The sequence below is a fragment of the Chromobacterium sp. CCUG 30098 genome (genome assembly GCF_059916605.1).
Genome location: NZ_JAUCGS010000003.1, coordinates 382,165 through 438,045, shown reverse-complemented (window position 1 = coordinate 438,045; position 55,881 = coordinate 382,165). Strand labels below are relative to the sequence as shown.

General features: G+C 64.0%; 54 protein-coding genes (2 of these 54 cut by a window edge). 21 read left to right on the top strand and 33 right to left on the bottom strand.

Going from position 1 to position 55,881, the window contains the following annotated elements; genetic code table 11:
* Both QUG03_RS10270 and QUG03_RS10265 read right to left on the bottom strand, forming a co-directional pair.
* On the bottom strand, window positions 1-1,119 hold the 5' portion of the coding sequence (locus QUG03_RS10270; protein ID WP_500819940.1) for an NAD(P)/FAD-dependent oxidoreductase. Its footprint begins 171 nt before the window's first position; 1,119 of the gene's 1,290 nt are visible here — the first part of the coding sequence; its start codon is at window positions 1,117-1,119; its stop codon lies beyond the left edge, outside the window.
* A gap of 115 nt (window positions 1,120-1,234) precedes the next feature.
* Window positions 1,235-2,413: an ABC transporter ATP-binding protein gene (locus QUG03_RS10265; protein ID WP_500819939.1), complete on the bottom strand. Its 1,179-nt coding sequence runs from the start codon at window positions 2,411-2,413 to the stop codon at window positions 1,235-1,237.
* Window positions 2,414-3,061: 648 nt separating this feature from the next.
* Between QUG03_RS10265 and QUG03_RS10260 the strand changes: the two genes are divergently transcribed.
* The 3 genes from QUG03_RS10260 to sbcB all read left to right on the top strand — a co-directional run bounded on the left by QUG03_RS10260 (window position 3,062) and on the right by sbcB (window position 6,166).
* Complete coding sequence (locus QUG03_RS10260; protein WP_107798398.1) at window positions 3,062-3,850, top strand: alpha/beta fold hydrolase; 789 nt, start codon at window positions 3,062-3,064, stop codon at window positions 3,848-3,850.
* Window positions 3,851-3,880: 30 nt separating this feature from the next.
* On the top strand, window positions 3,881-4,669 hold the full coding sequence (locus QUG03_RS10255; protein WP_227107250.1) for an enoyl-CoA hydratase-related protein: 789 nt from the start codon (window positions 3,881-3,883) through the stop codon (window positions 4,667-4,669).
* A gap of 81 nt (window positions 4,670-4,750) precedes the next feature.
* Window positions 4,751-6,166, top strand: coding sequence for an exodeoxyribonuclease I (gene sbcB / locus QUG03_RS10250; RefSeq protein WP_253315033.1), 1,416 nt, complete (start codon window positions 4,751-4,753; stop codon window positions 6,164-6,166).
* Between the two features lie 364 nt (window positions 6,167-6,530).
* Here the strand turns inward: sbcB and QUG03_RS10245 are convergent, their stop codons facing one another.
* From QUG03_RS10245 to QUG03_RS10235, 3 genes are all read right to left on the bottom strand, one after another.
* On the bottom strand, window positions 6,531-6,806 hold the full coding sequence (locus QUG03_RS10245) for a hypothetical protein (protein ID WP_500819938.1): 276 nt from the start codon (window positions 6,804-6,806) through the stop codon (window positions 6,531-6,533).
* Window positions 6,803-7,846 (bottom strand): DMT family transporter, encoded by a 1,044-nt coding sequence (locus tag QUG03_RS10240; protein ID WP_227107247.1) that lies wholly within the window; start codon window positions 7,844-7,846, stop codon window positions 6,803-6,805. Before QUG03_RS10240 ends, QUG03_RS10245 begins: the two co-directional genes overlap by 4 nt.
* Window positions 7,847-8,075: 229 nt before the next feature.
* Window positions 8,076-9,884 (bottom strand): PAS domain-containing protein, encoded by a 1,809-nt coding sequence (locus tag QUG03_RS10235; protein ID WP_227107246.1) that lies wholly within the window; start codon window positions 9,882-9,884, stop codon window positions 8,076-8,078.
* 325 nt (window positions 9,885-10,209) lie between these two features.
* Between QUG03_RS10235 and QUG03_RS10230 the strand changes: the two genes are divergently transcribed.
* From QUG03_RS10230 to miaA, 4 genes are all read left to right on the top strand, one after another.
* Window positions 10,210-11,679: an aldehyde dehydrogenase family protein gene (locus QUG03_RS10230; RefSeq protein ID WP_500819936.1), complete on the top strand. Its 1,470-nt coding sequence runs from the start codon at window positions 10,210-10,212 to the stop codon at window positions 11,677-11,679.
* 49 nt (window positions 11,680-11,728) lie between these two features.
* Window positions 11,729-13,438 (top strand): choline dehydrogenase, encoded by a 1,710-nt coding sequence (betA, locus tag QUG03_RS10225; protein WP_500819934.1) that lies wholly within the window; start codon window positions 11,729-11,731, stop codon window positions 13,436-13,438.
* Between the two features lie 23 nt (window positions 13,439-13,461).
* Entirely contained in the window at window positions 13,462-13,722 is a 261-nt protein-coding gene (locus tag QUG03_RS10220) for a CBU_0592 family membrane protein (RefSeq protein WP_107798390.1), read from the top strand.
* 215 nt (window positions 13,723-13,937) lie between these two features.
* Complete coding sequence (miaA, locus tag QUG03_RS10215; RefSeq protein ID WP_253315038.1) at window positions 13,938-14,915, top strand: tRNA (adenosine(37)-N6)-dimethylallyltransferase MiaA; 978 nt, start codon at window positions 13,938-13,940, stop codon at window positions 14,913-14,915.
* Between the two features lie 4 nt (window positions 14,916-14,919).
* On the opposite strand, the gene QUG03_RS10210 is transcribed toward miaA, so the two are convergent.
* The 6 genes from QUG03_RS10210 to QUG03_RS10185 all read right to left on the bottom strand — a co-directional run bounded on the left by QUG03_RS10210 (window position 14,920) and on the right by QUG03_RS10185 (window position 21,586).
* Entirely contained in the window at window positions 14,920-16,137 is a 1,218-nt protein-coding gene (locus QUG03_RS10210) for a M23 family metallopeptidase (protein WP_488877935.1), read from the bottom strand.
* A 189-nt stretch (window positions 16,138-16,326) separates the two neighbouring features.
* Window positions 16,327-16,674, bottom strand: coding sequence for a RidA family protein (locus tag QUG03_RS10205; protein WP_107798387.1), 348 nt, complete (start codon window positions 16,672-16,674; stop codon window positions 16,327-16,329).
* A 57-nt stretch (window positions 16,675-16,731) separates the two neighbouring features.
* Window positions 16,732-17,877, bottom strand: coding sequence for a trans-sulfuration enzyme family protein (locus QUG03_RS10200; protein ID WP_227107242.1), 1,146 nt, complete (start codon window positions 17,875-17,877; stop codon window positions 16,732-16,734).
* 59 nt (window positions 17,878-17,936) lie between these two features.
* Window positions 17,937-19,313, bottom strand: a complete 1,377-nt coding sequence (locus QUG03_RS10195; protein ID WP_107798385.1) for a pyridoxal-phosphate dependent enzyme — start codon at window positions 19,311-19,313, stop codon at window positions 17,937-17,939.
* A gap of 79 nt (window positions 19,314-19,392) precedes the next feature.
* A complete protein-coding gene (locus QUG03_RS10190; protein WP_107801671.1) occupies window positions 19,393-20,229 on the bottom strand; it encodes a class I SAM-dependent methyltransferase in 837 nt (278 codons plus the stop codon).
* Between the two features lie 175 nt (window positions 20,230-20,404).
* Window positions 20,405-21,586 carry a DesA family fatty acid desaturase gene (locus QUG03_RS10185; protein ID WP_107798384.1) on the bottom strand — a complete coding sequence of 394 codons (1,182 nt, stop codon included), beginning with the start codon at window positions 21,584-21,586 and terminating at the stop codon, window positions 20,405-20,407.
* A 222-nt stretch (window positions 21,587-21,808) separates the two neighbouring features.
* Here QUG03_RS10185 and QUG03_RS10180 point away from each other — a divergent pair, with 222 nt between their 5' ends.
* Complete coding sequence (locus tag QUG03_RS10180) at window positions 21,809-23,425, top strand: YdgA family protein (protein ID WP_107798383.1); 1,617 nt, start codon at window positions 21,809-21,811, stop codon at window positions 23,423-23,425.
* An 84-nt stretch (window positions 23,426-23,509) separates the two neighbouring features.
* Here QUG03_RS10180 and bfr read toward each other — a convergent pair whose 3' ends face one another.
* Window positions 23,510-23,986 carry a bacterioferritin gene (bfr, locus tag QUG03_RS10175; protein ID WP_107798382.1) on the bottom strand — a complete coding sequence of 159 codons (477 nt, stop codon included), beginning with the start codon at window positions 23,984-23,986 and terminating at the stop codon, window positions 23,510-23,512.
* Between the two features lie 163 nt (window positions 23,987-24,149).
* A complete protein-coding gene (locus tag QUG03_RS10170) occupies window positions 24,150-24,350 on the bottom strand; it encodes a bacterioferritin-associated ferredoxin (protein ID WP_019103980.1) in 201 nt (66 codons plus the stop codon).
* A 107-nt stretch (window positions 24,351-24,457) separates the two neighbouring features.
* Between QUG03_RS10170 and QUG03_RS10165 the strand changes: the two genes are divergently transcribed.
* Genes QUG03_RS10165 through mnmA form a run of 3 tightly spaced genes read left to right on the top strand, consistent with a single transcriptional unit; the run spans window position 24,458 to window position 26,560 of the window.
* Window positions 24,458-24,910 (top strand): NUDIX hydrolase, encoded by a 453-nt coding sequence (locus QUG03_RS10165; protein WP_235089707.1) that lies wholly within the window; start codon window positions 24,458-24,460, stop codon window positions 24,908-24,910.
* A gap of 28 nt (window positions 24,911-24,938) precedes the next feature.
* Window positions 24,939-25,487, top strand: a complete 549-nt coding sequence (locus QUG03_RS10160) for a hypothetical protein (RefSeq protein WP_233246647.1) — start codon at window positions 24,939-24,941, stop codon at window positions 25,485-25,487.
* Window positions 25,484-26,560 carry a tRNA 2-thiouridine(34) synthase MnmA gene (gene mnmA / locus QUG03_RS10155; RefSeq protein ID WP_500819932.1) on the top strand — a complete coding sequence of 359 codons (1,077 nt, stop codon included), beginning with the start codon at window positions 25,484-25,486 and terminating at the stop codon, window positions 26,558-26,560. The genes QUG03_RS10160 and mnmA overlap by 4 nt, the downstream gene beginning before the upstream one ends.
* 229 nt (window positions 26,561-26,789) lie before the next feature.
* On the opposite strand, the gene QUG03_RS10150 is transcribed toward mnmA, so the two are convergent.
* Window positions 26,790-28,052, bottom strand: coding sequence for an MFS transporter (locus QUG03_RS10150; protein ID WP_500819931.1), 1,263 nt, complete (start codon window positions 28,050-28,052; stop codon window positions 26,790-26,792).
* Window positions 28,053-28,153: 101 nt separating this feature from the next.
* On the opposite strand from QUG03_RS10150, the gene QUG03_RS10145 reads away from it, so the two are divergent.
* The gene (locus tag QUG03_RS10145; protein ID WP_500819930.1) at window positions 28,154-29,056 is read left to right on the top strand and encodes a LysR family transcriptional regulator; all 903 of its coding nucleotides are present in this window, start codon (window positions 28,154-28,156) and stop codon (window positions 29,054-29,056) included.
* Here the strand turns inward: QUG03_RS10145 and QUG03_RS10140 are convergent.
* Window positions 29,040-29,792: an SDR family oxidoreductase gene (locus tag QUG03_RS10140; RefSeq protein WP_235089712.1), complete on the bottom strand. Its 753-nt coding sequence runs from the start codon at window positions 29,790-29,792 to the stop codon at window positions 29,040-29,042. The two genes, QUG03_RS10145 and QUG03_RS10140, sit on opposite strands and share 17 nt — an antisense overlap.
* Before the next feature lie 3 nt (window positions 29,793-29,795).
* Window positions 29,796-30,698, bottom strand: coding sequence for a prephenate dehydrogenase (locus QUG03_RS10135; RefSeq protein ID WP_500819929.1), 903 nt, complete (start codon window positions 30,696-30,698; stop codon window positions 29,796-29,798).
* A gap of 93 nt (window positions 30,699-30,791) precedes the next feature.
* On the opposite strand from QUG03_RS10135, the gene QUG03_RS10130 reads away from it, so the two are divergent.
* Entirely contained in the window at window positions 30,792-31,061 is a 270-nt protein-coding gene (locus QUG03_RS10130; RefSeq protein WP_107798375.1) for a DUF4936 family protein, read from the top strand.
* A gap of 132 nt (window positions 31,062-31,193) precedes the next feature.
* On the opposite strand, the gene QUG03_RS10125 is transcribed toward QUG03_RS10130, so the two are convergent.
* The 12 genes from QUG03_RS10125 to QUG03_RS10070 form a co-directional block, all read right to left on the bottom strand.
* Window positions 31,194-32,066 carry an EAL domain-containing protein gene (locus QUG03_RS10125; RefSeq protein ID WP_107798374.1) on the bottom strand — a complete coding sequence of 291 codons (873 nt, stop codon included), beginning with the start codon at window positions 32,064-32,066 and terminating at the stop codon, window positions 31,194-31,196.
* A gap of 258 nt (window positions 32,067-32,324) precedes the next feature.
* Window positions 32,325-33,506 carry a dicarboxylate/amino acid:cation symporter gene (locus tag QUG03_RS10120; protein ID WP_107798373.1) on the bottom strand — a complete coding sequence of 394 codons (1,182 nt, stop codon included), beginning with the start codon at window positions 33,504-33,506 and terminating at the stop codon, window positions 32,325-32,327.
* A gap of 198 nt (window positions 33,507-33,704) precedes the next feature.
* Window positions 33,705-34,517 (bottom strand): aminodeoxychorismate lyase, encoded by an 813-nt coding sequence (gene pabC, locus QUG03_RS10115; RefSeq protein ID WP_500819926.1) that lies wholly within the window; start codon window positions 34,515-34,517, stop codon window positions 33,705-33,707.
* Window positions 34,517-35,809 carry an aminodeoxychorismate synthase component I gene (locus QUG03_RS10110; protein WP_235089719.1) on the bottom strand — a complete coding sequence of 431 codons (1,293 nt, stop codon included), beginning with the start codon at window positions 35,807-35,809 and terminating at the stop codon, window positions 34,517-34,519. The genes pabC and QUG03_RS10110 overlap by 1 nt, the downstream gene beginning before the upstream one ends.
* 126 nt (window positions 35,810-35,935) lie before the next feature.
* Window positions 35,936-37,177 carry a beta-ketoacyl-ACP synthase II gene (fabF, locus tag QUG03_RS10105; protein ID WP_107798370.1) on the bottom strand — a complete coding sequence of 414 codons (1,242 nt, stop codon included), beginning with the start codon at window positions 37,175-37,177 and terminating at the stop codon, window positions 35,936-35,938.
* A 177-nt stretch (window positions 37,178-37,354) separates the two neighbouring features.
* Complete coding sequence (gene acpP, locus QUG03_RS10100; protein WP_019103041.1) at window positions 37,355-37,594, bottom strand: acyl carrier protein; 240 nt, start codon at window positions 37,592-37,594, stop codon at window positions 37,355-37,357.
* Window positions 37,595-37,700: 106 nt separating this feature from the next.
* Entirely contained in the window at window positions 37,701-38,438 is a 738-nt protein-coding gene (gene fabG, locus QUG03_RS10095; RefSeq protein ID WP_107798369.1) for a 3-oxoacyl-ACP reductase FabG, read from the bottom strand.
* Between the two features lie 52 nt (window positions 38,439-38,490).
* Window positions 38,491-39,420, bottom strand: coding sequence for an ACP S-malonyltransferase (gene fabD / locus QUG03_RS10090; RefSeq protein WP_107798368.1), 930 nt, complete (start codon window positions 39,418-39,420; stop codon window positions 38,491-38,493).
* A 130-nt stretch (window positions 39,421-39,550) separates the two neighbouring features.
* Window positions 39,551-40,510, bottom strand: coding sequence for a beta-ketoacyl-ACP synthase III (locus QUG03_RS10085; protein ID WP_107798367.1), 960 nt, complete (start codon window positions 40,508-40,510; stop codon window positions 39,551-39,553).
* 5 nt (window positions 40,511-40,515) lie between these two features.
* Window positions 40,516-41,553 (bottom strand): phosphate acyltransferase PlsX, encoded by a 1,038-nt coding sequence (gene plsX, locus QUG03_RS10080; protein ID WP_107798366.1) that lies wholly within the window; start codon window positions 41,551-41,553, stop codon window positions 40,516-40,518.
* Window positions 41,554-41,610: 57 nt separating this feature from the next.
* Window positions 41,611-41,790, bottom strand: a complete 180-nt coding sequence (rpmF, locus tag QUG03_RS10075; protein ID WP_011136965.1) for a 50S ribosomal protein L32 — start codon at window positions 41,788-41,790, stop codon at window positions 41,611-41,613.
* Window positions 41,791-41,836: 46 nt separating this feature from the next.
* Complete coding sequence (locus QUG03_RS10070) at window positions 41,837-42,340, bottom strand: YceD family protein (RefSeq protein ID WP_107798365.1); 504 nt, start codon at window positions 42,338-42,340, stop codon at window positions 41,837-41,839.
* Window positions 42,341-42,447: 107 nt separating this feature from the next.
* Between QUG03_RS10070 and QUG03_RS10065 the strand changes: the two genes are divergently transcribed.
* From QUG03_RS10065 to pncB, 3 genes are read left to right on the top strand one after another with little or no spacing between them, the layout of a single operon-like run.
* Complete coding sequence (locus QUG03_RS10065; RefSeq protein ID WP_107798364.1) at window positions 42,448-43,029, top strand: Maf family protein; 582 nt, start codon at window positions 42,448-42,450, stop codon at window positions 43,027-43,029.
* Window positions 43,026-43,730 (top strand): SAM-dependent methyltransferase, encoded by a 705-nt coding sequence (locus tag QUG03_RS10060; RefSeq protein ID WP_081546160.1) that lies wholly within the window; start codon window positions 43,026-43,028, stop codon window positions 43,728-43,730. Before QUG03_RS10065 ends, QUG03_RS10060 begins: the two co-directional genes overlap by 4 nt.
* A gap of 16 nt (window positions 43,731-43,746) precedes the next feature.
* Complete coding sequence (gene pncB, locus QUG03_RS10055; protein WP_255701250.1) at window positions 43,747-44,946, top strand: nicotinate phosphoribosyltransferase; 1,200 nt, start codon at window positions 43,747-43,749, stop codon at window positions 44,944-44,946.
* On the opposite strand, the gene QUG03_RS10050 is transcribed toward pncB, so the two are convergent.
* Entirely contained in the window at window positions 44,935-45,807 is an 873-nt protein-coding gene (locus QUG03_RS10050; protein ID WP_500819925.1) for a Rossmann-like and DUF2520 domain-containing protein, read from the bottom strand. The genes pncB and QUG03_RS10050 overlap by 12 nt on opposite strands.
* A gap of 129 nt (window positions 45,808-45,936) precedes the next feature.
* On the opposite strand from QUG03_RS10050, the gene QUG03_RS10045 reads away from it, so the two are divergent.
* The 3 genes from QUG03_RS10045 to QUG03_RS10035 are packed head-to-tail and all read left to right on the top strand — an operon-like array spanning window position 45,937 to window position 47,939.
* Window positions 45,937-46,509 (top strand): LemA family protein, encoded by a 573-nt coding sequence (locus QUG03_RS10045; protein WP_253315047.1) that lies wholly within the window; start codon window positions 45,937-45,939, stop codon window positions 46,507-46,509.
* A 1-nt stretch (window position 46,510) separates the two neighbouring features.
* On the top strand, window positions 46,511-47,440 hold the full coding sequence (locus tag QUG03_RS10040) for a hypothetical protein (protein ID WP_500819924.1): 930 nt from the start codon (window positions 46,511-46,513) through the stop codon (window positions 47,438-47,440).
* 46 nt (window positions 47,441-47,486) lie between these two features.
* Window positions 47,487-47,939 carry a BLUF domain-containing protein gene (locus tag QUG03_RS10035; protein ID WP_227107205.1) on the top strand — a complete coding sequence of 151 codons (453 nt, stop codon included), beginning with the start codon at window positions 47,487-47,489 and terminating at the stop codon, window positions 47,937-47,939.
* A gap of 47 nt (window positions 47,940-47,986) precedes the next feature.
* On the opposite strand, the gene QUG03_RS10030 is transcribed toward QUG03_RS10035, so the two are convergent.
* Complete coding sequence (locus QUG03_RS10030) at window positions 47,987-49,264, bottom strand: O-acetylhomoserine aminocarboxypropyltransferase/cysteine synthase family protein (protein WP_500819923.1); 1,278 nt, start codon at window positions 49,262-49,264, stop codon at window positions 47,987-47,989.
* 678 nt (window positions 49,265-49,942) lie between these two features.
* Between QUG03_RS10030 and QUG03_RS10025 the strand changes: the two genes are divergently transcribed.
* The gene (locus QUG03_RS10025; RefSeq protein ID WP_488906289.1) at window positions 49,943-51,088 is read left to right on the top strand and encodes a porin; all 1,146 of its coding nucleotides are present in this window, start codon (window positions 49,943-49,945) and stop codon (window positions 51,086-51,088) included.
* A gap of 307 nt (window positions 51,089-51,395) precedes the next feature.
* Here QUG03_RS10025 and QUG03_RS10020 read toward each other — a convergent pair whose 3' ends face one another.
* The 3 genes from QUG03_RS10020 to QUG03_RS10010 form a co-directional block, all read right to left on the bottom strand.
* The gene (locus QUG03_RS10020; protein WP_227107199.1) at window positions 51,396-52,466 is read right to left on the bottom strand and encodes an ABC transporter ATP-binding protein; all 1,071 of its coding nucleotides are present in this window, start codon (window positions 52,464-52,466) and stop codon (window positions 51,396-51,398) included.
* Entirely contained in the window at window positions 52,459-54,204 is a 1,746-nt protein-coding gene (locus tag QUG03_RS10015; RefSeq protein ID WP_474455859.1) for an ABC transporter permease, read from the bottom strand. Before QUG03_RS10015 ends, QUG03_RS10020 begins: the two co-directional genes overlap by 8 nt.
* Window positions 54,205-54,305: 101 nt before the next feature.
* Window positions 54,306-55,397 carry an ABC transporter substrate-binding protein gene (locus QUG03_RS10010; RefSeq protein ID WP_107798355.1) on the bottom strand — a complete coding sequence of 364 codons (1,092 nt, stop codon included), beginning with the start codon at window positions 55,395-55,397 and terminating at the stop codon, window positions 54,306-54,308.
* A 123-nt stretch (window positions 55,398-55,520) separates the two neighbouring features.
* Between QUG03_RS10010 and QUG03_RS10005 the strand changes: the two genes are divergently transcribed.
* A protein-coding gene (locus QUG03_RS10005; protein WP_107798354.1) for a response regulator crosses the window boundary here: on the top strand, window positions 55,521-55,881 show its 5' portion. 305 nt of this gene lie beyond the right edge of the window; the window shows 361 of its 666 coding nt (coding positions 1-361); it begins with the start codon at window positions 55,521-55,523; the stop codon falls past the right edge of the window.

The window sequence follows — 55,881 nt, the reverse complement described above, 5'->3', positions numbered from 1 at the left end:
GACGCCGTGCCCGGAAAAGCCTTGCAGATAATAGACATTGCCGTCCAAACGGCCAAAGTCAGGGGCGCGGTTCACCGTGATGTCGCAAAAACCGCCCCAGGCATAGTCGATCTTGACGTCGGCCAGTTGCGGAAACACCCGCAGCATATCGCTGCGCATGCCGTCGGCCAAATGGGCCGGCTCGCGTCCGGAGTAACTGACCTTGCCGCCGAACAATAAGCGGTGGTCGGCGGACAGACGATAGTAATCCAGCACGAAATTGGTGTCGCACACCGCCATATCGTTGGCGATCAAGGCCTCGGCCCGCTCCTTCCCCAAGGGCTCGGTGGCGATCACATAAGTGCCGGCCGGCATGATACGCCGTTCCAGCTCCGGCACCAGCGCGCCGATGTAGGAATTGCAGGCCAACACCAGCTGGTCGCAATTGACCACGCCCCGATCCGTCGCTACTTGCGGCCGCGCCCCCCGCTTCAGATGCAGCGCCGGGCTTTGCTCGTAAATGGCCACCCCCGCCTCGCGCGCGGCGCGGGCCAGGCCCAGCGTGTAGTTCAATGGGTGCAGATGGCCGGAGCGCGGGTCGTACAACCCGCCCTGGTAGCGATCGCTGGCCAGCCGGGTCCTGAGTTCGTCCCGGTCCCACAGCTGCATGCCGCCATAGTCATAGGCCTGCGCCGCCTCTCGCTGCCAGTCCTCCAACTCCTGCATATGCCGCGGCTTGACCGCCACGCTGACATAGCCGCGCCGCCAATCGCAATCGATGCCGTGGCGGCGCACCCGTTGTTCGATGATGTCCACCGCCTCCACCGACATGTCCCACATCTGCTTGGCCAGGCTGTCGCCCAATTGCGCGCGCAGCGTGTCGACGCCGCAAGCGAATCCGGAAATCACCTGTCCGCCGTTGCGCCCCGAGGCGCCAAAGCCGATTTGCGCGCCCTCCAGCAGAACCACGGAGAATCCGCGCTCGCGCAGATTCAGCGCCGCCGACAAGCCCGCCAGCCCGCCGCCCACCACGCAGACATCGCAGTCGGCGACGCCTTCCAGCGCCGCCCCGGGCTCCCAGGGCAGAGCGGTGGCGACGTAATAGGATGGAGCGTGAGCCTGATGGGCAAAGCTAAGCATGAAGACCTCTCAATGAAAACAGGAATGGCGGCCAAAGCCGGGCGGACCAAACGCCTCGGGAAAGAGAAGAAAAAGCGGATGCCATGCGGCATCCGCTGCGGCGCGTGCGTGGGCGCTAGCGCGTCAACACCACCGGTACATCCTGGCGCCAACTGACGAAGACCGGATCTCCCCAGGTCGGCGCGGTTTCGCCCGCATCATACCAGCGCGAAGACGGCACCACTGATTTGACGACCTTGCCGCTGGCCAGTTTCACGTGATAGATGGAATAACTGCCCAGATAGGCGATGTCCTCCACCACGCCGGCGGCGACATTGGGGCCCGCCGGCAACGGCTTGATGTCCAGCCTCACGTCTTCCGGCCGAATGCTGGCCCAGACGTGCATGCCCTTGGGGCCGGTAATCCCGTGGTCGATGCGGATGTCCCCGCCCAGCTCCGGCGAGCGCACTTCGACCAGATCCGGCTCGTCCACCACCACCGCGCCCTCGAAAATATTGCTCTCGCCGATGAATTCCGCGGTGAAGCGACAGCTGGGGTAATCGTAAATTTCGGACGGGGTGCCCACCTGCAGCAAGGAGCCTTCGCTCATGATGCCGATGCGGCTGGCCATGGTCATCGCCTCTTCCTGATCATGGGTCACCATGATGCAGGTCACGCCCACCTGTTCGATGGTATTGACCAGCTCCAGCTGGGTCTGCTGGCGCAGCTTCTTGTCCAGAGCGCCCAGAGGCTCGTCCAGCAGCAAGAGCTTGGGCCGCTTGACCAGGCTGCGCGCCAGCGCCACCCGCTGCTGCTGACCGCCGGACAATTGATGCGGCTTGCGGTTGGCGTACTTGCGCATCTGCACCAGATCCAGCATCTTGCCCACCCGCTCCGCGATCTCCTCGCGCGGCACCTTGTCCTGTTTCAGGCCAAACGCCACGTTCTGCTCCACCGTCATGTGCGGAAACAAGGCGTAGCTCTGGAACATCATGTTCACCGGCCGTTCGTACGGCTGCAGGCCCTGCATGTCCTCCCCGTCCAGGATGATGCGGCCAGAAGTCGGCGTCTCCATGCCCGCCAGCATGCGCAGCAAGGTGGACTTGCCGCAGCCGGAGCTGCCTAGCAGGGCGAAGATTTCATTTCTGCGGATATCCAGATCCACATGATCCACCGCGACATGATCGCCGAACTTTTTCAGTACGCCGGCAATGCGCAGATAAGCCTTGTCGGCGTCGGCCTGGGTTCCGGCGGCCTGGGCGTTGTGGGCGGAAAAAGCGGACTGGGCCGGTTTGGCGGCAATAGCTTGCGTCATTGAGTCGTTCCCTCTATTGCAATTCCGCAGCGGCGCGGGCCGGCTGCGTCCGCCGCGCGGGCCTCGTCTCGAGGCGGCGCGGCGGCAATCGAATGCCTTGCTGGATGATCGCGCCGGCCTGGGCCCGCGCGCATGGGTTCAAGAATCCGTCCGGCGTCCTGCGCCGGCCGGCGGTCCCGCCGCGAGAGCGCGTGGCCATGCCGCCACCGCCGTGCCAATTGCCAACATGATGTCTCCTCTGTACGGCGCTTAATGCGAACACGGCCCGGCGGCCGCGACGACGGCGAGCGCCTTTGTCGTTTTAGTCTTGAACAGAAGCCTATGCCACGTTTAATAAATTTGACAATATCTAGTGCAAACGCTCTCGAAAATTTATCGCCTCTGTGGCGCGCGCGCCTCACCCAGGCTGGCCGGTCAAACCCGAAAACCCGGCCCTTTCCCCTAAGACGCCGGCGGCGAAAACCCCACCATCATTGTTTAATTCGTCAAACACTTTACCCTTTTCCACCACTGGCGAACCGGCGCGCGCGGCGCCGCGTCCTCGCCACGCGTCCGCGTCGCCAGCAAATTGCCCCGCAAACGCCGACGCGCTCTAGAATGAAGCATGCATGTTGACGCCGCGCAACGCCTGACCAAAGGAATACCGCCATGCCCTATGCCGAAATCGCCGGACACAAGGTCTATTACGAACTCAGCGGACAGGGCGCCCAAGTTCTGGCGCTATTCAACGGCATCACCATGTCCACCGCCGCCTGGGCCCTGCTGCAGCCGCAACTGGAACCGCACTTCCAGCTATTGCGCTTCGACTTTCTCGGCCAAGGCCAAAGCGACCGCCCCGGCGGCGACAAATATCCGCTCAGCGAACAAGCCGACCTCGCCGCCGGTCTGTTGAATCATTTGGGCATTGCGGAGGTCTATCTCACCGGCTTGTCTTACGGCGGCATGGTGGCGCAGCACTTCGCCCATCGTCATCCCGAGCGCGTGTCGCGGCTGCTGCTGGCCGCCACGCTGGCCTGGGCCGACAGCGTCAACAACCATATCAGCGACAGCTGGATTGCGGCCAACCGCAGCGGCGGGCTGGATTTGCGTTACGCGGTCAGCGTGCCCTGGCTGTTTTCCAGCCGATTTCTCGCCAGCAACGCCGCCATGCTCGACGATATGAAGCTGATCGCCGGCATGGTGGACTGGGACGCGGTGATACGTCTGATCGCCGGCGTCACCGAGCACGACGCGCGCACCTGGCTGCACGAGCTGAGCATGCCCTGCCATATACTGGTTGGCGACGAAGACCGCCTGACGCCCTTGTATCAAGCCGAACTATTGCGCGAACGGCTGCCCGGCGCGCAGCTGGAAATTCTGCCGGGCACCGGCCATGTATTGCACATCGAGGCCGCGGACGCCTTTGTCCGCAGCATTATCCGTTTTGGCCACGGCTGAAACGCCCATCATCAGAACAAGGAGAACCGAATGACCGCCGAATCCGTTTTGCTTGCCGTTGATTCAAAGGGAATCGCCACCATCACCCTCAACCGCGCGGAACTGCTGAACGCGCTGGACGACAGCAGCGTCGGCCTGCTGACCGCGATGCTGGAAACCCTGGCCGAAGACGCTAGCGTGCGCGCCGTGGTGCTGACCGGCAGCGGCATCAGCTTTTCCGCCGGCCACGATATCGACTGGATGCGACGGATGGCCGGTTTCGGCCGCGAGGAACTGGAGCGCCACGCCCGCCTGCTGGCCAAGCTGCTGCGCACGCTGGACACCTTGCCCAAACCCACCATCGCCAAGATACAGGGCTCCGCCTTCGGCTTGGGCGCGGGGCTGGTCGCCTGCTGCGACGTGTCCATCGCCAGCTCCGAAGCGCTGTTCAGCTTCTCCGACGTCAAGCTGGGCGTGATCCCCGCGCTGGTGGCGCCCTATATGGTCCGCGCCATCGGCGAGCGCTCGACGCGCCGCTACTTCATGACCGCGGAGCGTTTCAACGCCGGCAAGGCCAAACGCCTGGGGCTGGTGCATCAGGTGGTGGAAAGCGATGAGCTCGACATGGCGGTGGACTTCCTGATCAACCATCTGCTGATCAACAGCCCGGCGGCGATGCTGGAAGCCAAGCGGCTGCTGGCCGACATCGCCGGCCTGGGCGTCGGAGAGGACGGCATGGAAATCTGCATCCAGCGCATTGTCGCCATCCGCCTGAGCGAGGAAGGCCGCGAGGGCGTTCAGGCCATGCTGGAAACGCGCAAGCCCTCGTGGATGGATTAACAAGCGGCGGGGAACGGCGCGGCTGGCCCTGCCGCGCCATGGGTGCGACAATGCGGCCAACTTCACCGCATTGTTGCCGCCATGTCCAACCACAGCTTCTTCTGGCACGATTACGAAACCTTCGGCGCCGTGCCGCGCCAGGATCGCCCCTCGCAGTTCGCCGGCATCCGCACCGACGCCGAGCTGAATGAAATCGGCGAACCGGTCATGCTCTACGCCCGGCCCGCGCCCGATTACCTGCCGTCTCCGGTGGCCTGCCTGCTGACCGGAATCACCCCGCAATGGTGTTTGCAGCACGGCGTGGCCGAGCACGAATTCGCCGGCGTGATCGAACGCGAGCTGGCGACGCCGGGCACCATAGGCGTCGGCTACAACTCTATCCGCTTCGACGACGAAGTCACCCGCTTCCTGTTCTGGCGCAATCTGATGGACCCCTATGCGCGCGAATGGCAGAACCAATGCGGCCGCTGGGATCTACTGGACCTGGTCCGCGCCACCTTCGCGCTGCGCCCGGACGGCATCCAATGGCCGCAGCACGAGGATGGACGCCCCAGCTTCAAACTGGAGCATTTGAGCGCCGCCAACGGCCTGGCGCACGAAGCCGCCCACGACGCCCTCTCCGACGTGCGCGCCACCATCGCGCTGGCGCGCCTGATCAAACAACACCAGCCCAAGCTGTTCGACTTCTACCTGTCGCTGCGCAAGAAAGACGCGGTCAAGGTCCAGCTCAGCCTCCACGCGCCCAAACCCGTGTTGCACGTTTCCGGCATGTACGGCGCCGAGCGCGGCAATATGGCCGTGGTCTGGCCGCTGGCGGCCCACCCCTACAACGCCAACGAGGTGATTGTCTGGGACTTGGCCCACGACCCCCGCGAACTGCAAGGCCTGGGCCCGGACGCCATCCGAGAGCGCTTGTACACCCGCAGCGAAGATTTGCCGGAAGGCGTGCAGCGTTTGCCGCTCAAAACCGTGCACATCAATAAATCGCCGTTCGTGGTCGCCAACCTCAAGGTGTTGAGCCCGGAGCGCGCCGCGCACTGGGGCGTGGACATGGAGCAGGTTCAGCGCCACGCCGACTACGCCGGCGCGCTGCCGGATCTGAGCCCGGTCTGGCGCAAGGTGTATAAGCGCGAAACCGGCGAGCCGCGCGACGTCGACGAAAATCTATACGGCGGCTTCGTCTCCAACAACGATCGCAAAGTGCTGACCAAGCTGCGCCGCATGTCGGCCGACCAGTTGACCGGCGAGATGGCCTTCTTCGAAGACCCCCAGCTGGCCGAACTCTTGTTCCGCTACCGCGCGCGCAACTTCCCGCGCTCCCTGTCCGGCGAAGAGCAAGAACGCTGGCAGACATGGCGTCAAGCCAAGCTCAACGGCGGACCCGGCCGCGATGTCCGGCAATTCCGCCAGGAACTGGAGGAAGCCCGCGCCGGCGAGCTGAGCGAAAAAGCGCAAGACGTGCTGGCGCAGCTGGAAGCCTACGCCGCGCAACTGTAAAGTCGGTTCAAAGCCTGAGAGCAAGGGCGGGACAAGCCCTTGCGGCGGAGAAAACGGAATGCGCGCGCGGCGCAGGGCCTGCCTTCAGAGCTATAGCGTTCTCACATAACGCCTGGCGACGAATAAAGCCGCCAGGCTCAAACCCACAATCACAACCATCGCCAGCGTGGATGCGCCTTCATAACCCCAATAGTCGGACATGCCCTTCTCCTTAAAAGCGGTTCAATGTCTGCCGCGCGTCGGCGAGATGGCTAGAACGGGGCCTTGAACCCGTCTTCGACATGCTCATGCGCCACGAGTACATTCCGCCTTCTAGCCGTTATCGTCTTGTCTCGCTCTTGCTCGCGAGACTTTGCGCGGGCATCTAGACCAAACCGGTCTGCCGCATGCGTTCCAGCCCGAACTCGCTGACCCGATAATTGAACAGCAGGCGCGCGCCCTCCTCCTGCCAACGCTCGCATAAGGCCACCACCAGACCGCTGGCGCTCAAATCCGCCAGGCAGGCCCTCACCATGCCCAGCCAGTAGGCGTCTTCCGGTTTGCGGTACTCCCGGCAGATGCGCCGGGCCAGCTCCACGTCCCACAAGCCCGGCTGCCTGGCCAAAGCCTGCAGGATAAAACCCTTGATGTGCACCTTCACGCCCCGCCCTCCACATTGCGCACCGCGCCGGGATGGCGCTCGCTGTCCGACACCATGACGAAGCCGCCCAGAATCACCAGGGCCAAGCCGATCAGAAAATGCCACTCGGGAAAATTCAAGGTGAACGCGGCGGTGAACAAGGTGGCGAACAGCGCGTAGAAAGCGCCGATCGCCTGGCCGCGCCCAACGCCGATCAAGGGAAAGGATTTGTACCAGGCCACGGCGCAGAAAGCGAAACTGAGCCCGCCCACCGTCAGATAGAGCATAGGCCGCCACGACCACAGCTCGCCGGCCAGCGCATACACCGGCAAGGGCGTCAGCCAGGCCAGCGCCGGCAGAATCAGCAGCAGCCAATACAGGGCCTCGGCCAGATAGCGGATCGCCACCCCGCAATCGGGATCGGTCACATCCATCGCCCGTCCGACGATGGCGCCCTCCAGTCCCCAGCCCAGCGCCGCCAGCGCGCCGCCCAGATAGCCCAGCCAGCGCGCGTCGCCGTCGCCGCTCAGGTCCCCAAGCAGGCCCGGCGCGTAAATCGCCGCTCCGCCCAGCACGATGACCGCGATGCCCAGCGCCGCGCGCCGATCTATCCGCTCGCGGTACCACAAACGCGCCAAGGCCGCGCCCACCACCGGATACAACAGGCCCGCCACCGCGGCGAACACCGCGCCCACGTAACCCATCGCCAGATATGAGCCGAAATTGGCCATCAGGCCGCCCAAGACCGCGGCCAGGAAATACCACTTGGAAATGCCGCCGAAGCGCCATAGCGTGCGGAAGAAGTCGGCCAGCTTGCCCAAGGCCGCCAGCCACAACAATTGAAACGCCGCCACCAGGCAGGCGTGAAAGGCCGTCAACACCGCGGCCGCCATCAGAAACCACTCGGGCCGCCCCCGCGTCAGCCCGGCCAGCGGCGCCTCGTGCCACACCGCGGCGCCGGGCACATACCATGCGCCCCACAACACCGCCGCCCACAAGGCCCAGCCATAACCCCAGCGGGTTCGGCGGCGAAGATACCGCTGTCTGTGCATGCTGTTCATAGCGCGTCAGCTCCTGTTGTCGGACGCCGCCCAAGCTTCCAGCGGCGCCTATTCTGGGTTCGAACGCAACAAGACGAAATCCATCTGCCTTGCCAGACGAGGGCCAAAAATTACCATAAGTTAATTTTTTCACCAACAGTCAATTAGTCCACACCCAGCCACGGCGGACGCAAAAAAGCCAGCCGACAAGCGGCTGGTTCCATGCATCCTCAACGCTAGGCGACCGAGATCAGCGCGCGCCCAAAGCGCCGATCAGGCGGCTGAGCGCGCCGTCGCTCCCGCGCTGCGCCACCAGCGACAAGACCAGCGGCAAAGTCTTGCCGCCCTCGCCATGCCACGACACATCCAGCTGAGCGCGGCTGGAAATATTGAAAATCGCCTCCAGGCTGTCCAGCCACCCCTGCCGCGAGGCGATGCGCAAACCGTCCAGAAAGCGCTGCTCCGTCGTCTCCTCCAAAGCCTCGCCGAACAATAGCCGCGCGGCCTGCGGCGACAAACGCAGCCGCCCGGCGCCCAGATCCCATTCCCAACTGGCCATGCCGATGGACTGCAGCGCCAATTCGCTGCGCAACCGGGCCTCCTCCTGCGCGCGGCGCGCCTCGCGCCGCGCGGCCACCTCCTCCACCGCGGCGATCAAATGCCAGGGCTCGCCGCTCACCGGGTGACGGCTCAACGAGGCGCTGACGTTCACCCAGACATGGCCGCCCTGTTTGCGCAGCAAGCGTTTCTCCAGCGAAAAACTGGCGACCTCTCCGCTCAGCAACTGATCCAGCCGCAGCAGATTGTCCTCCAGGTCGTCGGGATGGGTCAGTTGCTGGAAGCTCATCCCCTCCATCTCCCACGGCGCGTAGCCCGTCATCTCGGCCAGACGGCGATTCACCTTGAGCCATCGACCATCCAGGCCCAGATGCGCCAGGCCCAGCGCCGCCTGCTCGAAGATCTCGCGGAAACGCTCCTCGCTTTCGCTATAGGCCACCGCGGCTTGCCGGCTGTCGGTGACGTCCTGAGCCGCGCCTATCATGGCCTCCGCCCGCCCTTCCCCGTACAAGACCTCGCCCTCCTCGTGAATCTGGCGGCGGCGGCCGTCCGGCAGCAGGATGCTGTACTCCACGCAATAAGGCTGGCGCTCATCGATCGCCCGCCGGATGGCCCGATCGATGCGATCCCGGTCCTCCGGTGCCATCGCGGCGAAGTAACGCTCCATCGTCACCTTGAAGGCCTGCGGCTGCCAGCCGAAAATCCGGTAAGCCTCATCCGACCAGATGCAGTCGTCCTTGCGCACATCCCAGAACCAACTGCCCAAATGGGCGATGGACTGCGCCTTGTCCAGGATGGCCTGGTTCTGACGCAAGGCCTGCTCGGCCAGGCAACGCTGGGTGATGTCGAAACTGACGCCTATCATCTTCACCGGACGGCGGTCGGCGTCCAGCACGCAGGTGGCGCGCGAGGCGATCCATCTCGTGTCGCCCGCCGGCCAGCGCACGCGGAACTCGGCCTCGTAAGCCGCGCCGGAGTTCAGGCACGCCTCCAGTTTGGCGCGCAAGGCCGGCGCGTCGGCCGGATCCAGCGCCAGCCAGAAATCGGACAGCAGGCGCACCGGGCGGCCAAACAAGTGCTCGGCGTTGGCGGAGTAAGCCACCGCGTCGCTCAGGATGTTCCATTCCCAGGTGACGATGCCGGACACCTTCTGCGCGAACTTCATCCGCGCTTCGCTTTCCATGATCTCCGCCAGATGCTTGCGGCGGATCTCCGTCAATTGCGCATCCGTCGTCGTCGCCGTCGCCAGATCCAGCACCGCCTGCTCGCCGTAGCGCAGCCAGATCCAGTTCACGCCCAGAAAATCCGCCAACACCCGCAGTTTGCGATATTCGATTTCCCCGCCGCGCGTCCATTTGTGCACGGCGGCGGACGATACGCCCAGGGCTTCCGCCACCTGTTTAAGCATGACGCGCTTGCGCCCCAGCACCTCCTTCAGGCGGGTGGCGAAGGTTTCATCTCCGGCGGGAACAAGGGTTTGACTGACTTGATTTGACGACACGCAACTGGTCGCGGCGACGGCCGCGCCTCCTGGGTAATTGAATGCGAACACGGCGCGCCGATGCGCGCGCGCCACAGCCTGCGGCTGTCAGCCGGCCATGTTAACTCAGGCCGGAAAAATCCCGAAGCAAAGCACAAGCCCGACAGCCAAGCAAGCCAGGCCGGCCTCCGGCCCGGCTTGAACCTCGCCAATATAGCCAAACTCAATACATCCATCATTACCATAGCTGATTACGGATTGCCGGCCGCGCCGAATCGACACTACAATTAAACCAAAGGTAAATTTATTTACCAATGGTTAATTTCATCTCTTGCGTGAGGCTGCCATGATCTCTACCCAGCTCTTCATCGATGGCCAATGGCGCGACGCCGCCAAGGGGCAAACCCGTCAGATTCTCAATCCCTGCGACGAAAGCGAGATCGCGGTCGCCGCAGACGGCGGCCGCGCCGATGCGCAGGCCGCCATCGCCGCCGCCCGCGCGGCGTTTGATCACGGCCCCTGGCGGCTCGCCCCCCAGCGCCAACGCAGCCGCCTGCTGCTGGACATCGCCCAACTAGTGGAGCGCGACAGCGAGCGCCTCGCCGAGCTGGAGACGCTGAACACCGGCAAAACCCTGAGCGAGAGCCGCACCGATATGGGCGACATCGCCGCCACCTTCCGCTATTTCGCCGGCCTGGTGGCCACCGAGAACGGCCAGGTCAACCCGGCGCCCGAGCAGGTGATCAGCCGCACCCTGCACGAGCCGGTGGGCGTCTGCGGCCTGATCACCCCGTGGAACTACCCCTTGCTGCAAGCGGCCTGGAAGATCGCGCCGGCGCTGGGCGCCGGCAATTGCGTCGTGCTCAAGCCCAGCAGCCTGACCCCGCTCAGCAGCTGGCGCTTCACCCAGCTGCTGACCGAGCTGGATTTGCCGCCGGGTGTGTTCAATCTGGTCAGCGGCGGCGCCGAGGCGGGCGCCGAACTGGCGGAGCATCCCGACGTGGATCTGCTGTCCTTCACCGGCGGCGCTCAGGCGGGGGCCAGCATCATGCGCGCCGCCAGCGCCAACTTCAAACGCATCGGCCTGGAGCTGGGCGGCAAGAACCCCAACATCGTCTGCGCCGACGCCGACCTCGACGCCGCCGTCGACTACGCGCTGAACGCCGCCTTCTTCCACGCCGGCCAGGTCTGCTCGGCCGGTTCGCGGCTGCTGCTGCAAAACGAGATTCACGACGACTTCGTGAACCGGCTGGCGGAACGGCTGCCGCGCATCGTCGTCGGCCCCGGCCAGCAGCCGGACACTCAGATGGGGCCGGTGCAGTCCGCCCAGCAGCACGACAAGATCCTGAGCCTGATCTCCGCCGGCGTGGAGGAAGGCGCCCGCCTGGTCTACGGCGGCGGCCGTCCGGACGGCGAACGCTATCGCAAAGGCTATTGGCTGCAGCCCACGCTGCTGGTCGACGTCCACGCCGACATGCGCATCGCCAAAGAGGAGATTTTCGGCCCGGTCATCACCGTGGAGCGCTTCCACGACGAGGCCGAAGCGCTGCGCCTGGCCAACGACACGCCCTACGGCCTGGCGGCGGCGGTATGGACGCGGGATCTGGCCCGCGCCAACCGCATGAGCCGCGCGCTGCGCTTCGGCACCGTCTGGGTCAACGACTACCACCCCTATTTCCCCGAAGCCCCCTGGGGCGGCTTCAAATCCAGCGGCATCGGCCGCGAGCTGTCGCGCATCGGTCTGGACGAGTACACCGAGCTCAAGCACAGCTACATCAATCTGGCGCCCAAGCCGATGGGGTGGTTTGGCGCCTGAGGGTCCATTCACCCGGTACCGCCTTCGTTCACCGATAAGGAGAATCAAGATGAGCACCTCTCAGGAATTCGACTACATCATCGTCGGCGCCGGCTCCGCCGGCGGCGTGCTGGCGGCGCGGCTGAGCGAAGACAGCGGCGTCAAGGTGCTGCTGCTGGAAGCCGGCGGCCCGGACTGGCGTCTGGACTGGCGCACCCAGATGCCGGCGGCCCTCGCCTACCCCTTGCAAGGCCGCACCTATAACTGGGCCTATCTGACCGAGCCTGAGCCGCATATGGGCGGACGCCGCATGGCCCAGGCGCGCGGCAAGGGCCTGGGCGGCTCCTCGCTGATCAACGGCATGGTCTATATCCGCGGCAACGCGCTGGACTACCAGGGCTGGGCCGAATTGCCCGGGCTGGGCGACTGGAGCTACGCCGACTGCCTGCCCTATTTCCGCAAGGCGGAAAGCTACGACAAGGGCGCAAACGACTACCACGGCGGCGACGGGCCGCTGCACGTCACCACGCCCAAGGCCGGCATCAGCCCCTTGTTCGAAGCCTTCATCCAGGCCGGCGAACAAGCCGGCTACGCCCGCACCGACGATCTGAACGGCTATCGTCAGGAAGGCTTCGGCCCCATGGACCGCACCACCACCGCCCAGGGGCGGCGCTGCAGCGTGTCGCTGGCCTATCTGGACGCCGCTCGCGACCGCGCCAATTTCTCCGTGCGGACCCGCGCGCTGGCGGACCGCATCCTGTTCGACGGCGCGCGCGCCGTCGGCGTGCAATACCTGCAGGGCGGCCGCAGCCATCGCGTTCGCGCCCTGCGCGAAGTCATCGTCTGCAACGGCGCGATCGCCTCGCCGCAGTTGCTGCTGCGCTCCGGCGTCGGCGACGCCGCCGAACTCGGCCGACACGACATCGGCGTGGTCGCCCACCTGCCCGGCGTGGGCGCCAATCTGCAGGACCATCTGGAAATGTATCTGCAGTACGAATGCCTGCGTCCGGTGTCGCTCTACCCGTCCTTGCGCTGGTGGAACAAGGCCCGCATCGGCGCTCAGTGGTATCTGAACGGCAGCGGCCCTGGCGCCAGCAATCACTTCGAGGCCGGCGGCTTCATCCGCAGCGACGAGCGCTTCGCCTTCCCCAATCTGCAATACCACTTCCTGCCGCTGGCGGTGAATTACGACGGCAGCCACGCCGTCAAGATGCACGGCTTCCAATGCCACGTCGGCTCGATGCGCTCGCCCAGCGTCGGCCACGTCAAGCTGGCCAGCCGCGACCCGCGCGACAAGCCGCTGCTGCAATTCAACTATATGGCGCACGACACCGACTGGCGGGAGTTCCGCGCCGCGGTGCGGCTGACGCGCGAGATCGTCGGCCAGCGCGCGCTTTCCGCCTTCCGCGGCCGGGAAATCCAGCCGGGCGACAAGGTCGCCAGCGACAGCGAGATCGACCGCTTCGTCAAAACCCACGCCGAAACCGCGCTGCATCCGTCCGGCACCTGCAAGATGGGCAGCGCCGCCGATCCGACGGCGGTGGTGGATCATCAGGGCCGCGTGCACGGCCTGACCGGCCTGCGCGTGGTGGACGCGTCCATCATGCCGCGCATCGTCACCGGCAATCTGAACGCGCCCACCATCATGATGGCGGAGAAGATCGCCGACCTGATCCGCCAACTGCCGCCGCTGCCGCGCTCGAACGCGCCGTTCTACCAGGCCGGCGGGGATCAAGACCCCGTCGCCGAAACGGCCGCGGCGCAAACCGCCCCCTTGTAAACGCCACGGCCCAAGGAGCCCATATGTACGACCTCATCGGCCTGATCGGCGTCATCAGCTATCTGGGCGCCTACTTGGGCAACCAGCTATTGGGCCTGCGCACCTCGGACCCTCGCTACTTCGCCTTGAACCTGATCGGGCCGGTCTGCATCCTGATTTCGCTGTCCAACCACTTCAACCTGGCGTCCTTCGTCAATCAGTGCATGTGGTTCCTGATCACCCTGGGCGGCTGGTGGCGCGCCAGCCGCCGCCGGGCGCTGCCGGCGCCCGAATCCGGGGCCTGAGAACGCGTTTACCCTCTAGCGAGACCAGGCCTTGCGGCGGGAAACGCGGAAGCCACACATGGCGCACGGGCATTTTGCAGACGGTTCCAAGGCCCATGCCCACGCCATCCCGTCGACGCGCAGCCCATCGTCGACACCTTGCGTGTCCTGGGCGGCACTGTCCGCCCATGGGCCGCTTATGCGACAATCCGTCGATTGAACCGCAAGACCCGCCCATGAACGATACCCCGCACGCCATCCTGCTGATGGGCCCCACCGCCTCCGGCAAAACCGGCCTGGCGCTGGAGCTGGCCCGCCATTTTCCGGTGGAGATCATCAGCGTGGACTCCGCGCTGGTCTATCGCGACATGGACATCGGCACCGCCAAGCCCAGCGCGGCGGAAATGGCGCAATGCCCGCACCATCTGATCGACATCATCAGCCCGCTGCAAAGCTATTCCGCCGCCCAGTTCCACGCCGACGCCAACCGGCTGATCCGCGAGATCAACGGCCGCGGCCGGCTGCCGCTGCTGGTGGGCGGCACCATGCTGTATTACAAGGCCTTGCTGGAGGGCTTGTCCGACCTGCCGCGCGCCGACGCGGCGCTGCGCGCTCAGCTGGACGCCGACGCGGCGCAGGCCGGCTGGCCGGCGATGCACGCGCGGCTGGCGCAACTGGACCCGGACACCGCCGCCCGCCTCAATCCCAATGATTCGCAGCGCATCCACCGCGCGCTGGAAGTCTGCCTGCTCAGCGGCGAGCCGATGTCGCGGCTGCTGGCGCGCGGCAAGGAAGCCGCGGCGGACTTTCGCCTGCTGTCGTTGGGCCTGGTGCCGGCGGAACGCGGCTGGCTGCACCAACGCATCGCGCAGCGTTTCGAACTGATGCTGGAACAGGATTTCCTGGCCGAAGTGCGGCGTTTGCGCGCCGCCTATCCGGCGCTGACGCTGGAACTGCCGTCGATGCGCTGCGTCGGCTATCGCCAGGCCTGGGAATACCTGGACGGCGTCGGCGACGAGCAAACCTTCATCGACAAAGGCGTCGCCGCCACCCGCCAGCTGGCCAAGCGCCAGCTGACCTGGATGCGCAGCCTGGACCTGGTGCCGGTCAACGCCCAGCGGGACGGCCTGGCCGAACAGCTGGGCGCCGCCGTCGCCGCCTTCCAGGCCGGCGAGCCCCTGCCCGCCGGCCTGCGTTTCGACGGCGTGTATTAATCGCTCACCAGGGCCGGCTGGCCGACGCGCACAGCGGCACCACCGGCCCGTTGCTGCCGGTGTCCAGGAAGCCGTCGCTGATCCAGTCGCCGCCGCGGGTGCGGTTCCACACATCGGTGCGGCCCCACACCCCCTCCACCGTCTCGGCGCGCACATGGCACTGCAAGGCGACGCTGTCGCCGCGGCTGACCGCGCCGGTGATGCCGGCGCTCAGGCTGGGCGCGCTGCGCAGGTTCACCCTTCCCTCGCCCTTCGCCGGCGTCGCCACGCCGCTGGCGCCGGCCGGCGCGCCCCCGCCGCCGTAATTGTTCAGCAGGCCGCCGACATTGACCCGCGTCCCGTTGCGCAAGGCATAGCCCTGATAGGCGCGGTTGCCGGCGAAGAACTGCCAGCCGCCGAACAGCTTGCCGTTCACCGGCTCGGCCCGGCCCTGATACAAGAGGGAGAAATGCACGTGCGGGCCGGTGGTGCTGCCGCCGCACGGCAGGCCGTTGCCTATGGTGCCGAGATACGCGCCCGGATTGACCCGCGTCCCGTCCGCCAGCGTGTTCAGATTGATCATATGGTAGTAAGTGGACGAGAAGCCGTTGTCGTGCACCAGCTTGACCAGGCCGCTGCCGCCGCGCACGCAGCTCTTGTAGATCACCCCGGCCTGCGGCGCCAACACCCTGCCGTCGCCGCCGGCGAAGTCGATGGAATCGTAAGGCTGGCTTTCCCCGCTATAGCCGTGCGGGCCGCCGGTCATGCGCCAGGCCGCGCCTTGCCGCCACGGCAGGCCCAGACCGGTGGCGTTGGGCGCGAACGGCAAGCCCGGCCTGGCCGACTGGCTGCCCCAGGCGCGGCGCTCGTCCGCGTTGAGCCAATCGGCCGGCGCCAGGCTCAGCATCGCGGCGAAGCCCGGACTGCCTTCCAGTTCCAGCGTCCAGCCCTGCGCGTCGCGGCGCGCCAGGAACAGCCTGGACACCGGCACATGATCCATCGCCGCGATCGTGGTCATCGTCGGCAGCGGCTGGGTCACCGATCCCAGCACCCAGCCGCCGTCGGCGCTGTCGCGGTTGACCTCCACCAGCATGTCCAGCATCTCCCCCTTGGCCAGCGGCAGCATGGGCTGCAAGGCCTTGACCGCCGCCTGGCGCAATAAGGGGTCCGGCTGCTTCGATTCCGCCTGCGCGCCGCCGGCCAAGGCCGCCAATACGGCCATCATCAGAGCTGCTTGTTTCATTTCGGGCTCCATTCCTGGTTGGGAAAAACCAAAGCGACGCAATGCCAATAGCATTGCGCCGCAAACCATAGGGTTATAGAAAGCCCCATCCTTATTTCCTGCTGGCCTTTGGCTCAGCAGACAGCCGGCAAAAATCGATAAAAAAAGCCCACGTCGCAGGACGTGGGCGGTAGCGGCGGCGAGGCGATGTCAGCGCGCGGCCACCAGCTTGATTTCCACCTTCCAGGCCGGGTTGGCCAGTTTGGCCTCCACCGTGGCGCGCGCCGGCACATGGCCGGCCGGCACCCAGGCGTCCCAGGCGGCGTTCATCGCGTCGTAATCGGCCAGGCTGGCCAGGAAGATGGTGACGTCGACGATCTTGCTCTTGTCCGAATCCAGCTCCGCCAACAGCGCGTCGATCTGGCCCAGCACGTTTTCAGTTTGCGCCTTGGCGTCGGCCTCGGTGTTTTCCGGCACCTGGCCGGCCAGGAAGATCAGGCCGTTGGTGACCACGGCTTCTGCCAGACGCGCGCCCTGCTTGTGACGATAAATGCTCATGCGGATTCCCCTTGGGTGAGTCGGAACAAGACAAAGATTCTAACCCGGCCGCGCCGGCTATTGCCATGCCTGGCGCAAGTCCTCGATCAGCGCCGCCTCGCCCTCGATGCCCACCGACAAGCGGATCAGGTTGTCGGCGATGCCCAGCTCGCGCCGACGTTCAAGCGGAATCGACGCATGCGTCATCGCCGCCGGCAGGCAGACCAGGCTCTCCACCCCGCCCAGGCTCTCCGCCAGCGTGAACAGCTTCAACCGCGCCAGCACCCGCCGCGTTTCTTCGGCGTCGCCTTTCAGATAAAAGGACACCACCCCGCCGTAACCCCGCATCTGGCTGCGCGCCAGCTCATGTTGCGGATGGCTGGACAGGCCCGGATACAAGACCCGCTCCACCTGCGGCTGGGTTTCCAGCCAACGCGCCACCGCCAGCGCGTTGCTATTGTGGCGCTCCACCCTCAAGGCCAGCGTGCGCAGGCCGCGCAGCACCAGGAAACTGGCGAACGGGTCCAGCACCGCGCCCACCGCGTTGTGCAGGAAGGCCAGTTGCTCGGCCAGCTCCGGCCGCCGGCGGCTGACCACCGCCGCGCCGGCGATCACATCGGAATGACCGTTCAGGTATTTGGTGGCGGAATGCACGACGATGTCGAAACCGAAGGCCAGCGGGCGCTGCACCACCGGCGAGGCGAAGGTGTTGTCCGCCACCGTGATCAGGCCGTGCCGCCGCCCCAGATCGGCCACCGCCGCCAGGTCCACCAGTTGGTTCAGCGGATTGGACGGGGTTTCCACCCAGATCATCCGGGTATTCGGCCGGATCGCCGCCTGCAAGGCGGCAAGGTCTTCCGACGCCACATAGCTGATCTCCAGCTGCGCGCTTTGCTTGCGCACCTGTTCGAACAATCGGTAAGTGCCGCCGTACAGATCGTTGACCGCGATCAGGTGGCTGCCGGCCGGCAGCAGCTCCAGCACCGTGGCGATGGCCGCCAGGCCGGAGGGGAAGGCATAGCCGCGCGCGCCGTCCTCCAGCTCCGCCAAGGCGCGCTCCAAGGCCTCGCGCGTCGGGTTCTGCGAGCGGGAATACTCGTAGCCGCTGTGCTCGCCCGGCGCGTGCTGCCGGTAGGTGGAGGTGGCGTAAATGGGCGGAATCACCGCGCCGAAGGCGTCCTGATGCAGACCGGCGGTAATGGACAAAGTATTGAAATCAGTCATGGCGTTTTCTCGCAATGCGGAGGGCCGGCCCCGCTTGGACCGGCCGGGATGAGGAGGAGCTAGACGGCGCGCGAGCGCGGCTGACGACGCCAGAAGGCCAGCAGATCGGCCTGGGTGATCAGGCCCAGATAGCGCTCGCCGTCCACCATCAGGGCGACATGGCCGTCGTTGAAAATATGCAGCAGGTCTTGCAGCGAAGCGCGCGGCGACAGGGTCCGCACCTCGCTGGTCATCGCGCTGCGCACGTTCTGGCGGAAGTTTTCCGGCTCGCCGTGCACCGACAGTAGCAAGTCCCATTCGTCCAGGATGCCGACCACCTTATCGTCGGCCAGCACCGGCAACTGCGACACATCGTGCAGGCGCATGCGCTGATAGACCACGTTCAAGGGCTCGTCCGGGTGGCAAGAGACGGTGCTGCCGTCGGCGTGGCGGCGCACGATCAGATCGGTCAAATCGCCCAGCCGCGGCAGCTCCACCAGGCCGTTGTCCACCAGCCAATCGTCGTTGTACATCTTGGACAGATACTTGTTGCCGCTGTCGCAAACCAGCGTCACCACGCGCTTGGGCTCGGTCTGGGCGCGGCAATAACGCAAGGCCGCCGCCAGCAGCGCGCCGGAGGAGGAGCCAGCCAGAATGCCTTCCCGGCTCAGCAGCAGGCGGGCGCTGTCGAAGCTTTCCTGATCGCTGATGCGGTAGGCGCGCTTGACCAGGCTGAAGTCGGTTTGCGGCGGGATGAAGTCCTCGCCTATGCCTTCGATCAGCCAGCTGCCGGCCTCGCCGTGGCGTCCGGTCTCGACATGATCCGCCAGCACCGAGCCCACCGGGTCCGCCAGCACGATTTCCACCCGCGGCGCCTCCCGGCTGAAGAAACGCGTCAGCCCGGTCAGCGTGCCGCTGGAGCCCACGCCCACCACCACCGCGTCCAGTTCATGGCGCGTCTGCTCCCAGATTTCCGGACCGGTGCCGGTTTCATGCGCCAGCGGATTGGCCGGGTTGTTGAATTGGTCGATGTAGTAAGCGTCCGGCGTTTCCTTGGCGATGCGCGCGGCGAGGTCCTGGTAATACTCCGGATGCCCCTTGCCCACGTCGGAGCGGGTCAACACCACTTCCGCGCCCAGCGCCTGCAGATGCAGAATCTTCTCCCGGCTCATTTTGTCCGGCACCACCAACACCAGCCGATAGCCTTTTTGCGAAGCCACCAGCGCCAGCCCCAGGCCGGTGTTGCCGGCGGTGGCCTCGACGATGGTGCCACCCGGCTTCAGCTTGCCTTCGCGCTCGGCCGCGGCAATCATGGACAGCGCCACCCTATCCTTGATCGAGCCGCCCGGATTGTGGCTTTCCAGTTTCAGATACAACTCGCACAGGCCGGTGTCCAGATGCGTCACCTTCACCAGCGGCGTATTGCCGATCAAGGACAAAACGGATTGGTCTTGCATATTGAAATCTCCTAGCTACCGCATATAAATATTGTTTTTAACAACTTGTAGTTATATCGAAAATAAAAAAAACGCCGCTTCACACCACGGCGGTGGCTTGCAGAAAACTATAGAAAAACACCAGTTCCGGATTGCTGCGCAATTGGCGCAGTTCCCGCGTCATCGCCGCCACCAGCGCGGCGTCCACCCGTTTCGCCTCGATCAGCTGATCCGCGGCCGACAGCAAGAGCTCGGTCCAGTAATCCAGCACTTGCTGGCGACGATGCGGATCGCGGCTGTCCAGATGCCAGGTCTTGACCTGGGTCTCCACATGGCGAAAGCCCAGGCGCAGCAGCATATTGCCCAGCTTGGCGCCGACGAAGGGATCGCCGCCCACCGCCAGTTGATGGTCATTGAAAGCCAGCCAGTACTGCTGCAGGTTCGAGGAATAAGGCGATAGAAAGAAGGACGCGTTCATCGCCTCGGTGGCGTACAGCCGCGCGCCCGGCTTCAGCACGCGCCGCACTTCGGCCAACACCCGCTCCGGCGACAAGACATGCTCCAGCACCCAGCACAGAAAGGCGGCGTCGAAACTGGCCGGCTGGAAATCCAGATCCTCGGCGTCCATATGCAGCAGCCGGGCGCGGTCCTGCCAGGGGCTGCCCTGCAAACGCTGACGCGCCACCGCCAGCTGACGCTGGCTGAAGTCGACGCCGGTGACCTCCAGGTCCGGATAACGCCGCAACAGGATCTCGGTCTGCGCGCCCACCCCGCACCCCACCTCCAGCAGCTGGCCGACGCCGGAGAAATCGATGTCCCGGTAGACCACGGACTCGGAGAAGCGCGCCTGGCGCACCAGGCGCGCCTGTTCGGCGGCGGAAAAACCATGAATATAGGGCAGCTCGCTCGCCCCGTCGGTCAGTTGCAATGTGGCCATGTCCATCTCGCAGAGTTGCATCAACATGGCCACATTATATTTCCAATTATTATTACAAATATAAATTTTATTTCTTATTTTTATATAAAAAACGAGTCTATCCACCCCGCCACAAGCCTGCGCGGACGCAAAAAAACCCGCGGCGCGCCGCGGGTTTTCATCGAGTCGGACAGGCTTAAACCATGGCCGCCTGACGCAGGCTGATCGAGAAGCGCTGCAAGGCGGCGATGCCGGAGGCCTCGGCGCGGGTGCACCAGTCCTGCAGTTCCTTGAGCAGTTGCTCGCGGCTCAGCGTGGAACGCTCCCACAGGCGGGTCAGCTCCTGGCGCATCGAATACACGGTGGCCAGCACCTGGCTGTGCTCCAGCAAGGTGGCCAACTGCATGCGCTCGGTTTCCGGCGTGTCCTTGGCGTCCTGCTTCAGCCACACCTTCATCTTGCCGCTCAGCTTGCTGCCGGAAAAGTCCGGCAGATTGATCTTGTCCAGCTCGCTGCGGTACACCTCTTTCAACTCGCGCGCATAGCGGGAGGCGATGGCGTAGCGGTTGGAAATGATGGCCTGCAGATGTTCCAGGTCCAGTTGCGGGCGCGAAGCGTCCTCGGCCAGCCGCGGCGCCACCTTGCGCACCTTGGCCAGGCCCAGGATTTCCAGGATGCGGATATACATCCAGCCGATGTCGAACTCGTACCATTTATACGACAGCTTGGCCGAGGTGCCGAAGGTATGATGGTTGTTGTGCAGCTCTTCGCCGCCCACCAGAATGCCCCAAGGGAAGATATTGGTGGACGCGTCCTCGTTCTCGAAATTGCGATAGCCCCAGAAGTGGCCGATGCCGTTGATCACCCCGGCCGCCCAGAACGGAATCCAGATCATCTGCACCGCCCAGATCGTCAGGCCAGCCGGCCCGAACAAGACCAGATTGATCAGCAGCATCAGCACGATGCCCTTGGCGCTGTGGCGGGTGTAGACATTGCGTTCCAGCCAATCGTCCGGCGTGCCGTGGCCGAACTTGTCCATGATGGCCTGATCCTTGCAAGCGCCGCGGTACAGTTCCGCACCCTCCCACAGGACTTTCTTGATGCCCAAGACCTGAGGGCTGTGCGGATCGTCCGCGGTCTCGCACTTGGCGTGGTGTTTGCGATGGATGGCGGCCCATTGCTTGGTGACCATGCCGGTGGTCAGCCACAGCCAGAAGCGGAAAAAGTGGCTGGGGATGGGATGCAGATCGAGCGCGCGGTGCGCTTGGTGACGATGCAGAAAGATGGTGACCGATGCGATGGTGACGTGGGTCAGCGCCAAAGCGACCACGATATAGCCCCACCAGGGGAGGTCAAGCACGCCGTTTATCCAATTCATGTACTAATCGCGCCTCGTAAAGCAATCTAGAAGAAAGACTCTATTCTATACAAGCGGCCCGCCGATGTCAGACCGTTTTGCGCTTGCGCCGGCAACCCGCCGCCGCAAACGCCCAACTTGGACCCCGCCGACGCCCTCCGGTTCACGCGCCGGCAGTAACGCAAGCGGTGGACGATGGTGTACCATAGGGCCTCATTCCATCCTAGTTAAGAAAAAGCGCTAGTGTTGCCAAATCGTCGTCTGATCATTGCCGGCGCCACCCTCGGTGGCCTGTTCGTTCTGTATGGAGGCGCGACCCTGTGGGCCGGCGTCAAGGCGGAGCAGACCTTGCAGGAACAGCACAAGATGCTGGCCGACCTGCCGCTGTTCAAAGTCAAATCCCACAGCTACCAACGCGGCTGGTTCTCCTCCACGGAAACCACCGAACTGGTGTTCAACCGCCATTTGTCCGGCCCGTATGAAAACATGCTGCCCGACAATGTGAAGCCGCTGCTGAACGCCACCATCAAGTTCACCAACCACGTCAAACACGGCCCCCTCCCCGGCATCGGCGATTTCGACTTCCGGCCCGGCCGCGCGCTGGTGCGCACCGAGTTCGCGATGAGCGACTCCACCCGCAAGACGCTGGCCAGCTTCTTCGGCGACAAGGAACCCATCACCATCTTCAACCGTCTGGGCTTCGGCGGCGGCGGCGAACTGGACGTCAAGGTGCCGGCCTTCGACTATGAAGAAGCGCTGTCCGGCGTGAAGATGAAATGGAAGGGCTTCGACCTGAAGCTCGACTACGCCAACGGTTATAAGGAATACAAGAGCGAGGCGCTGTCGCCCGGCTTCCTGCTGGAAGCCGCCAGCAAGGGAACCGTGGCCTTCGACGGCGTGCGCTACGTCTCCGACATCCGCCCCGGCAACACCGGGGTCAAGCTGGGCACCAGCGAACTGACCGTGGGCAATGTCCGGCTCAACTCCCGCGAAAGCGTGCCCTACAGCATCAAGCTGAACGAACTGGTCTACCTGATGACCCGCGTGCGCGTCGGCGAGTTCATCAATCCGTCCGGCGAATTCAAGCCGTCCGCGGTGACGCTGAAGGACTTCCGCTATCAGATCGTCACCAGCGAGCAGGACGACTACGTCAACACCCGCGGCAAACTCAACTTCGCCGAGTTCAACTTCAACGACCACCGCTACGGTCCGATGCGCCTGGACATCTCGGCCAACCATCTGCACGGCCCGACCCTGGTCAAACTGGATCAGGCCATCGGCCAGATCCCGTTTGAAGGCGTGGACCCGGCGCTGCTGCGCAAGCAATACATCGACACCATCAAGAAGAACGGGATTCCGCTGCTGCAGAACGATCCCAAAGTGGTGATCAACGAGTTCTACCTGAAGATGCCCAACGGCGAAGCCAAGCTGGAAGGCAGCCTGGGCGTCAAGGGCCTGCAAGCCGCGGATCTCAACGACGCCGCGCAGTTCATCAGGCGCTTCGAAGTGGACGCCAAGCTCAGCCTGCCGCGCCAGACGCTGGAAGACCTGGTGATCGCCCAGGCGCGCACGCTGTTCACCGTCGATCAGAGCGCCGAAGACCAGCCCAATATGAAGGAAGTGGAAGACCTGGCCAAAAACCTGCTGGACAGCCAATTGGCGCAGTGGAAGAGCGAGCAGTACATCGTTGAGGACAAAGGCCAGATCAACACCGAACTCAACTACGGCGGCGGCGTGCTGACCATCAATAAGAAGAAGGTGGCCCTGCCCTGGGAGGAGATCGAGGCGGAAGCGCCGCGCGACGCCTCCCAGCCCGGCTCCGACAAGCATACGGACAAGAGCGCCGACAAGAAGAAGTAAGACGGCGGCCGACGCCGCACGCAAAAAGGGCTGTCATACGACAGCCCTTTATTCTTTTCCGACCCGGTCGAAACCTTGCGGCGCTTAATCGTCGTCGTGCATCTGGCTTTGCAGATAATTCTGCAGGCCCACACTTTCGATCAGGCCCAACTGCGTCTCCAGCCAGTCCACATGTTCTTCCTCGCTCTCCAGAATGTCTTCCAGCAAGTCGCGGGTCACGTAGTCCTTGGCGCTTTCACAGTAGGCGATGGCTTCGCGCAACAGCGGCAGCGCGTCCATTTCCAGTTTCAGGTCACACTCCAGCATTTCCTTCGGATTCTCGCCGATATGCAACTTGCCCAGGTCCTGCAGATTCGGCAGCCCTTCCAGGAACAGCACGCGCTCGATCAGCGCGTCGGCGTGCTTCATCTCGTCGATGGACTCGTGATACTCGTGCTCGTTCAGCTTCTTCAAGCCCCAGTTCTTGTACATGCGGGCATGCAGAAAGTACTGGTTGATCGCGGTCAGTTCGTTCTTGAGGATCTGGTTCAGATACTTGATAACTTTTTTATCGCCTTGCATCGCGCTCTCCGGGAAGAAATGATTCTTCCATTATGACATAGCGCGCGCCAGTCTCAAGTTATCACAGCCAAAATAAAGGACTTCGCCCCGCTTGACGCGGTGCGTGGGGGATTTGCAGTTCGTCCGGCCTTGGCCGAGACTAAGCAACAGACGGGGTCAGGAATTAAGCGGCGCTGCGCGCGGTCGAAGCCGGACCAAGCGCGTGGACAGCCTCCTTGCGAAGTTGGTTAGCCATGCAGGCGCACTTGCCGCAATCGGTCGCCACCCCAAGCTCGCGGCTCAGATCGCACATGCGGGTTGCCCCGTTGTGTACCGCTTCGCGGATTTGCTTGTCAGTTACAGCGTGGCACAGGCAAACGTACATGGCAGTTCCGGTGGTGAATGAAGACGGGATTGAGTTAAAGTAATCGAGAATCGTTATCAAGAATATAGATTCAAACAAGAATCATTGTCAACAAGAAAGCGCAGACCATGACGCAGTGGAAACCAAATGCGACAGTTGCGGCAGTCATTGAGCTGGACGGGCGCTACCTGATGGTGGAAGAGGTGACCAGCGACGGCATCTGCTTCAACCAGCCCGCCGGTCATCTGGAATACGGCGAAACGCTGGAAGACGCGGTGAAACGCGAAGTACTGGAGGAAACCGGCTGGCACTTCCGGCCCTTGGGCCTGGTGGGCATTTATCTGGTGGACCGGCCCAACAGCGACATCACCTATCTGCGCTTCGCCTTCTACGGCCACCCCTTGCGCCGCGAGGACTATCCGCGGCTGGACGACGGCATCCTGTCCGCGCAATGGCTGAGCCACGAGGACATCGTCGCGCTGCGCGCCCAGCATCGCAGCCCGGTGGTGCAGCAATGCCTGGACGACTATCGTGCCGGCAAACGCCACCCCCTGGCGCTGATCCATCATCTGGGCCGCTGACCGCCCAAGCCCACCGCCCGGAGCCGGCATGTCCTTGAGATCATTGTCTTTCCTATTGGCTCTGCTGGCCGGCGTCCCATGGGCGGCACAAGCCAGCGCCATCAATATCTGCTACCATTACGGCTGTTCCAGACATGCCTACGTAGACATCTCCGCCGAAGCCGACGCCTGGCTCGCCGCTCGCCTGTCCGCCGCAAACAGCCCGGAAACCGAACGTTCCGCCGTCAGCGACGCCGTCACCGCGCTTTATCACATCGCCGCGCGCACGTTGCCCATTTGGCAGGACAAGGGCGGCAATTTCCGCGACGGGCCCGCCGAAGGCCGCATGGACTGCGTGGACCACAGCAGCAATGTCACCGCCTTCCTCACTTATCTGCAGGATCACGGCTGGCTGCAATACCACACGGTGGGCAAACCGGCCTGGCGCGCGCCGCGCCTGCTCGACCTGCATTACACCGCGGTGCTGCGCGACCTGCTCTCCGGCCAAGATTGGGCGGTGGACAGCTGGTTCAAGGACTTTGGGCAAGCCCCGGTGGTGCTTGCCCTCGATATTTGGATGGAAGGATATTCCCCGTGACGGGTAAGAAAAGAATTGTCGTCGGCATGTCCGGCGGCGTGGACTCCTCGGTGACCGCCTCGCTGCTGAAGCAGCAGGGGCACGAGGTGATCGGCGTCTTCATGCAGAACTGGGAAGACGACAACGACGACGAATACTGCTCAATCAAGCAGGACGCGCTGGACGCGATGAGCGTGGCCGACATCGTCGGCATCGACATGGAGATCGTCAACTTCGCCAAGGAGTACAAGGACCGCGTGTTCTCCTACTTCTTGAAGGAATACTCCGCCGGCCGCACGCCCAATCCCGACGTGTTGTGCAACGCCGAAATCAAATTCAAGGCCTTTCTCGACTACGCGATGGAACTGGGCGCCGACTGCATCGCCACCGGCCACTACGCGCGCAAGCTGGAAAAGGACGGCACCCACTATCTGATGAAGGCGGTGGACCACACCAAGGATCAGAGCTACTTCCTCTACCGTTTGCAGCAGCATCAATTGGCCAAGTCCATCTTCCCGCTCGGCGACATCCGCAAGACCGAGGTGCGCAAGCTGGCCGAGGAAGCCGGCCTGCCCACCGCGGCCAAGAAAGACTCCACCGGCATCTGCTTCATCGGCGAACGTCCGTTCCGCGACTTCCTGCAGCGTTATCTGCCCACCCAGCCCGGCGAGATGATGCTGCCGGACGGCAAGGTGGTGGGCGAGCATATCGGCTTGATGTATTACACCCTGGGCCAGCGCAAGGGGCTGAATATAGGCGGCGCGCGCGAGGGCACTGGAGAACCGTGGTTCGTCGCCGGCAAGGACATCCCCGGCAATAAGCTGATCGTGGTGCAAGGCCATGACCACCCGCTGCTGCTGAAGCCTACGCTGGCGATGGCCGACCTGAGCTGGACGTTGCCAGCGCCGCCGGCGGCCGGCGAATACGCGGCCAAGAACCGCTACCGCATGGCGGACGCCGGCTGCAATCTGTCCGCCATCGTCGACGGCCAGGCCACGCTGACTTTCCGCGACAAGCAATGGGCGGTCACCCCCGGCCAGTCCGCGGTGCTGTACAACGGCGACGTCTGCCTGGGCGGCGGCATTATCCAATAAGAACCTGTTTACGATCTGCTACGCGTCGGTAGAGACATTGTGCGATGAGTGCCGTCTTCGAAATGCTCATGTACCGTATGTACACTCCACTTTCTCAGCCGCAACGCCTTGTCTCGCCCTAGCTCGCCAGATCGTAAACAGGCTCTAAGCAGCGGTTCAAAGTCCGCTGAGCGCCGACGATGCAATGAAAAAGCCCCGCGCCAAACCGCAGGGCTTTTTTCTTTCAAGCTCAAGGTTGCGGCAAGGGCTGCAGCCGTCTCAAGCCCAGGCTGATCGCCAGCATCACCGCCAGGCTGGCCCCCAAGACCGCGGCCACGCCCTGCCAAGCGCCGCGGCCCCACATCAGCCCGGACAAAGACCCCACCAGACTGGAGCCCAGATAGTAGGCGCTCAAGTAAATGGCCGAAGCCAGCGCCCTCCCCTGACGCGCCCGCAAACCCACCCAGCTGCTGGCCACGGAGTGACCGGCGAAAAACCCGAAGGTGAACAAGGCGATGCCGGCCACCAGCAGGACGATGTGATCGCTCAAGGTCAGCGCCAGCCCCAAGAGCATGGCCAGCACCATCAGCCACAGCATATTGCGCCGGCCCAGGCGATCCGACAGCTTGCCGACCCAAGCCGATGACCAGACGCCGACGATATACAGCGAAAACACCAGCCCCAGCAGGCTCTGGCTCATATTGAAGGGCGCGGCCAGCAGACGGAAACCCAGGTAGTTGTACAAGCTGACGAAACAACCGGACAGCAGAAAGGCGCTGATGAACAAGTAAGGCAGACCCGCGTCTTGGAACAGGGCCTTGGCCTCCCGCCACATGCGGCCCAGATCATGCCGACGCGGCTGGAAATGCCGGGAAGGCGGCAGATTGCGCCAAAACAGCCAGGCGCCGGCCGTGCCCAGCAAGGCCAAAGCCAGCAAGGCCCAGCGCCAGCCGAAATGATCCGCCAGCAAGGAGGCGATGAAACGGCCGCTCATTCCGCCCAAGGCATTGCCGGCGATGTACAAGCCCATCGAGTGGCCCAGGGATTTCGCATCCACCTCCTCGCTCAGATACGTCATCGCCACCGCCGGCAGGCCGGCCAGCGCCACGCCGAAAGCCGCACGCAGCCACAGCAGATGCTGAAAGCTGTCCGCCAGCGCCGACAACAGCATCAGCAGCGCGCCCAGCGCCAGCGCCGCGTTCATCAAGGGGCGGCGGCCCAGGCGATCCGCCAGCAGGCCGGCGGGAATCAGGCTCAGGGCCAAGCTGCCGGTGGCCAAGGACACCACGCCGCTGGAAGCGGCCGGCGACAAGGAGAAATCCTCCGCGAACATCGGCATCAGCGGCTGTGCGCCGTAGAGCATGGCGAAAGTGCAATAGCCGCCGACGAACATGGCGCGCGCGGTGGCGCGGAATTCCGCGGTGCCGGCGTGCAGCTTGACCGGCGGAAGGGGGGCGACGGACGGTGGCGGTACGACGGCGCCTAGGCAGGGTGACGAAGAATCGGCGGACATGAAAAGCTTTCAATGCGAAATATGGCTTTGAGCTTAGTCTTGGCCGAAAGCGCAGTCCAATATATATTTAACCATCATTTGATACTTTTAAAATATCAATCATGGAACTACGCCATCTACGCTACTTCGTCGCCGTTGCCGAAGAACTGCATTTCACCCGCGCCGCCCTGCGTCTGCATATCGGCCAGCCTCCGCTCAGCCAGCAGATCCAGGCCTTGGAGGCCGAGCTGGGCGTGCGGCTGCTGCGCCGCCACCAGCGCAAGGTGGAGCTGACCGAGGCCGGCCGCCAATTCCTGAACCGGGCCCAGCGCATTCTGGCCGACGCGGAACTGGCCGCGGCGGAAGCCAGACGCGCCGCGCGCGGCGAGATAGGCGAATTGAGCATAGGCTTCACTTCTTCTCTGCCGCTGTCCCCCATCCTGCACGCCGGCCTGCACGACTATCGTCTGCGTTTCCCGGAGGTCGGCCTCAAATTGCGCGAGATGTTCACCACCGACCAGTACCAGGCCTTGCAGCAACGGCGGCTGGATATCGGCTTCGTCCGCTTCAACGGCCTGGAGCCGATGGCGGACATCGCGGTGGTGGAGTTGCAGCGAGACGCGCTGCGGGTGGTAATCAGCGCCGAGCATCCGCTGGCCGGCCTGCCGGCGCTGCGCTTGGAGCAATTGCGCGGGGAAAGTCTGATCGGCTACCCGCAGGAGGCCGGCACCGGCTTGAACACGGTGCTGCGCGAGCTGGCGAGCCGGCAAGGCATGGACTGGCGGCCGCGGCAGGAGGCCGGCGAGGCGATCACGCAGATCGGCCTGGTGGCCGCCGGACTCGGCATCGCCATCCTGCCCTCGCCGCTGGAATGCGTGCGGCTTCCCGGCGTGCGCTATGTGCCGCTGCTGGACGAGGGCGCTTATCTGGCGATGGGCTTGGCCACGCGGCTGGACGAAGACTCGCCGCTGGTCAGCCAGTTTCTGAACTTGATGCGCGAGCGCTGGCTCAACGCCCCCCGCTGACGTCCAGCAGGCTGCCGGTGCAAAAAGAGCTGGCGTCGGACAACAGCCAGACGATGGCGGCCGCCACCTCCTCGGCCGCGCCGCCGCGCCCCATCGGCACGCTGCCGGCCAGGCGCTCCACCCTGCCCGGCTCGCCGCTGGCGGCATGAATGCCGGTGTGGATCAGGCCCGGGCGCACCGCGTTGACGCGGATGCCTTCGGCGGCCACTTCCCGCGCAAGACCCAGGGTTAGGGTGTCGACGGCGCCCTTGCTGGCGGCGTAATCGACATACTCGCCGGCCGAGCCCAGCCGCGACGCGGCGGAAGAAACGTTGACGATGGCTCCGCCAACACCGCCATGACGGATGGACATCCGGCGCACCGCCTCGCGGCAGCAGAGAATGGGGCCCAGCACATTGCTGCGCAACACCTGCTCCACCCGCTGCGCCGAGTAATCCTCCAACCGGCCTATCGGCGCGGTGACGCCGGCATTGTTGACCAGGGCGTCCAGGCGGCCATAGCGGCCCGCCACCGCGTCGAACAGGCCGACGATGTCAGCCTCAAGCGAGACATCGGCGCAAAACGCTTCGGCGTCCGCGCCCGCATGCCGCAACTCGGCCGCCACGGCCTCCGCCCCGGCCCGGTCGCGGCGGTAATTGACGGCGACGCGCCAGCCCTCCGCCGCCGCCAGCCGCGCCGTCGCCGCGCCTATGCCGCGCGAAGCGCCGGTGATCAGCACCACCTTGCCCTCATTCATGGATCAAGCCTTGCGCATGAATTGCTGATGCCAGCGCGTGCGCGCGCCGCGCGCCGCGCCGAAACGCTCCGCCAGCCGCTCGCCGTCGCCGGCGTCCAGCATCTGGCGCAGTTGGTCCAGCCCGGCGCGGTAACGGTCCAGCTCCTGCAGCAGCGCGTCGCGGTTGGCCAGGCTGATATCGGTCCACATTTCCGGATGGCTGCCGGCGATGCGGGTGAAATCGCGAAACCCGGTGGCGGCGAAGTCGAAACAGCGCTCGGCGTCGGCCTTGCCCGCCACCATGTCCACATAGGCGAAGGCCAGCAAATGCGGCAGGTGGCTGACGGTGGCGAACACCGCGTCGTGCTCCTCAGCCGTCATCTCATGGATTTCCGCGCCACAGGCGCGCCATAGCGCCGCCACTCGCTCCACGGCGGCAGGCAGGGTCTCCGGCAACGGCGTCAGCACCACCTTGCGGTTTTCGTACAGGCCGTACTGCGCGGCGGCGGCGCCGGACAGATCGGAACCGGCGATGGGATGCGCCGGCACGCAATGCATTAATTGGCCGGGCAGATGCCGGCGATACAGCTCCACCACGTCGCCCTTGGTGCTGCCGGCATCGGTGACGATGGTCTCCGGCCTCAGCTTCGGCACCATCGCCGCCATCAGCGCGCCCATCTGCCCCACCGGCGAGGCCAACAGCACCAGATCGGCGCGTTCGGCCACGGCGGCCAAGTCCTGGCTGATCTCGTCCACCACGCCCAGTTCCAAGGCCCGCTCCAGGTTTTCCCGGGTGCGGCCGACGCCGATCACATGCCGCGCCATCCCGGCGCGCTTCAGCGACAAGGCGAAAGAGCCGCCGATCAAACCGACGCCCACCACCACCAGGGTATCCATCCCTTGCTGCACCGCTTCTCCTCTATCCATGGCGGAACCTAGAACGGCTATCATACCTGCCTAATGTCGGCTGACAACCACTCCGTTGCGACGCGATCCCGCGCGCCCTGCTTAGGACATACGATGCGCTACAGTTTTTATTGCTATTTCAAGGTCGACGCGGACAACGCGCCCCTGCTTGCACAGCTGCGAACGCTGCAAGCCGGCCTCCTGGCCCGCGCCGGCGTCGCCGGCCGCCTGCTGCGCCGCCGCGACGACGCCGGCACCTGGATGGAAGTGTATGAAGGGATTGCCGACGCCGACGCTTTCCGCCGCCTCTGGCTGGATGTCAGCGCCGAATGCGGCCTGGCGGCGCTGAGCCGCCATGAGGAGTGGTTTCAACCGCTGGATTAAGAACCGGCTTACGATCTGCCGCGCGTCGTGAGACCTTACACGGCGAGCAGCGCTGCGAAATGCTCATGTACCGCATGCACACTCCGCTTTCTCTGCCGTTTTCGCCTTAGCTCGCGAGCTCGTAAACAGGTTCTAAGAAATTGGCCAGCTGAGGCTGTCCGTCGGCCGCGCCAAGTGAAAGCCCTGGACGAAATCGCAGCCGGCGGCGCGAGCGATGTCCAGCTGCATTTCGCTTTCAATGCCCTCGCCCACCACCTTGGCGCCGTGCAGCTTCAGGATGGCCACCAGCTCGGCCAGCTTGTCGCGCAACGCCGGCCGCATCAGCGCGCGCCGCATCAGCACCTTGTCCAGCTTGACGTAATCCGGCTCCAGCAGCCACACCCGCTCCAGATTGGACGCGCCCTGGCCAAAGTCGTCCAGAGAGATCAAAAAGCCCAGATCACGGTAGCGCTGCACCGCGCCGTGCAGCCGCACCGGATCGCTGACCGCATCCTCCACGATTTCCAGGCAGACATGGCGCGGCTCCACCCCCAGCAGTTGCAAGGCCTCGGCGAAGAATTGCCCGTGCGCCTCGCTGACGTTCACCAGATGCTGGGCATTGACGTTGAGCGACAGCACCAGGCCCGGCGGCGGCGATTGCAGCAGAAAATTGAGCAGGTGCAGGCAGCGCAGCTGCCGGTCCACGTACACGGTGCGGCGCGGCGTGGTTTCCGCGGCAAACAGCACGGTGGGAATCAGCTGGCCGCCAAAGCGGTCCGATACCCGCGCCAGCGCCTCCACCGACCACAGCTTGGGCTCCCCGTCCTGCAAGCGGTACACCGGCTGGAAGACGCTGCGGAAGCGCCAGTCCTCATGCCGGCCGCGCACGCGCTCTTCGCGCCAGGCCAGCGGCTCCGCCTCGAAGCCATGCCGCGCCAGCATCTGATTCAGACGCGGCAACGCCGCCCGCGCCTGCCGCGCGCCCAGGTCCAGAACCGCTACCTCACACTCCGCCATCGCCGACATTGCGCCTCCCGGCATGCGCCAAGAAAACAAACAAGAAAAAAGGCCGAACATCGTTCGGCCCAAACAGGATACGAGAGAAACCTGCATGCGGTTCTGTTGAACCGACAAACAGTAAGAGGCTGCCTTTGACGACAAAGCCGCCAAAAGCCGCCAGCGCTCTACTGCGCCAGAAAGACCCGCTCAATATACATGGCTCTCTTTATCTCTAAAAATAATTAAATGCTCGTTGTATAGTTCACATAAATCTATGACTTGGATTTAGGCCTGCTGAGAAGCCGGCTTGCCTTCCGCTTCCGCCGGCCGGCCCATGATGCGATCCAGCCACAGCGCGATCACGCCGTCGCCGGTAACGTTGCAGGCGGTGCCGAAGCTGTCCTGCGCCAGGTAGAGCGCGATCATCAAGGCCAGGCTGGCCTCGGGGAAGTGCAGCATGCTGGCCAGAATGCCCAGCGCCGACATCACCGCGCCGCCCGGCGCGCCCGGCGCCGCCACCATGGTCACGCCCAGGAGCAGGATGAAGGGGAACATCACGTCCCAGCTCGGCACGTCCAGACCGGCCGTCATCAACATCACCGCGGTGGCGCAGGTGACCAGGGTGATGGTGGAGCCGCACAGATGGATGGTGGCGCACAAGGGCATCACGAAATCCGCCACCGGGCCGGACACCTTCATCTGCTTGGCCGAGCGCAGCGCCACCGGAATCGTCGCCGCCGACGACATGGTGCCCAGCGCAGTCAGGTAGGCCGGCAACATATTACGGATCAAGGACCAGGGATTGCGACCGCTGGCGAGGCCAGTCACCGTGTACAGCAGGGTCAGCCAGATCCAGTGCATGGCGATGGCCAGCACCAGCACCACGCCGAAGGTCTTCAGCGTGGAAAACACCGAACCGTCGGCAGCCATCTCGGCGAAGACGCAGGCGATATAGGCCGGCAGCAGCGGAATCAGCACCTTGGCCAAGACCAGCTCGACGATGTCCTTGCCCTGATCCACCACCTCCTTGAGGCGCAGCGCGCGGGTGACGGCGATGCCGAGGCCGAACACGAAGGCCAGCATCAGCGCGGTCATCACATCGAACAGCGGCTTGATCTCCAGCGTGAACAAGGCCTTGATCGCCGCCGGCTTGTCGGTGGCGTGCACGCCCTGAGCGATCAAGGACGGCAAAACGCCGGAGGCGACGGCGAAAGCCGCCAGCCCGGACAGAATGGTGGAGCAGTAAGCCAGCCCCACGGTCCAGCCCAGCATCTTGCCGGAGTTGGACTCCAGCGCGGCGATGCCGCTCATGATGTAGAACACGATGATCAGCGGAATCATGAAGCCGATGAACTGCCCGAACAGGGCTTTGAAAGTCATCAGCAGGGCCAGCGGGCCGTCCGGGGCCCATAGCCCCAGCGCCAGGCCAACCGCCATGCCGGCCAGTAGTTTAAGAATCAATTTCACGGCAACCTCTCTGAGCTTGGTCTTTGGTCTAATGTTGTTCGCGATCCGCGCGTGCGCTTGCCGCCATGCCCGGTCCGGACACGGCGCGCCAGTCGGAAGAATGGAGATCCGCCCGTCGAGGGCGGCATGGACAAGAGAACGGACGCGGTCCGGGCAGGCCTGTCTGCGGGCCGGGAACTGCCCTCCCGGCGCCTGGCCTCAGGCTTGAAGCGACAAGCTGTGTCGCAGGGCGCTCAATAGCGGATGAGGCGTCCAGCTACGCTCGCCCAGGCGGGTAATCTGCCAGATACCCATCAGGCTATTGGAGAGAAACACCGCATCGGCGTCAATCAAGCGCGGGGCGGAAAGTCGCGTTTCAGTAAAAGAGCGTCCGATATCCAAACAATGCGCGGTCAACCAATCCCGCACCGCGCCGTTCACGCCGCAACGGTCCAGCCTTGGCGTGACGATGGCCTCGCCTTCCAGCAGATAGACATTGCTCATCGTGCCCTCCGCCACCCAGCCTTCCATATCCAGCATCAGGCCTTCGGCGATGGCGGGATCTCGCCATTCCGAGCGCGCCAGCACGTTCTCCAGCCGGTTCAGATGCTTGATGCCGGCCAGCGCCGGCTGCAAGGCCAAGCGGGTTTCGCACCAACGCGCCGTCACGCCCTGTTCGGCGCGCTCTGGCGGATAGCCGTTCCAGGCCGCGGCGCTGACGATGCGGGTGCAAGACGGCGCCTCCGGCATCGCGTAGCCGCGCGCGCCTTCGCCGCGGGTCAGCACGATCTTGGCCGCCGCGCGCGGCAGGCCGTCCGCCGCCGCGGCCAGTTCGGCCAGCAACAGCGCTTCTTCGGGCGGAGGCAGGCGCAGCCGGCGCGCGTCCTCGCACAGACGCGCGTACTGCCAGGCCCACAAGCGCGGCCGACCGTTCAGCAGCTCCAGCGTGCGGAACACGCCGTCGCCGTAGGCCAGGCCGCGGTCCGCCGCGGCGATCCGCTCGCCGGGCCCGCCGTTGATCAGCATCGCCATCAGGCCTGCTCCACGCCCAGCGCCCGCAGCAGGCCGCGCGCCTTGTGGCGGGTTTCCTGCAGTTCGCGTTCAGGATCGGAGTCGGCGACGATGCCGCCGCCTGCGCGGAAGCGCAGCGCACTCCCCTCCTGCATGAAGGTGCGGATCAGGATGTTCAGGTCCATGCTGCCGTCGCGGTTGAGATAGCCCAGGCTGCCGGTATAGGCGCGGCGCGCGCTGTTTTCCAGCTCGCGGATGATTTGCATGGTGCGCACCTTGGGACAGCCGGTGATGGTGCCGCCGGGAAACAAGGCGCGCAGCGTTTCCACCGGGCCGACGCCGGGACGCAGGCGGCCGCGGACATTGGATTCGATATGGTGGACATAGGCGTAACTGGCCACCGCCATCAGTTCGTTGACCTCCACGCTGCCGGGCTGGCAGATGCGGCCCAGGTCGTTGCGCTCCAGATCGATCAGCATCACATGCTCGGCCCGCTCCTTGACGCTGGAAATCAGCCGCTGCTTCAAGGCGGCGTCTTCCGCCGGGTCCGGCGAGCGCGGATGGGTGCCGGCGATGGGCCGCGTTTCCGCCCAGCCGTCGCGCACCCGCACCAGCCGCTCCGGCGAGGAGCTGACGATCTGCGCGCCGCCGAAATCCGCCAAGGCCGAGAACGGCGCCGGGTTGGCGCGGCGCAGCGCGGCGAAGAGATCGGCCGCGGCGACGCCGGCGTCCAGTTCGGCGCGCCAGCCGCGCGAAATATTCACCTGGAACACATCGCCTTCGTAGATGTAGCGCTTGAGGCGGACGACCGCGTCGGTGTACCACTGCGGCGGGTCTTCCTCCAAGCCCCGCAACGCCACCGGACAGGGCTCGAAGACCGGCGCCGCCTGGGCCAGGCTCAGCGCACGCTGCCACAGCTCCGCGCTTTCCGCCACGATCCAGCCGCAAGCCTCGCGGCGATCCACCAGCACCGCGGCCGGGGTGCGCGCCAGCGCCGCCAGCGGAAAGCTGTCCGGCAGCGCATCGGCCACGCTGGGCTCGAATTCGGACAGCAGATCGTAGCCCAGGTAAAGGAAATGCCCGCCGACGAAAGGCAGTTGATGACGGTTATCGACCGGCTGCGGCTTGAACTCGGCCAGGCGGCGCAGAAAATCGCCGCCCTCGCCGGCGTGAAACAGCTCGCGGCCGTCTTCCAGCAGCAACAGATCCCAGCCGGCGTCGCCGGAGGACATCATCAAATACGGAAAGGTTTGCGGATCCGCCGCATGCATCGCCAGCAGGTCCGGCGCAAAATCCAGTTTCTGAGTGAACATCGAGAAGTCCCGGGCCGGCAGCCCGGCGCAGCTTGCCGCCCGCTTTGACCCGGACGGCGTGAAAACAAAGAAAAACCGCTGCGAGTGTAGCGCAGCGGTTCGGACTGTCAATCGACAAGACGACGATCAGACGCGCTTGAACACCAGCGTGCCGTTGGTGCCGCCAAAACCGAAGGAGTTGGAGATGCCGATGTCTATCTTCATCTCGCGCGCGGTATTGGCCACGTAATCCAGATCGCAGCCGGCCTCCACATCCTGATCGTTCAGGTTGATGGTGGGCGGCGAAACCTGGTTGTGCACCGCCAGAATGGTGTAGATCGCCTCCACGCCGCCGGCGCCGCCCAGCAAGTGGCCGGTCATCGACTTGGTGGAGTTGACCACCAGCTTCTTGGCGTGGTCGCCAAACGCCAGCTTGATCGCCGTGGTTTCATTGGCGTCGCCCAGGGGCGTGGACGTGCCGTGAGCGTTCACGTACTGCACCTGGTCGGCGTTGATGCCGGCGTCGCGCAGCGCGTTGCTCACGCCGCGCGCCGGGCCTTCCGCGCTCGGCGCCGTGATGTGGTGAGCGTCCGAGCTCATGCCGAAGCCGATCAGCTCGGCGTAGATCTTGGCGCCGCGTTTGACCGCGTGCTCATAGTCTTCCAGCACCAGCACGCCGGCGCCCTCGCCCATCACGAAGCCGTCGCGGCCCTTGTCCCAGGGACGGGAAGCCGTGGCCGGATCGTCGTTGCGCGTGGACAAGGCCTTCATCGCGGCGAAACCGCCGATGCCCAAGCGCGAAACCGCGCCTTCCGCGCCGCCGGCCACCATCACGTCGGCGTCGCCGTACTGGATCAACCTAGCCGCGTCGCCGATGCAGTGCGCGCCGGTGGTGCAGGCGGACACGATGCCGTAGGACGGACCCTGATAGCCTTTCAGGATGGACACCTGGCCGGCGATCAGATTGATCAGCGAGCCCGGGATGAAGAAGGGGCCGATCTTGCGCGGACCGCCCTCCATCAAGGCCACGCCGGTTTCCTCGATCAGCGGCAGGCCGCCGATGCCGGAACCGATGTTGACGCCGACCCGGGTCTTGTCCAGGCCCGGCACGTCGTCCAGGCCCGCGTCCGCCACCGCTTGCAGCGCCGCGGCGATGCCGTAGTGGATGAACAAGTCGTTGCGGCGGGCTTCCTTCGGCGAGATATAGTCGCTGATCTCAAAGCCCTTCACTTCGCCTGCGATCTGGCAAGCCATGTCGCTGGCGTCGAAACGGGTAATCTTGGCGATGCCGCTGTTGCCGGCCAGCAAATTGGCCCAGCCGGTGGCGACATCATTGCCGACCGGGGACACATGGCCCAGGCCGGTTACTACAACTCTGCGTTTTGACACGAAGAATCTCCGTGAGAGATGGGAGGGCAGTCTCCCCACGAGACCGTCCACGCATTGCGATGCCCTACGGTTTGGCAGGGATCAAACGCGCGTTTGGCATCCTCTTGGCAAAAGACCTCTGCGAAGAGACCAGAAGGCTCCGGGCAGAGGTCCTAATACCCCTCGAAAGGGAAGGAATTACTTGTTCAGGTGGGCAGTGACGTAGTCGACGGCTTGCTGAACGGTGGTGATCTTCTCGGCCTCTTCATCCGGAATTTCGCACTCGAACTCTTCTTCCAGAGCCATTACCAGCTCAACGGTGTCGAGGGAGTCGGCGCCCAGATCGTCCACGAACGAAGATTCGATTTTCACTTCGGCTTCGTTCACGCCCAGTTGTTCGGCAACGATCTTCTTAACGCGCGCTTCGATGTTTTCCATTTGTTTAAACCCTTGACCTTTCTGATTCGGGATAACAAAACCCCGGTATTCTACAAAAAAAAATTAGAGCAGCCTACCTAAATCTCCAGGCGGGCCGCAAGCTCGTTCACGGCATCAACATGCCGCCGTTGACATGCAGCGTCTGGCCGGTGATATAGCCAGCGCGATCCGACGCCAAAAAAGCGGTGGCATCGGCGATATCCTTGGCGTCGCCCAGGCGGCCCAGGGCGATCTGCTCGACCAGCGCCGCGCGTTGCGCTTCCGGCAGCGCGCGGGTCATATCGGTGTCGATGAAGCCGGGGGCCACGCAGTTGACGGTGATATTGCGGCTGCCCACCTCGCGCGCCATCGACTTGGTGAAGCCGATGATACCGGCCTTGGCCGCCGAATAATTGGTCTGGCCCGGGTTGCCGGACACGCCCACCACCGAAGCGATATTGACGATGCGGCCGAAGCGCGCCTTCATCATGCCCCGCAACACGGCCTTGGACGCCTTGAACACCGATTTCAGATTGGTGTCCATGATGTCGTCCCAGTCCTCGTCCTTCATCCGCATCAGCAAGCCGTCGCGAGTGATGCCGGCATTATTGACCAGGATGGCGATCGCGCCGAATTCTTTTTCGATGGATTCAACCAGCGCGTCGATCGCGCCGGCCTCGGTCACATTCAACACCCGGCCGGCGCCGCCCTGTGCGGACAGGCGCTCGTGGATGCTCGCTGCGCCGGCCTCGCTGGTCGCGGTGCCGATCACCACGGCGCCTTCGGCCGCCAGCGCCGCGGCGATCGCCGCGCCGATGCCGCGCGATGCGCCGGTGACCAATGCCACTTTGCCTTGCAGGCTCATTGCAGTCTCCTTATCGTTATTCCGGCCCCGCCTTGACGCGGCCGCATTGCATTCAGTTCAGTTCGCCGCGAGCGGCTTCCAGCGCCGCCACATCGGTCAGCGCCAGGCATTTGATGTTGCCGTCGATGCGCTTGGCCAGGCCGGCCAGCACTCTGCCCGGCCCGCATTCCGCCATCTGCGTCACGCCGTCGGCGGCCAGCTTCTGGATGGTTTCGGTCCAGCGCACCGGCATGTACAGCTGACGGGTCAGCGCGTCGCGGATCTGCGCCGGCTCGTTGTAGCTGGCGACGTCGGCGTTGTGCAGCACCGGAATGGCCGGCGCGCCGATATCCGCTTGCGCCAGCGCCGCTGCCAGTTGCTCCGCCGCGGGCCGCATCAACGCGCAATGCGAGGGCACCGACACCGGCAAGGGCAGCGCGCGCTTGGCGCCGCGGGCCTTGCACTGTTCCATGGCCCGCTCCACCGCGCCCTTATGGCCGGCGATCACCACCTGGCCCGGCGAATTGAAATTGACCGCTTCCACCACTTCGCCCTGAGCCGCTTCCGCGCAGGCGGCGCGGATGTCCTCATCGGACAGGTTCAGGATGGCGGCCATCGCGCCGACGCCCACCGGCACCGCGGACTGCATCGCCTCGGCGCGCAGGCGCACCAGTTTCACCGCTTCGGCGAAGGGCAAGGCCGCCGCCGCCACCAGGGCGGTGTATTCGCCCAGGCTGTGGCCTGCCACCAGCGTCGGCTGACGGCCGTTCAACTCCTGCCAGGCCAGATAAGTGGCGTAGCCGGCGGCCAGCATGATGGGCTGGGTATTGACGGTGGCGTTGATCTCGTCGGCCGAGTCCGCCTGCAGCATCGCCCACAGGTCGACGCTCAAGGCATCCGATGCTTCGTCAAAAGTGTGTTTCACCACGGGGAGGTCGGCAAAGCCGTCCATCATTTTCAAGCTTTGCGAGCCTTGGCCCGGGAACAGAAAAGCAAACGCCATAGTCGACTCCAGAGAATTCGACGCAAGAATGACGCAAACCGGCGACGTCTGCCAAGCCTAACGATCAAATATCGCTGAGGCTAGTGACCTCACGGTCAGCCGTCGGCGGCTTGCGCGCCAATGTTTCGGGTCAGATCTTCAACAATACAGCGCCCCAGGCGAAACCGCCGCCTATGCCTTCCAGCAATACGGTCTGGCCTGGACGAATGCGGCCGTCGCGCACCGCGCAGTCCAAGGCCAGCGGAATCGATGCGGCGGAGGTATTGCCCTGTTGCGGCAATGTGACGATCACGCGTTCCATCGGCAAGCCCAGATGCTTGGCGGTGGATTCTATGATGCGCAGATTGGCCTGATGCGGCACCAGCCAGTCCACTTCGCTCTTGTCGACGCCGGCTTCCGCCAGCGTCTTGGCGGCGATGTCGGACAAGGCTTTGACCGCGAATTTGAACACCGCCGGGCCGTCCATGTGCAGATAGGGCATGCCCTGAATCTTGCCGCCGGAAATCTGGGCCGGAGTGTTGAGAATGTCCTTGTAGCGGCCGTCCGCCGCCAGCTTGGCGTGCAGGATGCCCGGCTCCTCGGAGTCGCCGAGAATCACCGCGCCGGCGCCGTCGCCGAACAGCACGCAGGTGCGGCGGTCGTCCCAGTCCAGCACCCGTGACATGATTTCCGCGCCCACCACCAGAGCGCGGCGGGCCATGCCGCTCTTGATGTAGTTGTTGGCGGTCACCAGCGCGAACATGAAGCCGGCGCACACCGCCTGCACGTCGAACGCCGCGCAGCCGGGAATGCCCAGCTTTTCCTGCAACAGACAGGCGGTGCTGGGGAAGACCATATCGGGAGTGGTGGTGGCCACGATGATCAGATCGATCTCGTGCTTGTCGATGCCCGCGCTCTGAATCGCGGCTTCCGCCGCCTTGAGCGCGAGATCGCTGGTTTTGTGTTCCTCTGCGGCAATATGGCGCGCGTGGATGCCGGTGCGAGAGACTATCCACTCGTCGCTGGTATCCACGCGTTCGGCCAACTGCGCATTGGTGAGCACCTGCTCGGGCAGAAAGCTGCCGGTGCCTAGAATGCGGGAATAGCCCATGGTTGTCAGTTCGCTTCCGCCTCGGACTGCTTGAGATTGTTTAATTGGTGCGCAATCCGGTCGGCGATGTGACCAATCACGTCGGAACCGGCTTCCTCGCAAGCCTGCTCCAGCGCGTAACGGAATCCTGTGACATCGGTCCCGCCGTGGCTTTTCACCACGATGCCGCGCAGCCCCAGCAAGCTGGCGCCGTTGTAGCGGCGGGGATCGATGCGCCTCTTGAACAGTTTGAGCACCGGCAGCGCGGCCAGCGCGCACAAACGCGTCCACCAGCTGCGGCCAAACTCTTCGCGCAGGAACACGGCAAACATGTGAGCCAGCCCCTCAGCTGTCTTCAAAGCCACATTGCCGGTAAAACCGTCGCAGACTACCACATCCACCGTGCCTTTACAGATGTCGTCGCCCTCCACGTTGCCGTGGAAATTGAGCTCGGACTGGCGCAGCAGTTCGGCGGTCTTCTTGATATTGTCGTTGCCCTTGATGTCTTCCGAACCGATGTTCAGCAGGCCGACACTAGGGCTGGCGTTGCCGCTGAGGCACACCACCAGTTCGGATCCCATGATGCCGAACTGCAACAGTTGTTCTGGGGTGCAATCGACGTTGGCGCCCAAATCCAACACGCAAGACGAGCCCTTGACGGTGGGCAGCATTTTGGCGATGGCGGGACGGTCGATGCCGGGAATGGTCTTGAGTACGAAACGCGCGGTCGCCATCAGCGCGCCGGTGTTGCCGGCGGACACGGCGGCCTGAGCCTCGCCTTCTTTGACCAGATTAATGGCCACCCGCATCGACGAATCTTTCTTGTTCTTCAAGGCGAGCTGAGGCGCCTCATCCATGCCCACCACTTGGGTGGCGTGCTGGATGCGGATGCGTTCACGCGCGACGCCTTGATGCGCGGCCAGTTCAGCCTCTAGGGCTGCTTGGTCGCCAACAAGAATCAAACGGGTGTCGGGATGGTTCTGCAGGAATTGGATCGATGCAGGGACGGTAACCTTGAGGCCAACGTCACCGCCCATTGCATCAACCGCGACGGTGATAGTCATCAACGAGTGCGGTAATAGTGCTGCCTAATCAGTGGGGAAAGTAGGAAAACGGGGAGATTACTCGCCCTTGGTCTTCACAACTTTGCGGCCGCGGTAGAAACCGTTCGGGCTGATGTGGTGGCGCAGGTGCGCTTCGCCGGTGCTGGCTTCAACTGCCAGAGCCGGAGCGGTCAGAAAATCGTGTGCACGATGCATGCCGCGCTTGGACGGGGACTTTTTGTTCTGTTGAACAGCCATGGTCGACTCCTAAGAAATTCAAGTAGATTCGGTTCGAATCCGGGTTTTACTCGGACTTGGGTCTCTTAAGCGCCGCCAGCACCGCAAACGGATTGGGCTTGTCAGCCTTGGCGAGCGAGAGAGTTTCCCTGCCGCAGTCGTCGTGTTTCGGCGACAGCGGCAAGCCCATAATGATTTCGTCTTCGATCAACGCCGTCAGGTTCAGTTCCGGCTCGGCGATGATAGCGTCCAGCTCCTCGTCCTGCTCGCAAGCCTCTTCCAGCTTGTCCGGATCGGTAAACAAGGTGACCACCGAATCGGTGTCCAGGCTGTACGGCATGCTTTCCATGCAGCGCTGGCAGGTCACTTTGAGTTCCCCGGACAAATGAAGACGCAGCGACAAACGGTTCAAGCTGTCGCGAAAACCGTCCAGGGCGTATTCCACGTTCCCGGAGGTGTCGGACAGGTCGCTGTGCACGCGCTCATCCAGCTCGCCAACCGGCAGTTTGCCGGCCTGCGAACGCCCTTCCCGGGCGAACTTGAGCGGATCGATCAAAATCGGTTTAGACATAAACCTCGCATGGTACAATCCATTCCCCTGATTTGTCAAAAGAAACAAGGAGCCCTCCGCGCGCGCCGCCAGGCCGCCCCGGCTCCGCAACAAGCGACGTCCACATCATGCAGATCGTACTGGCCTCCACCTCCCGCTACCGCCAAGAAATCATCGCCCGTCTGGGCCTGCCCTTCCACGCCGAACCGCCGGTGTGCGACGAAACCCCGCTGCCGGGCGAAACCGCGCTGGAAACCGCGGTGCGGCTGGCGCGCACCAAGGCGCAATCGCTGGCGGACAAGCATCCGCAAGCGCTGATCATAGGCTCCGACCAAGTGGCTTTGCTTGACGGCCAGCAGATAGGCAAGCCAGGATCGTTCGAGAACGGCGTCAAGATGCTGCAATGGATGAGCGGCCGGACCGTGGTGTTCCACTCGGCGCTGGCCTTGTACAACAGCGCCGAGCATCGGCTGCAAGAAGCGGTGGGCATCACCCGCGTCACCCTGCGCGCGCTGAGCGAAGCGCAGATCCGCAACTATCTGGAACGCGAGCCCGACGCGCTGCACTGCGCCGGCAGCGCCAAAAGCGAGGGCCTGGGCGGCGCGCTGCTGGAGCGCGTGGAGTCCGACGATCCTAATGCGCTGATCGGCGTGCCTCTGTTCAAACTGATTACGATGCTGGCCGATGAAGGCGTGGAGATTTTGCGATGAGCGGCACCCTGTTCCTGATCCCCGCCCCCTTGGGCGACGAATCCATCGCCTGGCTGCCCGAAGCCGAGCGCGCCAAAGTGCTGCACCTGACCCGTTTCGTGGTGGAAGCCGAAAAAACCGCGCGCAAACACCTGAAGGCGCTGGGCGTCAGCGCGCCCATCCGCGAACTCGCCATGAGCACGCTGAACGAACACACCCCGGCCGCCGACGTCGCCGCCTTGCTGCAACCGCTGCTGGACGGCCACGATCTGGGCCTGATCTCCGAAGCCGGCTGCCCGGCGGTGGCGGACCCCGGCGCGCAACTGGTGGCGCTGGCGCATGAGCGCGGCTTGCGGGTGGAGCCCTTGATCGGCCCCTCCTCCATTCTGCTGGCGCTGATGGCCAGCGGCGCCAACGGCCAGTGCTTCGCCTTCCACGGCTACCTGCCGGTGGACGCCGCCGACAAGGCAAAAATCGTCAAGGAGCTGGAGCTGCGTTCGCGCCAGCGCAACGAGACCCAGGTCTTCATCGAAACGCCGTACCGAAACAACGCGCTGCTGCAGCAATTGCGCGACACCCTGTCCCCGGCCACCCGGCTGGCGGTGGCCTGCGATCTGACCTTGCCGAGCCAGACCATCGTCAGCCGCCGGGTCAAGGACTGGCCCAAGGACGCGCCGGACCTGCACAAGCGCCCGGCCATTTTCATCATTCACGCCGCCTGAGCCCGCCATGGCCAAGATTCCGCCGCTGATCCATTCTCTGCTGGACACCGACCTTTACAAGTTCACCATGCTGCAAGTGGTGCTGCACCAGTTCCCGGCCTCGCACGGCGAGTACGAGTTCAAGTGCCGCAACCGCCCGGACATGCCCTTGACCCAGCTGAAGAAAGAGCTGGAAGCGCAATTGGACTGGCTGTGCCAGCTGCACTTCACCCAGGAAGAGCTGGCCCATCTGCGCACCCTGCGCTTCATCAAGAGCGATTTCGTCGATTATCTGGAGCTATTCCATCTGCAGCGGCGCTTCATCACCGTGTCCTGCCAGGACGAGGAGCTGGCGATCCGCATCAAGGGCCCGTTGGTTCAGGCGATGTTTTTTGAAATCTTCGTGCTCGCCATCGTCAACGAATTGTACTTCCGCCGTCTGGACAGCGCGGAAGTCCGCGCCGAGGGCCTGCGCCGGCTGGAAGCGAAAATCGCCGTGCTGGAACGCTTCCGCGACAGCGAGGCCGCGCAGCAGCGCTTTCCCTTGCTGATCGCCGATTTCGGCACCCGCCGCCGTTTCAGCCGGGACTGGCAGCAGCATGTGGTGGAGCGCCTGAACACCGCCTTGCCGGACATTTTCCGCGGCACCAGCAATGTTTACCTGGCCTGGAAGCTGGGCATCACTCCGATAGGCACCATGGCCCACGAGTTCTTCCAGGCCTTCCAGGCGCTGGGCGTGCGGCTGCGCGACTTCCAGAAGGCGGCGCTGGAATCCTGGGTCCAGGAATACCGCGGCGACCTCGGCATCGCGCTGACCGATGTAGTAGGCATGGACGCCTTCCTGGCGGACTTCGACCTCTACTTCGCCAAGCTGTTCGACGGTCTGCGCCACGACAGCGGCGATCCCTATCAATGGGGCGAAAAGGCGATCGCGCATTACCGCAAGCTGCGCATCGATCCCGCCACCAAGATGCTGACCTTCAGCGACGGCCTGAGCGTGGACAGCGCGCTGGACCTGCACCGCCATTTCAGCCCGCAGATCCAGGTCAGCTTCGGCATCGGCACTCATTTCACCAACGACATGGGACTGGAGCCGCTGCAAATCGTGCTCAAGCTGGTCAGCTGCAACGGCCAGCCGGTGGCCAAGCTGTCCGACAGCCCCGGCAAGACCATGTGCAGCGACGAGACCTTCCTCGCCTATCTGCGCCAGGTGTTCAAGGTGGCACTAGCTGCCTGAGCCCTCCGCGGGCGCCAGCGCGCTCAGCACTTGCCGGCGCGCCTGCTCGGGCAGGCGCTCGCCGGCCAGCGCCACCGTCTGCCGGCCCAAGGCCTGGTAGGCGGCGCGCAAATCGGCATCGTCCATCGCCTGCAAATGCAGGGCCACCGTCGAGGCGTCGCCGCGCGCGATGGGCCCGGTCAAAGCCGCCTGCGGCCCCAGCGCCAAGGCATTGTCCAGCGTTTGCCGCATCAGACCGCCCAGCAAAGGCGTCAGCAGCACCTCGGGCACCCCGCCCTGGCCAGCCAGCCGCCGCGCGATGGCAGTCAGCGTCACCAGATAATTGGACGCCACCGACAAGGCCGCGTGATAGGCCGGTTTGCCGCCCTCGGCCAATTGAAACGGCCGCCCGCCTATGGCCTGCGCCAACTCCCTCAAGACAAGGCACGCTTCGGCGTCGCCCTCCAGCGCGCACAGCACGTCGGAAAACCCCTCAAGCGCGATGGCCGGATCGGCGAAGGAAAAGGCCGGATGCAGGCTGCCGACGTGCGCGCCGCGCGCCGCCGCCGGCCGCAACAGTTCGGACCCGCTGACGCCGCTGGCGTGAAACACCACCGCGCCGGCCGGCACCTCCGTCTCCGCCAGCCGCAAAGCGCAGTCGGCGATCGCCGCGTCCGGCACCGCCAGCAGGTACAAGTCGGCGGCGGCCAACTCCGCCCATGCGGTCACCGGACGCCCCGTGCCGATGAAGGCGCAGGCGGCGGCGGCGGAATCCGCGCCGCGCGTCATCACGTCCTGCACCCGGTAGCGGCCGGAACGCCGCGCCAGCGCCGCCAAGGTCTTGCCCAGACGCCCCGCGCCTATGATGTTGATCCGAATCACGCTTCCTCCCGAAAACCTCAAGCCGCCCGCGCGTGCGCGAATCCGGGCGCAGACAAAAAAACAGCCTTGCACGATAATGCCGACATGGACGCCGCGCATCGGCGACGCCTGTCCCGGAGAGACCCCATCATGAAGCTCGCCGTTTTCCTCGGCCTCATCGCCGTCGTCCTCTTCTACTTGATCACGCTATACAACGCGCTGATCAATTTGAAGCACCAGCTGACGCAAAGCTGGGCCAATATCGACGTCATCCTCAAACAACGCCACGACGAATTGCCCAAGCTGGTCGAAGTGTGCCGGCAATACGCCCAGTTCGAACAAGAAACCCTGACGCAAGTGATGGCCGCCCGCGGCGCGGTGGCCGACTCCGCCCGAGCGCGGGATCCGGAGGCCCTCGGCGCGGCCGAAGGACGCTTGCACGGCCTGATCGGCCAGCTATACGCGGTGGCCGAGGCGTATCCTGCGCTGCAAGCCGACCAGCAGTTCGCGCAATTGAGTGCGCGCATCACCCAGTTGGAGGAGGCGCTGGCCGATCGCCGCGAACTGTACAACGAGGCGGTCAAACTCCACAACGCCCGCATCGAGCAGTTCCCCGACGTGCTGCTGGCCCGCCTGTTTCATTTCCCGCCGGCCCGGCCGCTGCGCTTCGCCGCCGCGGAAACCCGCGACGTAGACATGAAAGCGCTGTTCGCGCGCAACTGACATGCCGGCGCTCGCCTCCCTGCTGCCGGGCCTGGGCTTGGCCCTGTACCTGCTTGCCGCCGCCTCATGGCTGCTTGGCGGCGAGGCCCGCCATGGCCTGCTGATCGCGGCGGCAGTCGGGCTGATAGGCTGGCGTCTGAATTACCGCCATTACCGCCAGGTGGCGGACACTCCGACATCTAAACTGGCCAGCGCGGCCTTGGGCCAAGTCGAATTATGCGGCCAGGCCCGCTGCCATCCGAACGCGCCCAATTACAGCCCCTTGAGCGGCCGACGCTGCGCCTGGTACCGCTGCTGGCGCATAGACGAGCGCGGCAAACTGGACTGGGAGGACTGGCTGACCTGGGCCATACAACGCTCCAACCGGCTGGCGACCCGCGCCAACCCGCCGGAAGTCAGCAGCGACGACAGCTTTCTCCTGGTGGACGGCGACGCGGAAGCCACCATTCTCCCCGGCGGCGCCCAAGTGGTCGCCCGCCGCCGGCGTCGCTGGCATGAGGACGGCATGTTGCTGATAGAGGAATGGATAGACGAAGGCGACGCCATCTATGTGCGCGGCCGGCTGCGACGGCTGGACGCGCGCGCCAATGCGCTGGACCTTCGCCTGGATATCGGCGCCAAACTGGCCGAATGGAAAAACGACAGACAAGCCCTGCTGCGCCGCTTCGATCTGGACGGAGACGGGCAGCTCAGCGAGCAAGAATGGTCGCTGGCGCGCGCGGCGGCGCAGCGCGAAGTCGTCGCCCTGCAGCAGGAACTCGCGCGACAGCCGGCGTCCTTATTGCTGCAGGGAGACGATCAAGACGCGCCCTTGATCCTCACCACCCTGTCTCCGCGGCAAAGCGCCCGGCTGTTCCGCCGCCGCGCCTGGCTTCACGCCGCCGTGGCGCTGGCCTGCCTATTGGGCTGGCTCAAGCTGGCTCGATTCTAAAGCGCTATACTGAAGCGAAAGCACTCGCCACACGGCAGGAGCGCAGATGATCCGCCTGATCTACAGCAGCGCAGCCCATCACCCGGTTTCCGCCGAAGCCATGCAGAACCGCATTCGCCGTTTCCGCGACTACAACCGGAGCCAGGACATCGTCAGCGTGCTGCTGATGCTGAACGACGACTTCCTGCAAATCCTGGAAGGCCCGGAAGACGCCATCGACGCGCTCTATCAACGCATCGCGCACGACCCGCAGCACCATCAGCTGACCCTGTTGTCGCGCGAGGAGATCGACCACCCCATGCTGGCCAATCACCCGCTGGAATACCTTGCCCCGGCGCCGCAGGCCGACGGCAAGCCTCTGTCCGCCTCAGCCATCGCCCGAGACGCCGGCTGGACCCTGCACGGCAAGGTCCAGCATGTGATCCAAAGCTTTCTCGACGGCAAATGGCATCATCACCTGCCCAACGGCATGAATCCGCAAGTGCTGCGCCGCGGCTGAGCTTATCAATATATGAGTGCGCTTCCTCGTCGGCGAGCCTGACCCGCTCAAGGTTCCGCCGCGGCCAGCGCTTGGTCGATATCGGCCAGGATGTCGTCGATATGCTCGATGCCTATCGACAAACGCACCATTTCCGGGCGCACGCCGGCGCGCAGTTGCTCATCGGCCGACAGTTGGCGGTGGGTGGTGGTGGCCGGGTGGCAGGCCAGCGATTTGGCGTCGCCGATATTCACCAGCCGGGTCACCAGTTGCAAAGCGTCGATGAAGCGCCCGCCGGCCGCCGCGCCGCCGCGAATACCAAAGGACAGCACGCCGGAAGCCCGGCCGCCGAAGTAACGTCGCGCCAGAGCATGGTCCGGGTGATCCTCCAGGCCGGCGTACTCGACCCATTCCACCGCCGGGTGCGCGCGCAGATGCTGGGCCACGCGCAGCGCGTTGGCGCAGATCCGGTCCATGCGCAGCGCCAACGTCTCGATGCCCTGCAAAATAAGAAAGGCGTTGAACGGCGCCAGCGCCGCGCCCATATTGCGCAAGGGCACCACTCGCGCCCGCGCGATATAGGCCGCCACGCCCAATGCTTCCACATAGTTGACGCCGTGGTAGCTGACGTCGGGCGTGTTTAAGCGCGCGAAGCGCTCGGCGTGCTCGGCCCAGGGAAAGCGCCCGCTGTCGACAATGGCGCCGCCGATGCTATTGCCGTGTCCGCCCAGATACTTGGTCAGACTATGCACCACGATATCGGCGCCGTGCTCGAAGGGCCGGCATAGATAAGGAGACGGCACCGTGTTGTCGACGATCAGCGGCAAACCGTGACGATGAGCGTGATCGGCGAAGGCGGCGAAGTCGACCACATTACCCAGCGGATTGCCGATGGATTCGCAAAACACCGCCTTGGTGCGCGCGTCCGCCATGTCGCCGATCCGCTCCGGATGGCGATGGCTGACGAAACGCACCTCGATGCCCAGCTGCGGCAGCGTGTGGGCGAACAGATTGTACGTGCCGCCATACAAGGTGCTGGTGGCGATGATGTTGTCGCCGGCCTCGGCGATGGTTTGTATCGCGTACGTGATCGCCGCCATGCCGGAAGCCACCGCCAGCGCGCCTATCCCGCCCTCCAAAGCCGCCACCCGCTTCTCCAGCACATCGGTGGTCGGGTTCATGATGCGGGTGTAGATATTGCCCTGCACCTTGAGGTCGAACAGATCCGCTCCATGCTGGGTGCTGTCGAAAGCGTAGCTGGTGGTTTGGTACAAGGGCACCGCCACCGCCTTGGTCGTCGGATCCGGCGCATAGCCGGCATGCACCGCCAGGGTTTCCAGTTTCATCTCGTCAGTCCTTCCTTCTATATAAGGCGAGTCGCGCAGCGCTCCTCTATGCCACTCGCCTACCTTAACCGGGAAGCGAAGCCAGCGAAAGAAGCTAAATCTAAAACCGGAAAACCAAACAATCTATGCGGACGCACGTCCAGACCGTAAACCTCGCATAGATTCAAAACAGACAAAACAAAACAAAATATATTTTACAAACAACAAGTTAACACTCACGTCCATTAGCGAACGCTCAAGAAATCAGTCTAGCTTCAGCCTATTTACATAGACATCGCTTTCTATTATGATTCGAATGTGAATTCATTCTGATGTGCGTCTTGCGGCATCGTGAATTCTCTTCAAGTCACGTTGATTTTTGAGCCCGCCCTCCGCGGGCTTATTTTTTTGCATCGCCCTGAATCACCCTCCCCCTTCCCCTTCCCGCTCTTATCCTTATGGTATCAGGCTTTCGGCCAACAAGTGCATTTTTACAACACCCGCACGCAATGAGTCGATTTCATGATTTACCCCTTTATTTCATTGGCTTAGCCAGACATTCCCATGTAAAACCACACACACAAAGCAACAATTGGTTGTTGATTTGCAACACCGCATTTACCGAAAAGTTGCATTTACACAACTTAGCCAATAGCATTTGCTCACATTCCTAAACCCATATAAAAGGATGACTTGACCATGAAAAAGAGTCTGATCGCCCTGCTGGTAGCTACTCTGCCGGCTGCAGCTTTCGCTGACGTGACCATCTACGGCAAAATCAAAGGCGGCGTTGAATACGTTGACGATGGTTCCACCAAGATCACCAACATCGACGACCTGGGTTCCCGTATCGGCTTCAAAGGCAAGGAAGACCTGGGCAACGGTCTGAAGGCTATCTGGCAAGTTGAAACCGGCTTCAGCGTTGACGGCGCTTCCAAGTCCAGCTCCTCCACCGGTACTTTCGCCAACCGTAACTCCTTCGTAGGCCTGCAGAGCGATCTGGGCACCCTGCGTCTGGGCAACGTGTCCAACTTCCTGGACAGCGACATGGGCATCGTTGACAGCTGGGAATACGGCAGCGACGCACTGGGCCTGGGCGTGTTCACTCGTGACGGTACCCGTCTGAAGAACTCCATCCGCTACGACCTGCCGAGCATCGCTGGCTTCAGCGCTGCCCTGCAATACGGCACCAAAGAAGACAAGAGCAAAAATACCCAAGCTCGTGAAAGCGCTATCGTTGGCATCGGCTACGAAAACAGCGGCTTCTTCGGTAAGTACGCGTACATCCACGAGAGCAAAGCTCAGTCCGCCTACAACATCTATTACGATGCTAACAACAAGTACTCCGTAGACAAAGTTGCTGGCGCAGGCCTGACTGCCGTTCCTTCGGTTAACAGCACCTCCAATGACAAGCACCGTCTGGAAGTTGGCTACAACGCCAACAACCTGCTGGTTGCCTTCGGTTACCAGCAGCAAAAAGGTGGCCTGGACATCGTTGGCAGCACTTGGGCTAACGCAGTCATCAACGGCGTGCCGTCTTCCGATCTGAACAACGTTGGTCAAAACGACAAGTACAAGACTCGTGAGTACTCGTTGACCGCTGCCTACACCTTGGGCGCTTTCACCCCGAAATTCAGCTACGCCCACGGCGACAAGGTTGAGCTGGGTGGCAAGAAACTGGGTAACAGCGGCTACAACCAGTATGTACTGGGTGTTGACTACGCGATCTCCAAGCGCACCACCTTCGGTGCCCAGTTCGGTGTGCTCGACGTTAAGAGCGGCGACAACACCGTCAAAAACAACGACCTGAAGGCCGTTGGCGTAAACATGATCCACGCATTCTAATTTGTCGGTTCGACGCAAGAACCTACGAACATGAATGAGAGAAAGGCCCGCGCAAGCGGGCCTTTTTCATTGCTTAGACGTTCTATTCACCATCAGATTAAACAATGGCGGCCAAAGGCACACAGTCTAGAAACGCCACACCAAACCGAACCGGGACCACATACTCCGTCCCCTAATCTCGGCTCTGCTCAACAATAGGTGAAGCTCCCTTAGCCCAGGTTTCAACCGTTCTCCCGCCTCCCAAACAAGCGGCCATGAAAAAGGGCAAGCCAAGCTTGCCCCCGACCGAACAAGCACACAGAACCTCTCAGGCCGAAGCGGCCTCGAACGCCCAGGTGTCCTCCAGCCCGAACTCCGCCCAGCACTCGCCGTTAGACCTAGCCTGCTGCCCAAAGGCGCGCAAGCGCAGGTCGCCGTGCTGCAACAGGTATTCCCAGCGATCCCCCAGATACATCGATGCGATCAGCCGCGCCGGCAAGCTGTTGCCGCCGGGCTCGTCTTGCACCCTCAGCCGCTCCAAGCGGATCACCGCCTCGGCCTGCTGCCCCACCTCCAGTGCCTGCCTCGCGGTGGCGCGCAGCTGCCAGCCCTCGCCCTGCAAGGTCACGCTGTCGCCGTTTCTGGCCGCCACCTTGGCCCGCAAAGTATTGTTGGCGCCCATGAATTGCGCGGTATAAAGGGAAGCCGGCGCGGAATACAAGTCGGTAGGACTGCCGGCCTGTTCGATGCGGCCGTTCTTCAACAACAAAATCTGGTCCGACATCGCCATCGCCTCGCCCTGGTCATGGGTGACGCACAAGGCGGACAGGTTCATCGACACGATCAGTTCGCGCAACCAGGCGCGCGCCTCTTCGCGCAGCTTGGCGTCCAGATTGGACAAGGGCTCGTCCAGCAGAATTACCGGCGGGTTGTAGACCAGCGCGCGGGCGATAGCCACGCGCTGCTGCTGACCGCCGGACAATTGATGCGGATAGCGCTCGGCCAAATGCCCCAGCCCCAGCTTGTCCAGAATCTGCCTCACCCTCGCGGCGATCTCCGCCGTCGGGGTCTGGCGCAGCTTCAAGCCATAGCCGACGTTCTGCGCCACGGTGCGGTGCGGCCACAAGGCGTAAGACTGGAACACCAGGCCCAGAGAACGCTGCTCCACCGCCAGGTTGCAACCGGCGGACGCGTCGTACAAGGGGCGGCCGTCCAACAGGATTTGACCGGCCGACGGCTGTTCCAACCCGGCGATGGCGCGCAGCAAAGTGGTTTTGCCGCTGCCGGAAGCGCCAAGCAAGGACACCACCTGGCCGGCGGCCAGATCAAAGGAAACACCCTTCAAAATAGGATTCTGCTCATAATTCAGATGCAGATCGCGCACGCTCAGCTTAGTCATGCAGTTTCACTCCCAGACGCAAGGCCAGCGCCAAGCCGGCGCCCACCATCAGAATATTGATCACCGACAAGGCCGCCACCTGGTCCACCGCGCCGGTGGCCCACAAGGACACCAGCAAGGAACCGATCACTTCGGTGCCCGGCGACAGCAAATACACCGCGGTCGAATACTCCCGCTCGAAAATCATGAAGATCAGCAGCCAGCTGGACAGCAGGCCGAAACGGATCAAGGGCAAGGTCACGTCCAGACTGGTCCGCCGCTGGCTGGCCCCGGCGGTGCGGGCGGCCTCTTCCAGCTCCGGCCCCACTTGCAACAGGGCGCTCTGCACCAGACGCATGCCATAGGCCAGCCAGACCACGGTGTAAGCCAGCCAGATCGACAGCATGCTGTTCTTGGCGCCCTGCAGGCCGGGCACGAACAGGAACACCCACAGGAAGGCCAGGCCAGCCAGGATGCCCGGCACCGCACGCGGCAACAGCACCAGATAGTCCAACAGACGAGCGCCCCAATCATTGCGGCGATGTCCGGCAAAACCGACCAGGGTATAAAAGCCCACCGCCAGCGCGCCGCCGATGATGCCGACACCCAGGGTGTTGACGATGGCGCGGACGATGTTGTCCTCCTCGAACACCAAGGCGTAATGATCCAGCGTCAAGGTCTCCAGCAAGGACACGCCCTCGCCCCAATGGCTGACCACCGAGCGCAGCGCGATGCCGGAAATCGGCACCACCACGGTGAGGAACAGCCACAGCAGCACGATGGCCAGCGCCAGATAGCGCCACGGCCCCAGCGACAGCGGATGCTGACGGCCGGCCTTGCCCTTGAGCGCGACGAAACGCTGAGCGCTGCGCAATAAGCGGCGCTGCAACAGGACCAGCGGGAAGGTGATGGCGATCAGGCACACCGCCACCGCCGCCATCAGGTGATAGGACGGTACGCCGAGTTTATTGGTCAGCTTGTACAGATAAGTGGCCAACACCAGATGGCCCTCCGGGTCGCCCAACACCAGCGGCAAGCCGAAGACTTCAAACCCCAGAAAGACCACCAGCACGCCGGCGAACAGCATGGAGGGCATCACCATCGGCAGGCTGACGTCGCGCGCCACGCGAAAAGGACCGGCCCCGGCCACCCGCGCGGCCTCTTCCACGTCCGAGCCCAGATTGCGCAGCGCCGCCGACGCGTACAGATAGACATGCGGCACATGGGTCAGCCCCGCCACCACCGCGATGCTGAGTAGGGAATAAATATTCCACGGCACCTCTTCCACGCCGAACCACTGCTTGAACCACAGGGAGTAAAACCCCACCGGTCCGGCCGCCACCACGTAGCCGAAGGCCAATACCATCGGCGACACGAACACCGGCGTCAGCAACAAGGGCTCCAGCCAGCGCCGGCCGGGCAAATCGGTGCGCGCCATCAAGAAGGCCAGCACCCCGCCCAGCGGAATGGCGATCAGCGCCATGCCGGCCGCGATCACCAGCGAGTTGCCCAGCGCGGACCAGAAATCGGGATCGGCGAACACAAAGCGGTAGGCGGTCAGCCCCACATTCTTGTCCGCCATGAAGAAGGGCTGATCCAGCAGGCTTTGATAGACCACCAGCGATAGCGGGGCCAGCACCAGCAAGGCCAGCGCGCCCAAGACCAGCCAGCGGCTGGCGGCGCTCCAGCGCGGCCAGCCGCCGCGCGCACGGGGCTGGGCGGCCGCGGCGGGGGCGGTCGGATTAATCGAGGAATTCATGCTTGCTCCCAGGCCTGCGCGCAGGCCTCTGCGCCGTCCGCGCGCGGCGGACGGCTGATTGAGTCATTGGAAACGTCGGCCGCAACGGCCGGAAGGGGACGCTATTTCTTCAGCGCCTGCTGCCACTGACGCATAAAATCCAGCCGCTTGGCCTGGTCCAGATAGACCAGCAGGCCGGTGCCCACCTGGATGGGCTTGGCGCTGCCGCCCAATTGCTGGTTCAAGGCGGCGATGGAAGCCGCGCCGCTCACGTCGCTGCGCAGCGAGAACAGCTCGGACTGGTTGGCCAGCACGCTCTGGCCGCGCTTGGACAGCAAATAGTCCAGCCACAGCCTCGCCGCGCCGGGATTCCGCGCCTTCTTGGAGATGATGGCCAGCCGGCTGACCACCTGGGTGTAATCCTTGGGATAGACATAGCCGATGGCCGGGTCCTTCTTCGCCTTGGCGTAAGCGTAGGAACCGAGGATGTTGTAGCCGATCAGGTTTTCGCCCGAGGAAATCCGCTCCATCATCGCGCCGGTGGAGGTTTGCAGTTTGACGCCGCTGGCGCCGAGCGCGCGCGCCAGTTCCCAGGCGCCGTTGGCGTTATGGCGGACGTCCTGGGTCAGGAAGTTGAAGCCGACGCCGGACTTCTCCACATCGTACGTGGTGACCTTGCCCTTGAAGCGAGCCGGATTCGCCTTGAGGATGCGCACCAGATCGGCGCGGGTCTGCGGGATGTCCTCCGGCTTCAGCAAGCGCTTGTTGTAGACGATGGCCACCGGCTCGTAAGTGGTGCCGTAGGCCTGCTGCTGATAATGCGCCCAGGACGGCAGATTGGCCGCCTCCGGCGAAGCGTAGCTGGCGGCGTAGCCGTCATTGACGAACTTCACTTGCAGATCCATCGCCGAGCTCCACACCACGTCGGCGCTGGCGCTGCTGGCGGCGTTCTCGCTGATGAAGCGATTGTAGATCTCGGTGCTGTTCATATCGTGGTATTCCACCTTGACGCCGGGATACAAGGCCTGGAAATCCTTGATCAGGGGCCGCGCCGCGGCGCTGTCGGTGGCCGAATACACCACCACCTTGCCCTCCTTGACGGCGGCGTCCACCAGATTCTGATAACTGGCGGGATAGCCGGCGGGCACGGCCGCCCAGGCGGCGGCGGAACCCAGCGCGCAGCACAGCGCGGACAAGCTTCTGACTCTATTCATGGTGTTGCTCCTAGGTAGATGAAGATGTTCGCGACATCTTTCGAATCGCGCAGCTCTATTGGCTTCGCTTCCCCAGCCATGATATTAGAGTAAAGCTTTCAATCCGCTTTCAGTGACCCAACCATGCGCCTGCTCTTGGTGGAAGACAATCCGGCCCTGTCCGAATCACTGGCCCAGGCCTTGCGCCAGGCCGGTTTCGCCGTGGACTGCATGCTCAACGGCAGCGACGCCGATCATGTGCTGCGCACCCAGGATTACGCGCTGGCCATCCTGGACTTGGACCTGCCCAAGCTCAACGGCTGGGAGGTGCTGCGCCGGCTGCGCGCCCGCAAGCAAACGCTGCCGGTGCTGATCCTGACCGCGCACGGCTCGGTGGAAGAACGGGTGCGCGGGCTGGACCTGGGCGCCGACGACTATCTGGCCAAGCCCTTCGACCTCAACGAACTGGAAGCGCGGGTGCGCGCGCTGATCCGCCGCAGCCACG

Excerpts from the sequence above, each read along its gene's own strand:
- QUG03_RS10195 (WP_107798385.1), bottom strand. The coding sequence starts at position 19,313 with ATGCAAGACCAATCCGTTTTGTCCTTGATCGGCAATACGCCGCTGGTG.
- plsX (WP_107798366.1), bottom strand. The coding sequence starts at position 41,553 with ATGACTATCACCGTCGCGGTTGATGCAATGGGCGGTGACGTTGGCCTC.
- QUG03_RS10045 (WP_253315047.1), top strand. The coding sequence starts at position 45,937 with ATGAAGCTCGCCGTTTTCCTCGGCCTCATCGCCGTCGTCCTCTTCTAC.
- QUG03_RS10255 (WP_227107250.1), top strand. The coding sequence starts at position 3,881 with ATGACCGCCGAATCCGTTTTGCTTGCCGTTGATTCAAAGGGAATCGCC.
- betA (WP_500819934.1), top strand. The coding sequence starts at position 11,729 with ATGAGCACCTCTCAGGAATTCGACTACATCATCGTCGGCGCCGGCTCC.
- QUG03_RS10170 (WP_019103980.1), bottom strand. The coding sequence starts at position 24,350 with ATGTACGTTTGCCTGTGCCACGCTGTAACTGACAAGCAAATCCGCGAA.
- QUG03_RS10035 (WP_227107205.1), top strand. The coding sequence starts at position 47,487 with ATGATCCGCCTGATCTACAGCAGCGCAGCCCATCACCCGGTTTCCGCC.
- QUG03_RS10220 (WP_107798390.1), top strand. The coding sequence starts at position 13,462 with ATGTACGACCTCATCGGCCTGATCGGCGTCATCAGCTATCTGGGCGCC.
- QUG03_RS10070 (WP_107798365.1), bottom strand. The coding sequence starts at position 42,340 with ATGTCTAAACCGATTTTGATCGATCCGCTCAAGTTCGCCCGGGAAGGG.
- QUG03_RS10125 (WP_107798374.1), bottom strand. The coding sequence starts at position 32,066 with ATGTCGGCGATGGCGGAGTGTGAGGTAGCGGTTCTGGACCTGGGCGCG.
- QUG03_RS10085 (WP_107798367.1), bottom strand. The coding sequence starts at position 40,510 with ATGGGCTATTCCCGCATTCTAGGCACCGGCAGCTTTCTGCCCGAGCAG.
- QUG03_RS10020 (WP_227107199.1), bottom strand. The coding sequence starts at position 52,466 with ATGACTAAGCTGAGCGTGCGCGATCTGCATCTGAATTATGAGCAGAAT.
- rpmF (WP_011136965.1), bottom strand. The coding sequence starts at position 41,790 with ATGGCTGTTCAACAGAACAAAAAGTCCCCGTCCAAGCGCGGCATGCAT.
- QUG03_RS10205 (WP_107798387.1), bottom strand. The coding sequence starts at position 16,674 with ATGAGCATTTATCGTCACAAGCAGGGCGCGCGTCTGGCAGAAGCCGTG.
- QUG03_RS10110 (WP_235089719.1), bottom strand. The coding sequence starts at position 35,809 with ATGTTCACTCAGAAACTGGATTTTGCGCCGGACCTGCTGGCGATGCAT.
- QUG03_RS10210 (WP_488877935.1), bottom strand. The coding sequence starts at position 16,137 with ATGAAACAAGCAGCTCTGATGATGGCCGTATTGGCGGCCTTGGCCGGC.
- QUG03_RS10240 (WP_227107247.1), bottom strand. The coding sequence starts at position 7,846 with ATGAACAGCATGCACAGACAGCGGTATCTTCGCCGCCGAACCCGCTGG.
- QUG03_RS10060 (WP_081546160.1), top strand. The coding sequence starts at position 43,026 with ATGAGCGGCACCCTGTTCCTGATCCCCGCCCCCTTGGGCGACGAATCC.
- fabG (WP_107798369.1), bottom strand. The coding sequence starts at position 38,438 with ATGAGCCTGCAAGGCAAAGTGGCATTGGTCACCGGCGCATCGCGCGGC.
- fabD (WP_107798368.1), bottom strand. The coding sequence starts at position 39,420 with ATGGCGTTTGCTTTTCTGTTCCCGGGCCAAGGCTCGCAAAGCTTGAAA.
- bfr (WP_107798382.1), bottom strand. The coding sequence starts at position 23,986 with ATGCAAGGCGATAAAAAAGTTATCAAGTATCTGAACCAGATCCTCAAG.
- QUG03_RS10260 (WP_107798398.1), top strand. The coding sequence starts at position 3,062 with ATGCCCTATGCCGAAATCGCCGGACACAAGGTCTATTACGAACTCAGC.
- QUG03_RS10230 (WP_500819936.1), top strand. The coding sequence starts at position 10,210 with ATGATCTCTACCCAGCTCTTCATCGATGGCCAATGGCGCGACGCCGCC.
- QUG03_RS10140 (WP_235089712.1), bottom strand. The coding sequence starts at position 29,792 with ATGAATGAGGGCAAGGTGGTGCTGATCACCGGCGCTTCGCGCGGCATA.
- pabC (WP_500819926.1), bottom strand. The coding sequence starts at position 34,517 with ATGGCGATGCTGATCAACGGCGGGCCCGGCGAGCGGATCGCCGCGGCG.
- QUG03_RS10185 (WP_107798384.1), bottom strand. The coding sequence starts at position 21,586 with ATGAATTGGATAAACGGCGTGCTTGACCTCCCCTGGTGGGGCTATATC.
- QUG03_RS10135 (WP_500819929.1), bottom strand. The coding sequence starts at position 30,698 with ATGGATAGAGGAGAAGCGGTGCAGCAAGGGATGGATACCCTGGTGGTG.
- QUG03_RS10015 (WP_474455859.1), bottom strand. The coding sequence starts at position 54,204 with ATGAATTCCTCGATTAATCCGACCGCCCCCGCCGCGGCCGCCCAGCCC.
- miaA (WP_253315038.1), top strand. The coding sequence starts at position 13,938 with ATGAACGATACCCCGCACGCCATCCTGCTGATGGGCCCCACCGCCTCC.
- QUG03_RS10010 (WP_107798355.1), bottom strand. The coding sequence starts at position 55,397 with ATGAATAGAGTCAGAAGCTTGTCCGCGCTGTGCTGCGCGCTGGGTTCC.
- QUG03_RS10200 (WP_227107242.1), bottom strand. The coding sequence starts at position 17,877 with ATGACTGATTTCAATACTTTGTCCATTACCGCCGGTCTGCATCAGGAC.
- QUG03_RS10030 (WP_500819923.1), bottom strand. The coding sequence starts at position 49,264 with ATGAAACTGGAAACCCTGGCGGTGCATGCCGGCTATGCGCCGGATCCG.
- QUG03_RS10040 (WP_500819924.1), top strand. The coding sequence starts at position 46,511 with ATGCCGGCGCTCGCCTCCCTGCTGCCGGGCCTGGGCTTGGCCCTGTAC.
- QUG03_RS10025 (WP_488906289.1), top strand. The coding sequence starts at position 49,943 with ATGAAAAAGAGTCTGATCGCCCTGCTGGTAGCTACTCTGCCGGCTGCA.
- QUG03_RS10190 (WP_107801671.1), bottom strand. The coding sequence starts at position 20,229 with ATGGCCACATTGCAACTGACCGACGGGGCGAGCGAGCTGCCCTATATT.
- QUG03_RS10265 (WP_500819939.1), bottom strand. The coding sequence starts at position 2,413 with ATGACGCAAGCTATTGCCGCCAAACCGGCCCAGTCCGCTTTTTCCGCC.
- QUG03_RS10065 (WP_107798364.1), top strand. The coding sequence starts at position 42,448 with ATGCAGATCGTACTGGCCTCCACCTCCCGCTACCGCCAAGAAATCATC.
- QUG03_RS10150 (WP_500819931.1), bottom strand. The coding sequence starts at position 28,052 with ATGTCCGCCGATTCTTCGTCACCCTGCCTAGGCGCCGTCGTACCGCCA.
- sbcB (WP_253315033.1), top strand. The coding sequence starts at position 4,751 with ATGTCCAACCACAGCTTCTTCTGGCACGATTACGAAACCTTCGGCGCC.
- QUG03_RS10130 (WP_107798375.1), top strand. The coding sequence starts at position 30,792 with ATGCGCTACAGTTTTTATTGCTATTTCAAGGTCGACGCGGACAACGCG.
- acpP (WP_019103041.1), bottom strand. The coding sequence starts at position 37,594 with ATGGAAAACATCGAAGCGCGCGTTAAGAAGATCGTTGCCGAACAACTG.
- QUG03_RS10160 (WP_233246647.1), top strand. The coding sequence starts at position 24,939 with ATGTCCTTGAGATCATTGTCTTTCCTATTGGCTCTGCTGGCCGGCGTC.
- QUG03_RS10165 (WP_235089707.1), top strand. The coding sequence starts at position 24,458 with ATGACGCAGTGGAAACCAAATGCGACAGTTGCGGCAGTCATTGAGCTG.
- QUG03_RS10145 (WP_500819930.1), top strand. The coding sequence starts at position 28,154 with ATGGAACTACGCCATCTACGCTACTTCGTCGCCGTTGCCGAAGAACTG.